Origin of the sequence: Aeromonas sp. Y293-4 (assembly GCF_027705905.1) — a bacterium.
GTDB lineage: Bacteria > Pseudomonadota > Gammaproteobacteria > Enterobacterales > Aeromonadaceae > Aeromonas > Aeromonas veronii.
In genome coordinates this window covers 202467-259162 of sequence record NZ_JAPDCI010000003.1, presented here as the reverse complement: position 1 = coordinate 259162, position 56696 = coordinate 202467, and the positions used below count along the sequence as shown (strand labels likewise).

At 60.0% G+C, this 56696-nt stretch carries 54 protein-coding genes (2 of these 54 cut by a window edge); 35 read left to right on the top strand and 19 right to left on the bottom strand.

Features of this window, described 5'->3' with window-relative positions; genetic code table 11:
• On the bottom strand, window positions 1–373 hold the beginning of the coding sequence (locus OKC31_RS05130; RefSeq protein ID WP_108541833.1) for a BPSS1780 family membrane protein. Its footprint begins 407 nt before the window's first position; 373 of the gene's 780 nt are visible here — the first part of the coding sequence; it begins with the start codon at window positions 371–373; the stop codon falls past the left edge of the window.
• A 302-nt stretch (window positions 374–675) separates the two neighbouring features.
• On the opposite strand from OKC31_RS05130, the gene OKC31_RS05125 reads away from it, so the two are divergent.
• Window positions 676–1497, top strand: coding sequence for a peptidoglycan DD-metalloendopeptidase family protein (locus OKC31_RS05125; RefSeq protein ID WP_204479956.1), 822 nt, complete (start codon window positions 676–678; stop codon window positions 1495–1497).
• An 88-nt stretch (window positions 1498–1585) separates the two neighbouring features.
• On the opposite strand, the gene OKC31_RS05120 is transcribed toward OKC31_RS05125, so the two are convergent.
• Complete coding sequence (locus OKC31_RS05120) at window positions 1586–2923, bottom strand: MATE family efflux transporter (RefSeq protein ID WP_270656440.1); 1338 nt, start codon at window positions 2921–2923, stop codon at window positions 1586–1588.
• Between the two features lie 155 nt (window positions 2924–3078).
• Between OKC31_RS05120 and mscM the strand changes: the two genes are divergently transcribed.
• The 10 genes from mscM to OKC31_RS05070 all read left to right on the top strand — a co-directional run bounded on the left by mscM (window position 3079) and on the right by OKC31_RS05070 (window position 15497).
• Window positions 3079–6360, top strand: a complete 3282-nt coding sequence (gene mscM / locus OKC31_RS05115; protein WP_270656438.1) for a miniconductance mechanosensitive channel MscM — start codon at window positions 3079–3081, stop codon at window positions 6358–6360.
• Between the two features lie 24 nt (window positions 6361–6384).
• Window positions 6385–7068, top strand: coding sequence for a glycerophosphodiester phosphodiesterase (locus OKC31_RS05110; protein ID WP_270656437.1), 684 nt, complete (start codon window positions 6385–6387; stop codon window positions 7066–7068).
• Between the two features lie 153 nt (window positions 7069–7221).
• Window positions 7222–9099, top strand: coding sequence for a methyl-accepting chemotaxis protein (locus OKC31_RS05105; RefSeq protein ID WP_270656435.1), 1878 nt, complete (start codon window positions 7222–7224; stop codon window positions 9097–9099).
• A gap of 509 nt (window positions 9100–9608) precedes the next feature.
• Window positions 9609–11393 (top strand): fumarate reductase (quinol) flavoprotein subunit, encoded by a 1785-nt coding sequence (gene frdA, locus OKC31_RS05100; protein WP_270656434.1) that lies wholly within the window; start codon window positions 9609–9611, stop codon window positions 11391–11393.
• On the top strand, window positions 11386–12120 hold the full coding sequence (locus OKC31_RS05095; protein ID WP_005335057.1) for a succinate dehydrogenase/fumarate reductase iron-sulfur subunit: 735 nt from the start codon (window positions 11386–11388) through the stop codon (window positions 12118–12120). The genes frdA and OKC31_RS05095 overlap by 8 nt, the downstream gene beginning before the upstream one ends.
• Window positions 12121–12136: 16 nt before the next feature.
• Entirely contained in the window at window positions 12137–12535 is a 399-nt protein-coding gene (locus OKC31_RS05090; protein WP_005335058.1) for a hypothetical protein, read from the top strand.
• Window positions 12536–12545: 10 nt separating this feature from the next.
• Window positions 12546–12902 carry a fumarate reductase subunit FrdD gene (gene frdD, locus OKC31_RS05085; RefSeq protein ID WP_005335059.1) on the top strand — a complete coding sequence of 119 codons (357 nt, stop codon included), beginning with the start codon at window positions 12546–12548 and terminating at the stop codon, window positions 12900–12902.
• Between the two features lie 252 nt (window positions 12903–13154).
• Window positions 13155–13883 carry a nucleoside recognition domain-containing protein gene (locus OKC31_RS05080; protein WP_005335061.1) on the top strand — a complete coding sequence of 243 codons (729 nt, stop codon included), beginning with the start codon at window positions 13155–13157 and terminating at the stop codon, window positions 13881–13883.
• Window positions 13880–14347: a YjiG family protein gene (locus tag OKC31_RS05075; RefSeq protein ID WP_005335063.1), complete on the top strand. Its 468-nt coding sequence runs from the start codon at window positions 13880–13882 to the stop codon at window positions 14345–14347. Before OKC31_RS05080 ends, OKC31_RS05075 begins: the two co-directional genes overlap by 4 nt.
• Before the next feature lie 25 nt (window positions 14348–14372).
• Window positions 14373–15497, top strand: a complete 1125-nt coding sequence (locus OKC31_RS05070; RefSeq protein ID WP_270656431.1) for a M20 family metallopeptidase — start codon at window positions 14373–14375, stop codon at window positions 15495–15497.
• 89 nt (window positions 15498–15586) lie between these two features.
• On the opposite strand, the gene OKC31_RS05065 is transcribed toward OKC31_RS05070, so the two are convergent.
• The 3 genes from OKC31_RS05065 to OKC31_RS05055 all read right to left on the bottom strand — a co-directional run bounded on the left by OKC31_RS05065 (window position 15587) and on the right by OKC31_RS05055 (window position 18354).
• Window positions 15587–16336, bottom strand: coding sequence for a substrate-binding periplasmic protein (locus tag OKC31_RS05065; protein ID WP_247824205.1), 750 nt, complete (start codon window positions 16334–16336; stop codon window positions 15587–15589).
• 91 nt (window positions 16337–16427) lie between these two features.
• The gene (locus OKC31_RS05060) at window positions 16428–17654 is read right to left on the bottom strand and encodes a winged helix-turn-helix domain-containing protein (RefSeq protein ID WP_270656429.1); all 1227 of its coding nucleotides are present in this window, start codon (window positions 17652–17654) and stop codon (window positions 16428–16430) included.
• Between the two features lie 106 nt (window positions 17655–17760).
• Window positions 17761–18354: a TetR/AcrR family transcriptional regulator gene (locus OKC31_RS05055; RefSeq protein WP_247823293.1), complete on the bottom strand. Its 594-nt coding sequence runs from the start codon at window positions 18352–18354 to the stop codon at window positions 17761–17763.
• 107 nt (window positions 18355–18461) lie between these two features.
• Here OKC31_RS05055 and OKC31_RS05050 point away from each other — a divergent pair, with 107 nt between their 5' ends.
• Both OKC31_RS05050 and OKC31_RS05045 read left to right on the top strand, forming a co-directional pair.
• Window positions 18462–19385 carry an ABC transporter six-transmembrane domain-containing protein gene (locus OKC31_RS05050; RefSeq protein ID WP_247823294.1) on the top strand — a complete coding sequence of 308 codons (924 nt, stop codon included), beginning with the start codon at window positions 18462–18464 and terminating at the stop codon, window positions 19383–19385.
• 28 nt (window positions 19386–19413) lie between these two features.
• On the top strand, window positions 19414–20802 hold the full coding sequence (locus tag OKC31_RS05045; protein ID WP_247823295.1) for an NAD(P)/FAD-dependent oxidoreductase: 1389 nt from the start codon (window positions 19414–19416) through the stop codon (window positions 20800–20802).
• A gap of 39 nt (window positions 20803–20841) precedes the next feature.
• On the opposite strand, the gene OKC31_RS05040 is transcribed toward OKC31_RS05045, so the two are convergent.
• Window positions 20842–21489 carry a class I SAM-dependent methyltransferase gene (locus OKC31_RS05040; protein WP_236376116.1) on the bottom strand — a complete coding sequence of 216 codons (648 nt, stop codon included), beginning with the start codon at window positions 21487–21489 and terminating at the stop codon, window positions 20842–20844.
• Between the two features lie 144 nt (window positions 21490–21633).
• On the opposite strand from OKC31_RS05040, the gene OKC31_RS05035 reads away from it, so the two are divergent.
• The 7 genes from OKC31_RS05035 (at window position 21634) to OKC31_RS05005 (ending at window position 28208) form a co-directional block, all read left to right on the top strand.
• Window positions 21634–22308 (top strand): thermostable hemolysin, encoded by a 675-nt coding sequence (locus OKC31_RS05035; protein ID WP_270656428.1) that lies wholly within the window; start codon window positions 21634–21636, stop codon window positions 22306–22308.
• On the top strand, window positions 22305–23771 hold the full coding sequence (locus OKC31_RS05030; RefSeq protein ID WP_270656425.1) for an AMP-dependent synthetase/ligase: 1467 nt from the start codon (window positions 22305–22307) through the stop codon (window positions 23769–23771). Before OKC31_RS05035 ends, OKC31_RS05030 begins: the two co-directional genes overlap by 4 nt.
• Window positions 23768–24421, top strand: coding sequence for a TenA family transcriptional regulator (locus tag OKC31_RS05025; protein ID WP_270656424.1), 654 nt, complete (start codon window positions 23768–23770; stop codon window positions 24419–24421). Before OKC31_RS05030 ends, OKC31_RS05025 begins: the two co-directional genes overlap by 4 nt.
• A 33-nt stretch (window positions 24422–24454) precedes the next feature.
• On the top strand, window positions 24455–25324 hold the full coding sequence (locus OKC31_RS05020; protein ID WP_270656422.1) for an SDR family oxidoreductase: 870 nt from the start codon (window positions 24455–24457) through the stop codon (window positions 25322–25324).
• A 1-nt stretch (window position 25325) separates the two neighbouring features.
• Window positions 25326–25958, top strand: coding sequence for a tetratricopeptide repeat protein (locus OKC31_RS05015; RefSeq protein WP_407707116.1), 633 nt, complete (start codon window positions 25326–25328; stop codon window positions 25956–25958).
• Window positions 25959–26088: 130 nt separating this feature from the next.
• The gene (locus OKC31_RS05010) at window positions 26089–26775 is read left to right on the top strand and encodes a response regulator (protein ID WP_270656420.1); all 687 of its coding nucleotides are present in this window, start codon (window positions 26089–26091) and stop codon (window positions 26773–26775) included.
• The gene (locus OKC31_RS05005; protein ID WP_270656418.1) at window positions 26772–28208 is read left to right on the top strand and encodes an ATP-binding protein; all 1437 of its coding nucleotides are present in this window, start codon (window positions 26772–26774) and stop codon (window positions 28206–28208) included. The genes OKC31_RS05010 and OKC31_RS05005 overlap by 4 nt, the downstream gene beginning before the upstream one ends.
• 31 nt (window positions 28209–28239) lie before the next feature.
• Here the strand turns inward: OKC31_RS05005 and rloA3 are convergent, their stop codons facing one another.
• On the bottom strand, window positions 28240–28734 hold the full coding sequence (rloA3, locus tag OKC31_RS05000; protein ID WP_270656416.1) for a retropepsin-like aspartic peptidase RloA3: 495 nt from the start codon (window positions 28732–28734) through the stop codon (window positions 28240–28242).
• Window positions 28735–29115: 381 nt separating this feature from the next.
• Here rloA3 and OKC31_RS04995 point away from each other — a divergent pair, with 381 nt between their 5' ends.
• The 5 genes from OKC31_RS04995 to OKC31_RS04975 all read left to right on the top strand — a co-directional run bounded on the left by OKC31_RS04995 (window position 29116) and on the right by OKC31_RS04975 (window position 34063).
• Window positions 29116–30159 carry a GMP reductase gene (locus tag OKC31_RS04995; RefSeq protein WP_005348017.1) on the top strand — a complete coding sequence of 348 codons (1044 nt, stop codon included), beginning with the start codon at window positions 29116–29118 and terminating at the stop codon, window positions 30157–30159.
• A 96-nt stretch (window positions 30160–30255) separates the two neighbouring features.
• Window positions 30256–31452 (top strand): elongation factor P maturation arginine rhamnosyltransferase EarP, encoded by a 1197-nt coding sequence (earP, locus tag OKC31_RS04990; RefSeq protein WP_270656414.1) that lies wholly within the window; start codon window positions 30256–30258, stop codon window positions 31450–31452.
• Between the two features lie 45 nt (window positions 31453–31497).
• Window positions 31498–32064: an elongation factor P gene (gene efp / locus OKC31_RS04985; RefSeq protein WP_005335100.1), complete on the top strand. Its 567-nt coding sequence runs from the start codon at window positions 31498–31500 to the stop codon at window positions 32062–32064.
• 134 nt (window positions 32065–32198) lie between these two features.
• Complete coding sequence (locus OKC31_RS04980) at window positions 32199–32963, top strand: DUF3530 family protein (RefSeq protein ID WP_270656411.1); 765 nt, start codon at window positions 32199–32201, stop codon at window positions 32961–32963.
• 143 nt (window positions 32964–33106) lie between these two features.
• Window positions 33107–34063: a D-2-hydroxyacid dehydrogenase gene (locus tag OKC31_RS04975; RefSeq protein ID WP_270656410.1), complete on the top strand. Its 957-nt coding sequence runs from the start codon at window positions 33107–33109 to the stop codon at window positions 34061–34063.
• 96 nt (window positions 34064–34159) lie between these two features.
• Here the strand turns inward: OKC31_RS04975 and OKC31_RS04970 are convergent, their stop codons facing one another.
• Both OKC31_RS04970 and OKC31_RS04965 read right to left on the bottom strand, forming a co-directional pair.
• Complete coding sequence (locus OKC31_RS04970; protein ID WP_005354064.1) at window positions 34160–34642, bottom strand: YMGG-like glycine zipper-containing protein; 483 nt, start codon at window positions 34640–34642, stop codon at window positions 34160–34162.
• Between the two features lie 247 nt (window positions 34643–34889).
• A complete protein-coding gene (locus tag OKC31_RS04965) occupies window positions 34890–36440 on the bottom strand; it encodes a sensor domain-containing diguanylate cyclase (protein ID WP_270656409.1) in 1551 nt (516 codons plus the stop codon).
• A 248-nt stretch (window positions 36441–36688) separates the two neighbouring features.
• Between OKC31_RS04965 and OKC31_RS04960 the strand changes: the two genes are divergently transcribed.
• Window positions 36689–37291, top strand: a complete 603-nt coding sequence (locus OKC31_RS04960) for a nitroreductase family protein (RefSeq protein WP_047438005.1) — start codon at window positions 36689–36691, stop codon at window positions 37289–37291.
• A gap of 110 nt (window positions 37292–37401) precedes the next feature.
• Here OKC31_RS04960 and OKC31_RS04955 read toward each other — a convergent pair whose 3' ends face one another.
• Window positions 37402–38052, bottom strand: coding sequence for an HAD-IA family hydrolase (locus OKC31_RS04955; protein WP_270656408.1), 651 nt, complete (start codon window positions 38050–38052; stop codon window positions 37402–37404).
• Window positions 38053–38060: 8 nt separating this feature from the next.
• Complete coding sequence (locus OKC31_RS04950) at window positions 38061–38306, bottom strand: hypothetical protein (protein ID WP_270656407.1); 246 nt, start codon at window positions 38304–38306, stop codon at window positions 38061–38063.
• A 115-nt stretch (window positions 38307–38421) separates the two neighbouring features.
• On the opposite strand from OKC31_RS04950, the gene OKC31_RS04945 reads away from it, so the two are divergent.
• Complete coding sequence (locus tag OKC31_RS04945; protein ID WP_270656406.1) at window positions 38422–39330, top strand: LysR family transcriptional regulator; 909 nt, start codon at window positions 38422–38424, stop codon at window positions 39328–39330.
• A 92-nt stretch (window positions 39331–39422) separates the two neighbouring features.
• Here the strand turns inward: OKC31_RS04945 and OKC31_RS04940 are convergent, their stop codons facing one another.
• The 4 genes from OKC31_RS04940 to OKC31_RS04925 all read right to left on the bottom strand — a co-directional run bounded on the left by OKC31_RS04940 (window position 39423) and on the right by OKC31_RS04925 (window position 43165).
• Window positions 39423–40361: a sensor domain-containing diguanylate cyclase gene (locus OKC31_RS04940; protein ID WP_005335125.1), complete on the bottom strand. Its 939-nt coding sequence runs from the start codon at window positions 40359–40361 to the stop codon at window positions 39423–39425.
• 199 nt (window positions 40362–40560) lie between these two features.
• Window positions 40561–41253, bottom strand: a complete 693-nt coding sequence (locus tag OKC31_RS04935) for an excalibur calcium-binding domain-containing protein (RefSeq protein ID WP_270656471.1) — start codon at window positions 41251–41253, stop codon at window positions 40561–40563.
• 132 nt (window positions 41254–41385) lie between these two features.
• The gene (locus OKC31_RS04930; RefSeq protein ID WP_101529542.1) at window positions 41386–41952 is read right to left on the bottom strand and encodes a cysteine hydrolase family protein; all 567 of its coding nucleotides are present in this window, start codon (window positions 41950–41952) and stop codon (window positions 41386–41388) included.
• Window positions 41953–42001: 49 nt separating this feature from the next.
• Window positions 42002–43165 carry an FAD-dependent oxidoreductase gene (locus tag OKC31_RS04925; RefSeq protein ID WP_270656404.1) on the bottom strand — a complete coding sequence of 388 codons (1164 nt, stop codon included), beginning with the start codon at window positions 43163–43165 and terminating at the stop codon, window positions 42002–42004.
• Window positions 43166–43430: 265 nt separating this feature from the next.
• On the opposite strand from OKC31_RS04925, the gene miaB reads away from it, so the two are divergent.
• From miaB to lnt, 5 genes are all read left to right on the top strand, one after another.
• Window positions 43431–44864 carry a tRNA (N6-isopentenyl adenosine(37)-C2)-methylthiotransferase MiaB gene (gene miaB / locus OKC31_RS04920; RefSeq protein ID WP_005335132.1) on the top strand — a complete coding sequence of 478 codons (1434 nt, stop codon included), beginning with the start codon at window positions 43431–43433 and terminating at the stop codon, window positions 44862–44864.
• A gap of 54 nt (window positions 44865–44918) precedes the next feature.
• Window positions 44919–45968: a PhoH family protein gene (locus OKC31_RS04915; RefSeq protein WP_128814851.1), complete on the top strand. Its 1050-nt coding sequence runs from the start codon at window positions 44919–44921 to the stop codon at window positions 45966–45968.
• Entirely contained in the window at window positions 45965–46429 is a 465-nt protein-coding gene (ybeY, locus tag OKC31_RS04910) for an rRNA maturation RNase YbeY (protein ID WP_005354089.1), read from the top strand. Before OKC31_RS04915 ends, ybeY begins: the two co-directional genes overlap by 4 nt.
• 95 nt (window positions 46430–46524) lie before the next feature.
• Entirely contained in the window at window positions 46525–47409 is an 885-nt protein-coding gene (gene corC / locus OKC31_RS04905; protein WP_005354092.1) for a CNNM family magnesium/cobalt transport protein CorC, read from the top strand.
• A 148-nt stretch (window positions 47410–47557) separates the two neighbouring features.
• Window positions 47558–49102, top strand: a complete 1545-nt coding sequence (gene lnt, locus OKC31_RS04900) for an apolipoprotein N-acyltransferase (protein WP_201932352.1) — start codon at window positions 47558–47560, stop codon at window positions 49100–49102.
• A 67-nt stretch (window positions 49103–49169) separates the two neighbouring features.
• On the opposite strand, the gene OKC31_RS04895 is transcribed toward lnt, so the two are convergent.
• From OKC31_RS04895 to OKC31_RS04885, 3 genes are all read right to left on the bottom strand, one after another.
• A complete protein-coding gene (locus OKC31_RS04895) occupies window positions 49170–50354 on the bottom strand; it encodes a MerR family transcriptional regulator (RefSeq protein WP_270656402.1) in 1185 nt (394 codons plus the stop codon).
• 177 nt (window positions 50355–50531) lie between these two features.
• A complete protein-coding gene (gene recJ / locus OKC31_RS04890) occupies window positions 50532–52262 on the bottom strand; it encodes a single-stranded-DNA-specific exonuclease RecJ (RefSeq protein WP_247823307.1) in 1731 nt (576 codons plus the stop codon).
• Complete coding sequence (locus OKC31_RS04885) at window positions 52228–52875, bottom strand: disulfide isomerase DsbC N-terminal domain-containing protein (RefSeq protein WP_005335146.1); 648 nt, start codon at window positions 52873–52875, stop codon at window positions 52228–52230. The genes recJ and OKC31_RS04885 overlap by 35 nt, the downstream gene beginning before the upstream one ends.
• Before the next feature lie 316 nt (window positions 52876–53191).
• Between OKC31_RS04885 and mscL the strand changes: the two genes are divergently transcribed.
• Together mscL and OKC31_RS04875 are read left to right on the top strand one after the other, a co-directional pair.
• Window positions 53192–53602, top strand: a complete 411-nt coding sequence (gene mscL, locus OKC31_RS04880; RefSeq protein WP_005335147.1) for a large-conductance mechanosensitive channel protein MscL — start codon at window positions 53192–53194, stop codon at window positions 53600–53602.
• An 86-nt stretch (window positions 53603–53688) separates the two neighbouring features.
• The gene (locus tag OKC31_RS04875; protein WP_247823308.1) at window positions 53689–55224 is read left to right on the top strand and encodes a sensor domain-containing diguanylate cyclase; all 1536 of its coding nucleotides are present in this window, start codon (window positions 53689–53691) and stop codon (window positions 55222–55224) included.
• Here OKC31_RS04875 and xerD read toward each other — a convergent pair.
• Window positions 55221–56120: a site-specific tyrosine recombinase XerD gene (xerD, locus tag OKC31_RS04870; RefSeq protein WP_247823309.1), complete on the bottom strand. Its 900-nt coding sequence runs from the start codon at window positions 56118–56120 to the stop codon at window positions 55221–55223. The genes OKC31_RS04875 and xerD overlap by 4 nt on opposite strands.
• Before the next feature lie 249 nt (window positions 56121–56369).
• Here xerD and fldB point away from each other — a divergent pair, with 249 nt between their 5' ends.
• On the top strand, window positions 56370–56696 hold the 5' portion of the coding sequence (fldB, locus tag OKC31_RS04865; protein WP_069554118.1) for a flavodoxin FldB. Its footprint extends 192 nt past the window's final position; 327 of the gene's 519 nt are visible here — the first part of the coding sequence; it begins with the start codon at window positions 56370–56372; the stop codon falls past the right edge of the window.

Here is a 56696-nt window from a genome sequence, read left to right as displayed (position 1 = left end):
TGGAGAGCAGACCGAGACAGACGAGGCCCACCAGGCTGAACAGCAGCAACACCAGCAGACCGCCTAGCATCAGCGGGGTCAGCTTGTGGCGAAAACCGGCGAAGAGATCGGCAAACTGCAGCGGCTCCCCCCGATAACCCCGAGCGGCGACCGCCACCCAACCCGCGCCCCACACCATGTAGAGCAGCTGGGAGATAAGGCCACCCGCCGGCAGTTGCTCCAGCAGCATACCCACCATAAACCAGACCAGCACCATGGCTACGCTGATCCCCATCCCCTTGTTGAAGATATCGAACCCGCTGCGAACCCAGAGCCAGCCACGACCTGTCGTGTACCGGGCCGGAGTGGTGCGCAAAGGGGGTAATCCGTTCATATCGTCTCCTCGGAGTGTCGGTGGCATCAGTGCCGGAAGCCGATTCTAGAGCCAGGGCGGGGGCGACTCAATGCCGAAGCGGCCCGACCACGACATAAAACCTGACGCAGCGATGCACAAAAGGGGCGTCAGCCACGCCTCGCCTCTGGCTGCCCCGACTATAACGAGGCACAATCTGCTCCCTCCCCCAGCCGCGCCTGTCATGGCCAGCATGTCGTGATCACCCTTTAGTGATCGGCGAATACCGGACAGGAGGTTGTCATCCCGCCATCCCGGGCGCTTTAACATCGAGTGGTATCGTCATGAGAGTTGTTTGTTGTCTGTTGTTGTTACTGGCCAGCCAGTCAGCCCTGGCCGAGGGTTTTATCAGTCGCCTGCTCAACCACCCGGTGCCGGGTGGCGTTGCGGTAATCCCTCTTGGCGCGTCCCCCACAGCCCCCACGGCCCGCTATCACGACAAACCCGTGCTGGTAGTGCGCGAAGACAACCAGTGGATCGCCATCGTCGGCATCTCTCTGAAAAGCACGCCCGGCGCCCAGCAACTGACCACAGGTGATGGCCGTACTCTCGGCTTCACCGTGACCCCCAAGCACTACCGCGAGCAGCACATCAAGCTAAAGAACAGCCGTCAGGTCAGTCCGCTTGCCGAGGATATGACACGTATCAACCGCGAGCTGGCGGAGCAGACCCGGGCTTACCAGACCTTCAGCCCCAACCAGCCAAGCAACCTGCTGTTCGACAAGCCGGTCAACGGCCCCCTCTCCAGCCCGTTTGGCTTGCGTCGCTTCTTTAATGGCGAGGAGCGCAATCCCCACTCCGGCCTCGACTTCGCTGTCGGCGCCGGCACCCCGATCAAGTCCCCCGCCGCAGGCAAGGTGATCCTGATCGGCAACTACTTCTTCAATGGCAATACCGTCTTTGTCGACCACGGTCAGGGGCTCATCAGCATGTTCTGCCACATGTCGAAGATCGATGTGAAGCTCGGCCAGAGCCTGCCGCGTGGCGGCATCGTCGGGCGAGTCGGTTCGACCGGCCGCGCCACCGGCCCCCATATGCACTGGAACGTCAGCCTCAACGACACCCGGGTCGATCCCGCCATCTTTATCGGCGCCTTCAAGCCCTGAATCGGCAGAGCCCGTTAACAAAACATCCTCTAACAAAACAGGCAGCCCATGGCTGCCTGTCTGCTATCTGCACGTCGAACCTGATTACCTATCCGGCCAGCGCGTGGGCGCCGGACTCCCGACGCATCGCCCGCCACATCACCAACACCAGCAATGAGCTGCACGTTGGCAATGCCAGCCAGACCCCGGGCACGCCCCACAGGGTCGAGAATCCCCACAAGAAACCGCCGATCAGCACCAGCTTGCCACCGGTGAGCAGGGAGGCGATGCGGGCCCGATTGATGGCCTGGAAGTAGGTGGCCCCCACCAGCAGCAAGCCCTCCATCGGCAGCCCCCAGAAGTAGAGCCAGATCCCGAGGCTCGCCACCGGCAGCAGGGTAGCGTTGTCGCCGGCAAACAGATAGACCGCCGCCTCCGGCCACAGATAGAGCGGGAACATGGCGCACAGGGCGCTCCCCAACGTCACTCCGAGTGCCAGATTGCGGATCCTCAGCACCCGCCGCCAGTGACCGGCGCCCGCGTTAAAGCTGGCGATGGGCTGGATACCCATGGCGATCCCCTCGAACACCAGATAGAAGAAGGCCTCGGTGTAACTGATCACCCCGTAGGCCGCCACATGCAGCGAAGTGCCAACCGCCAGCAACGCCTTGTTGTGCAGTGCCAGCACCACAGAGAGATAGAGGTACATCAGAAAACTGGAGATCCCGAGGCGCACCGTTTCGCCCATCAGCCGCAGATCGGGGCGCAGGGTGTCCCAGCTTATCCGCAGTTGGCTGCGCGGTGTGAAGAAGTGCCACAGGCAGGCAAGGCCTGTCACTGCCTGGGAGAGCATGGTGGCCGTCGCCACCCCGGCCAGTCCGAACGGAAACACCACCATCAGCAGATAGTCGAGCAGCACGTTGAGCAGGCCCCCGACCACCATGATGAGGGTGACAAATCCGGGGCGGCCATCGTTGCGCAGCAGCGAGCTGAACGCCATCGACAGCACCGCAAAGAAGCCAAGCCATGCGTAGGCCTGCAGGTAGGAGAGCCCGGCGGTGAAGATCTCCCCCTCCGCCCCCATCCAGGCCAGCATGGGCTCGCCATAACGGATCCCGATAAAACTGAGCAGTGCCGAGGCCAGCAACACCATCACCAGCGCATTGCCGACGATATGGCGGGCTTTGGCCGGGTTGCCCTGCCCCAGATAGAAGGAGACCAGCGATGAGGCCCCCATGCCGATCAGCGCCCCCACCGCATAGAGCACGGCGCAGATGGGATAAGCCAGCATCAAACCGGCCATGCCATCCTGACCCAGCACATGGCCAACGAAGATGCCATCGATGGTGACATAGATGCCGGTGATCAGCATGGCCGCCACGGTCGGGGTTACGTAACGCCAGAAAAGGCGAGATAGCGGGGCTGTGCCCAGATCAACAGCTGACATATTCGACTCGGTGGAGAGAAAGCGGCCGGGATCATAGCGAAACGGCAGCACGACTTCCTGTTATTTGTGTTATGAATCATTAATATAGACTGCTTTACCCGCCTCCCTGCCCTGTTTTAGGCTAGGGCCACCTCTTCTGAACGGAAACGAGCCTCATGTTGCAACGCCTGCTCACCCTCTTGCTGCTCTCCCTTCTCTTGTTGCCGCCAACCGTGCGCGCCGACGATGCCATTGCCCAGGCCGAATCCCTGTTGCAGAGCGTGCCCAAGAGCGATACCCCGGAAAACCAGAAGCTGCGGGAGAGCTACCAGCAGGCGCTGCAATTTGCCAGAGAGGCCGAGCGCTACCGGGAGCAGAGCAAAGCCTATCAGCAGATCCTCATCGATTACCCCAAGGAGTCGGCGCGCCTCAAGGAGAGTCTGCACAACTATCAGCCCGCTGCTCGCCCGCCGCTGGCGAGCCTCAAGGAGGAAGCGCTGCGCCAGGCCATTGGCCTTAGCAGCAACCGCCAGCTCAACCTGCGCAAGGAGCGCCAGGGGGTGATGGACAGCCTCAACCAGCTGGAGAGCACCGGGCAGGAGTATCACCTGCGGGTGGATGATCTGCGCAAGCAGCTGCAACTGACCCGCAGCCAGCTGGAGCGACTTAGCTTCAGCAGCGAATCGGATCGCCAGCAGGAGGCACAGCTGCTGCTGACCAGAATGAAGGAGCAGAGCCTCTCCGACCGGATCCAGATGCTGGAACTGGAGCAGCTCTCGGCCCAGCAGCGCAACGATCTCGGCAAACTGAAACTGCAGGAGCTCAATCTGGCCATCGCCGATGAGGATGAGTGGCAAGCCAGCCTGCTGACCCAGCAGAACCAGCTGCGGCGGGAGAAGACCGAACAGGCGCTGGAGGAGAGCGAGCGGCTGCGCAAACAGCTCACCACCGACATGCCGCTGCTGCTGGAGCAGCAACAGCAGAATCAGGCGCTCTCCATCCAGCTCGGCACACTGGAAGATCAGATTGAGCGGGTGCAGGACGAGCAGCGCAGCATCGACAAGAATCTGTTTGAACTGAATGAGCTGGTCAACTCGGTACGCGAACAGCTGGAATGGCTGCAGATCAGTAATGCCTACGGCGAGAACCTGCGCAGCAAACTCTCCGATCTGCCTCCCCAGTTCCCCCTCGACAAGCTGGAGTCCGCTATCGTCAGCGCCCGCATGGCCAAGTACCAGTACGAGAGCGAGCAGGATGGGCTCAAGGATACCCGCCAGTTGCGCGACAAGCTGATGGCCGAAGAGGAGGTGACGCTGGATCGGCCACAGCAAGCGGTGCTCGACAACCTGCTCAAGGCCCGGCGCCAGCTGCTGACCCGGCTCAACGACGCCTCCGATACCCTCATTCAGGAGCAGACCCGCCTCAAACTGCTCTACAGCCGCCAGAACAGCAAGATCGACGAGATCCGCGAAATAAGCGCCAGCCACCTGTTCTGGATGCCGGATGTGCGCCCCTTTACCCCACAGGTGATGCTCGGTATTCCCGCCGCGCTGACCCTGGCCTTCAACCCGGACAACTGGTTGCAACTGCCCTACGCCATCGCCGAGAACAGCCCGCTGAGCCTCACGCTGGCCGGTATTGGTCTGCTGGTGCTGGCCTGGAGCTGGTTCAAGCTGGCCCGTCATCTGAGCCTCTATTGCGACCATATTGCGCCGCGGATCGGCAAGGTGACCCAGGACAAATTCAGCCTCACCAGCCGCTTGCTGCTGCGCTCCCTGCTTGCCGCCCTCCCCTTGCCCGCCATGGTACTGATGGTGCGCGGCCTGCTCGAAGGGGCCTGGCAATACCCGTTTGCGGTGGCGGTGGCGCGCGGTCTTGGCGAGATCTGGTTTCTGCTGCTGGCGCTGGTGATGGCCCGCCATCTGACACTGGAGAGGGGGATTTTGATCCACCACTTCCGCTGGCCCCGGGAACAGGTGCAAAAGGTGTGGGGGCAGTTTCGCACCCTGCTGCTGGTGCTGATCCCGAGTTTCTTTGTGCAGGGGATGGCCAACAGCTATCAGGAGCACGCCTTCTACGACTCCCTCGGCCGGATGGCCTTCATGATCGGTGCACTCTGGCTGTTGCTCTTCTTTGCCCGCCTCAACCGGGAGCGGCTGCCACTCACCTGGGGCCAGACCGACATGACCAAGCCCCATCTGCTGCACCACTTCATCTGGAACAGCCTGATGCTGGCGCCGCTGCTGGCGGTGATTGGCGCCCTGTTTGGCTACTTCTATACCTCGCGCACCCTGCTGCGCCAGCTGGAGCTTAGCCTGCTGATGGGGCTGGGTTGCCTGCTGGTCTACTATCTGGCCAGACGCTGGATGCTGATCCAGCGCCGCCGCCTCGCCTTCGAGCGCGCCAAGAGCAAGCGGGCCGAGATCCTGGCCCAGCGCGGCCGGGAAGAGGGGCATGACGAGCTCAGCTCCGAGACCCCAGACGTGGTGGAAGAGACTGAGCTGGATCTCGATACCATCAGCGCCCAGTCGCTGGGACTGGTGCGCACCCTGCTGATGCTGGGCTTCACCATGCTGGTGGTAGTGCAATGGTCAGATCTCAACTCCGCCTTCAGCTTCCTCAGCAATATCGAGGTGTGGCAGGTGAGCAGCAAGATTGGCGGCATCGAGCAGCTCTCGGCCATCACCTTGCAGGATCTGATGCTGACCGCCTTCGTTTTCATTCTGACCGTGGTGACTGCCCGCAACCTGCCGGGGCTGATGGAGCTGACCCTGCTGCAACACCTCAGTCTCTCCCCCGGTACCGGCTTTGCCCTCACGACCACCAGCAAGTACCTTGTGATCCTGATCGGCGCCCTCACCGGCTTCTCCATGCTGGGCATCGACTGGTCGAAGACCCAGTGGCTGGTCGCAGCCCTCTCGGTGGGGCTGGGTTTCGGTCTGCAGGAGATCTTCGCCAACTTTGTCTCCGGCCTCATCATCCTGTTTGAGAAGCCAATCCGGCTCGGTGACACCGTCACCATCCGCGATCTCACCGGCACCGTCACCAAGATCAAGACCCGGGCCACCACCATAGTGGATTGGGATCGCAAGGAGATCATCGTGCCCAACAAGGCCTTCATCACCGAACAGTTCATCAACTGGTCGCTCTCCGATGCCATCACCCGGGTCAAACTGCGGATCCGGATCGGCCTGACCCGGGATCCGAAACTGGTGCAGCGCATTCTGGAAGAGTCCATCCAGGCATCGACCCTGGTATTGGAAACACCGACGCCCGAGGTCTTCCTGATCGAATTCACCGACTCGGCGCTGATCTACGAGATCCGCCTCTACGTCAACAACATGGATCATCGAATGCCCATCACTCACGAGGTTCACTCGCTGGTGCTGGAGAAGATGCAGCAGCAGGGACTTACCCTGCCCCATCAACAGATCGACATTCACCTGAGCCGCGGCTGATCCGCGAGGTAGAAGGAGCAGAACATGCAGATTATTGCCCATCGTGGCGCCAGCGGTCTGGCACCGGAGAACACCCTAAAGGCGATGGCACAAGCGCTGGAGCTGGGAGCATCAGCCATCGAGATCGACGTGCAGGCGGCCGATGGCGAGTTGTGGGTCTTCCACGACCGTCGGCTGGAGCGCTGCACCAATGGCAAGGGGGTGCTGACCGAGCAATCCCGCTCCTATCTGGAGCAGCTCGATGCCGGTGAGGGAGAGGTGATCCCGACCCTGTGGCAGGTGATGGAGATCATCGACGGACGCTGCGAGCTGCATATCGAGCTCAAGGGCGCCCATACCGCCGATGCGGTGGCAGCCCTGACCCGACGGGCAGAGGCCGAGCTGGGCTTTACTCCCGGGCAGTGGGTGGTTTCTTCCTTCCATCACCCGGAGCTGGCCCGATTTGCCGCCTTGCGGCCCGATATCCGGCTCGGTGCCCTGACCGCTAACCTGCCGCTCAACCTGGCGCAGTTTGCCGACGAGCTGGGGGCCTGGTCCATCAATTGCGATGTTGATTTCATCGACGCCGCGCTGGTCGATGATGCCCATCGCCGGGGGCTCAAAGTTCTGGTTTATACCGTTGATTATCCAGAAGATTATGAAACGCTCTCTAGCATGGGGGTCGATGGAATCTTCACCAATCGACCAGATCGTTTTCTGGCGCAGTGAGGGGGGGGATACGCACATGGATAACCACTGATTTAGGCACTAACTTTAAATAGCTGACCGGGATACAAAGAGTTCAACTTCAGCCGATAAGAACAGGCACATAACAATAACCAGTTTCCACACACTCAGACTGACGCTCACAAGGATGTAACTATGAACTTATCGATTAAAAACAAGCTGGTCCTGGCTATCGGGGTCATCATTCTGGTGATCACCGGGATACAGGTCTGGTACAACACCTCGCAACTGCGCAGCGAGACCCAGCGACTGGTCTGGAATATCATCGACGAAAGCTCCATGGCCAACGTCAAGGGGATCTCCCGCTGGGTTGACTCCCGTATCGCCATCGTCAGCACCACCAAGGAGGCTTTCACCAAAGAGGATGAACCCATCAGCCATCTGGCCCAATCCATGAATGCAGGTGGATTCGACCTGGTCTATGCCGGTACTGCCGATGGCAAGATGATCCAGAGCAAGCCCACCAACCTCCCTGCCGGTTATGACCCCCGTCAACGCCCCTGGTACAAGGATGCAATGGCAGCTGGCAAACTGGTCATCACTGCCCCTTATGCGGATATCTCTACCGGACAACTGATTGTCACCATTGCCGAGCCGTTCCAGCGCGGCAACACTCAGGGAGTCATCGCCGGTGACGTATCCATAAGCGCCCTCATCTCGGATATTCTGGCCGTCACCACCGAGGGCACCTACGCCATTTTGGTAGACAGTAATGGCACCATCATCGCCCACCCTGATGCCTCGTTGAGTCTCAAATCTGCCACCGCCCTGGCCCCTGAATTGACTGCTTCCTATATCAACCAGATCGCCCATGACGGCGCAATCCACGAGCTGGTAATCAGTGGCAAGAAAGAGGTATTTGACTTCAACGCAATCCCCAATACCAACTGGTATTACGGCATGATGGTGGATGAGGAGACCGCCTACCAGTCGGTACGCCGCATGGTTACCTCCTCCCTCATTCAGGGGCTTATCACCATACTGATCGTGGCAGGCTTCTCCTATGTCGCCATCAACGGCTCGCTGGCCCCTCTGAAAACCTTGGGCGAAGCGATTGCCGATCTCTCCCGTGGCAATGGCGATCTGACCCGCCGGATCAAGATTGAACGTGAGGATGAAGTAGGCGCGGTTGCCAAACACGTCAACACCTTCATCGAGCGGATCCATGTGATGGTGCAGGATATCTCCAACTCCTCCGGCCAACTCAACCAGCAGGCCAAGTCCTCCCACAGCATGGCGGAGAAGGCCAATCAGGGGCTGGCACGCCAGCAAAACGAGATCTCCCAGATCGCCACTGCGGTACACGAGATGTCGGCCACCGCGGTCGAGGTTGCCAGCAACGCCGAGCAGACCGCCGAAGCGGCCCGCAGCTCCTCCAGCAGCTGCGAGCATGGCAAGCAGGTGATCGCCCGCAACCAGCGCTCCATCACCGATCTGGCCACCCAGGTGGAACAGGCCTCCAACATCATTCAGGAGCTGGAGAAAAACGCTCAGGAGATCAACACCATCCTCTCCACCATTCAGGGCATCGCCGAGCAGACCAACCTGCTGGCACTCAACGCCGCCATTGAAGCGGCACGTGCCGGTGAACAGGGCCGCGGCTTTGCAGTGGTAGCCGACGAGGTGCGCGTCCTGTCACAGCGTACCCACAGCTCCACCGTCGAGATCCGCAATATGATCGAAACCCTGCAACGCAATACCCAGGGGGCAGTAAGCACCATGCACGAAGGCCAGCTGCTGGCCCAGAACAGCGTGGATGACGCCAACAACGCCACCCATGCGCTGGAGCAGATCACCACCTCGATCAACCAGATCTCCGACATGGCGACCCAGATCTCCAGCGCGGCTGAAGAGCAGCGGGCCGTCACCGACGAAGTAAGTCGCAACATTCAGGCAGTGAAAGATGTCTCGGATGAACTGGCGGTAGATGCGGACAGCTCACGCCATCTCTCTGAACAACTTAAAAATATTTCGGGTGAACTGAGCAATCAGGTCGGCATGTTCCGCATTTGAGCATGAGCAAAAGGGGCCGTTCAGGCCCCTTTTATTTTTCTAAATAGCGCTTAATTTTCAGTGGGTAATCTCACATTACCAGCCAAATACCCCGCCTTGAAATCCTTGTAATTCGTCTGGAATCATCAGATCACCGCCGTGGTCACCTCCGCACTTCGGATTACTTATTTCTATCCGAATGGATGAATGCCAATAATTCTCATTAAAAAATTACAATAAAAAACTTAAAATTTTTTTCGCGAGTACCTAAAAAGAGAGGTGATTCGCATTTTATTGAAAGAAAACTACGTACAATCCAGAAGTTAAAGTACTCGTAGCTAGGTGTTCAACTGCTCAGTAACACCAAAAAATGACGATAATAACGACATTTTCATCCAGGGATTTGGGTGTTTTATAGAAAAATAACCAATAAAAAGGGAATAAAACCTAGCAGTTTGACTTGCATCAAGCCTGAATTTTTTTCATAGAGCAAAATCGTGCCCAGCAAATCTATCCCTAAGGAGGCAGATGTGGATATTATCAAGACCGATGTGGCCATCATCGGTGCTGGCGGTACCGGCTTACGCGCCGCTATCGCTATAGCCGAATCACAGCCAGACCTGGACATCGCCCTGATTTCCAAGGTTTACCCGATGCGCAGCCACACGGTTGCTGCCGAAGGCGGCGCCGCCGGTGTCGTCCGTGATGACGACTCCCTCGAAAACCACTTCAACGACACCGTCTCCGGTGGTGACTGGCTGTGCGAGCAGGACGTAGTGGAATACTTCGTCAACAACGCAACCAAAGAGATGATCCAGCTGGAGCACTGGGGTTGCCCATGGAGCCGCAAGCCGGATGGTAAAGCCAACGTGCGTCCGTTTGGTGGCATGAAGGTTCCGCGTACCTGGTTCGCCGCAGACAAGTCCGGTTTCCATATTCTGCACACCCTGTTCCAGACCTCCGTCAAATACCCGAGCATCAAGCGCTTCGACGAGCATTTCTGCCTTGATCTGATCGTGGACGACGACCGTGTCCAGGGCGTACTGACCTTCGACATCCAGAACGGTATCACCCGCTTCATCCAGGCCAAATCCGTGATCGTGGCAACCGGCGGCGCTGGCCGTGTCTATCGCTACAACACCAACGGTGGCATCGTCACCGGCGACGGCATGGCACTGGCCTACCGTCACGGCGTACCGCTGCGTGATATGGAGTTCGTCCAGTATCACCCGACCGGTCTGCCGGGCACCGGCATCCTGATGACCGAAGGTTGTCGTGGTGAGGGTGGCGTCCTGCTGAACAAGGATGGCTACCGCTACCTGCAAGACTACGGCTTGGGCCCGGAAACGCCGATCGGCCAGCCGAAGAGCAAATACATGGAGCTGGGTCCGCGCGACCGCGTTTCCCAGGCATTCTGGCAAGAGCAGCAGAAAGGCCGCGTCATTCAGGGCCCGATGGGCGATGTGGTTCACCTCGACCTGCGTCACCTTGGCGAGAAGTACCTGAAAGAGCGTCTGCCGTTCATCTGCGAACTGGCCAAAGCCTACGTCAACGTGGATCCGGCCAAAGAGCCTATCCCGGTACGTCCAACTGCCCACTACACCATGGGTGGTATCGAGACAGACAACAAGTGTGCCACCCGTCTGCCCGGCCTCTACGCCGCGGGCGAATGTGCCTCCGTCGGTCTGCACGGTGCCAACCGTCTGGGTTCCAACTCCCTGTCCGAGATCGTGGTATTCGGCAAGCTGGCTGGTGAACAGGCCGGTGAATTTGCCAAGACTCAGAAGCATGGCAATACCGAAGCCCTGGCCGCCAAGGCCGAGGCGCTCATCAAGCAGCACCTCTCCCTGATGGACGTAGACGGTACCGAAAACCCGGCCGATATCCGCAACGAGCTGGGCATGTCCATGGAAGCCGGCGTCGGTATCTACCGTACCGAAGAGCTGATGCAGGGCACCATCGACAAGATCAACGAGCTGAAAGCCCGTTACAAAAAGGTCAAGATCAACGACAAGTCCTCTGTCTTCAACACCGATCTGCTGTACGCCATCGAACTGGGTTACATGCTGGACGTGGCTGAAGCCATGGCGCACTCCGCCATCAATCGTAAAGAGTCCCGCGGTTCCCACCAGCGTCTGGATGGTTACGAAGAGCGCGATGACGTGAACTTCCTCAAGCACACGCTCTCGTTCTACAAAAATGGCGAAACGCCCTCCATCGATTACTCCGATGTGAAGATCACTAAGTCCCAGCCGGCAAAACGCGTGTACGGCTCCGAGGGTGAGAAACAAGACGAGGCTAAGAAGAATGGCTGAGATGATTGAAATTGAGATCCTGCGCTACCGTCCGGAACAGGATAACGAGCCCTGGATGCAAACCTTCCAGGTGCCATACCAGAGAGAGATGTCTCTGCTGGACGCCCTGCAGTACATCAAGGATCACCTGGACTCTACCCTGAGCTTCCGCTGGTCCTGCCGGATGGCGATCTGCGGCTCTTGCGGCATGATGGTCAACGGTGTGCCCAAGCTGGGTTGCAAGGCGTTCCTGCGCGACTATCTGCCGGGCAAGATGACCGTCGAGCCGCTCAACAACTTCCCGATCGAGCGCGATCTGGTGGTCGACATGTCCGACTTCATCGAGAAGCTGGAGAGCATCAAGCCCTACATCATCCCGAGCGAGCCGCGCAGCCTGTGTGATGGCGAGTACATCCAGACTCCGGCCCAGATGGCGCAGTACAAGCAGTTCTCCCAGTGCATCAACTGTGGTCTCTGCTACGCGGCCTGCCCGCAGTACGGCATCAACAAGAAGTTCACCGGTCCGGCGGCACTGGCTCTGGCCTATCGCTACAACGTCGACAACCGTGATGCCGGCGCCAAAGAGCGTATGCGCATCATCAGCCAGGACGAAGGCGTCTGGGGCTGTACCTTCGTGGGCTACTGCTCCGAAGTGTGCCCGAAGGGCGTCGATCCGGCGGCGGCCATCCAGCTTGGCAAGGTCGAAAGCGCCAAGGACTACATGATCGCCATGTTCAAGCCAGATTGAGAGCAGGATTGAGACCATGAACAACACTGATAGCAAACGTAAACCTTACGTCCGCGAAATGAAGAAAGACTGGTGGCTGAAGAACGCCTTCTACACCGGTTACATGATCCGTGAAGGCACCAGTATCTTCGTCTCCATCTACGCCGTTGTGCTGATGTGGGGCCTGATGCGCCTGGTTCAGGGTCAGGAAGCGTTCAACGGCTGGCTGGAATCTCTGCAAAGCCCGATCGCCATCCTGTTCCATGTCGTCGCTCTGGCGGCGTGCCTGTTCCATGCCAAAACCTGGTTCGCCCTGGCGCCGAAAGCCATGCGTATCTTCCGTGGTGAAGACCTGGTACCGGAGAAGCCGATCGTTCTCGCCCAGTATGTGGCGCTGGCGGTGGTGTCCCTGCTTGTCCTGATCATCGTGGCCTGAGGAGAAAACAATGAGACGTTCTGACGAACCAATTTACTGGGGTCTGTTTGGTGCGGGTGGCATGGTCGTTGCCATGCTGCTGCCGGTCATTGTCCTCATCACCGGTCTGCTGGTGCCCATGGGCATCATGGACGTGGAAACCATGAGCTATGACCGCGTGCACGCGTTCGCCAGCTCCTGGTGGGGTGCCTGCATCCTGCTGGTGATCATCGCCCTGCCAGTCTGGCACGGCATGCACCGTATCTACCACGGTCTGCACGATCTGGGGATCCACACCACCAAGCTGCACCACTATGTGTTCTATGGCTTTGCCTTCCTGGTATCTGCCATTAGTGTCGGCCTGCTGATGGTACTGGTACTCCAGTAATCACATCTGACTGATTGACCAAACCGGGCCTCGTGCCCGGTTTTTTATTGCCCCGCTATCCCGCCCCTGCTTTTTATTCACTCAAACAATTCGATAAAAACCAGATTATCGTCCAAGCATATGGCGATCATAGTCACATAACCCCAATACATTCGTCATTTGTAGCAAACCATTTTGACCACCATCAATTTAGTGACATCTATATCAATTATAATTATTCAGATTAAATAATTATTCATATGGAGCTAGCTAATGACAGACAAAACACGCTCGGTGAGCATAGGCAGTTACCTGGCACTGGCCTTCGCCGTGGTCTTCTTCTCCGGACTGTTGCAATCCGGCGAGTGGTACGGGGTATTCGATTTCACCACGCTGAACGGCTCGTTCGGCACCATGGTCCAGAGCGTCAGCGAGAATGGTGACGGCATCAAGACCGCCATGACCGACATGCGCGGCAAGGGGGGCAACGGGGCGAGAGACGGCTTTCTGTTCGCCCTGACCCTGATCCCCACCGTGATGTTCGCCCTCGGCATGATCAATGTGCTGGAACACTACGGCGCGCTGGAAGCGGCCCGCAAGTTGCTGACCCCGCTGCTGCGCCCGCTGATGGGGATCCCGGGCAACACCGGCCTCGCCCTTATTGCCTCCCTGCAGAGTACCGATGCCGGTGCCGCCATGACCCGTCAGCTCAAGGATGAAGGGCTCATCACCAAGCGTGAAACCGACGTATTCACCATGTTCCAGTTCTCCGCTGGTGCCACCATCGTCAACTTCTTCTCCTCCGGCGCCGTGCTGTTCACCCTGACACTGGCAGATGGTAGCCCGGCGGTCAGCTCCTCCATCGGTCTGGCTGTCATCGTGATGTTCGCCTTCAAATTTGTCGGGGCCAACCTGTTCCGGGTCTACCTCAATATGAGCGAAGGCAAGCAGACCGATAACAACACCCAGCAGACCCTCAACACTCAGGAGCAAGCCAAATGAGCCAGGCCAACATCAAGAAACCCATCGTCACCGATATCTTCGTCGAAGGGGCCAAGAAGGGCTGGGTCATCGCCACCACCTCCACCGTACCCAACGTACTGATGGCCTTCGTCATCATCAAGGCGCTGCAGATCACCGGCGCGCTGGATGCCATGGGCGCCATTTTCTCCCCCGTCATGGCCATCTTCGGGTTGCCCGGTGAGGCGGCAGCCGTGCTGATCGGCGCCTGGATGTCGATGGGCGGTGCAGTCGGTGTGGTCATCACCCTGTTCGATCAGGGGATCCTCAACGGCACCCACATCGCCATTCTGGCGCCAGCCATCTACCTGATGGGATCCCAGGTGCAGTACATGGGCCGCATCCTCGGCTGCATCGGTACCGAAGGGCGTTACATCCCCATCATGGTCGCCATCTCGGTACTCAACGCCTTCGGCGCCATGTTGGTGATGAACATCCTTCTCTGACCCGAACCTGATAGTGGAGCAAGCAATGACTTTTTCTCTGGATCAATACCTGACCGAACTGGCCCCGCTGATCAATCTGGATTGCGGATCCCTGCACCAGCCGGGCATTGCGGCAGTGGCCGACCTGATGGCCGCAAAATATGAGGCGATGGGCGGCTGGCAGATCAAGCGGGTCGACTGTGGAGCCGCGGGGGTGGGGCTGGAGATCCGCAACCAGCCCGAAGCGGCGCAGATCGATGTAATGCTGATCGGCCATATGGATACCGTCTTCCCCCTCGGCACCGCCGCCGCCCGCCCGATGAGCGTAGATGGTGAGCGCGCTTACGGCCCCGGCGTCTCCGACATGAAATCCGGCCTGCTCAACATCGTCTATGCCCTGCGTGAACTGCCCCGCGAGGTGCGCGATCGCCTGAGCATCTGCGTCTGCATGAACCCGGATGAGGAGATCGGCTCCCTGCACTCCAGCGACTGGCTGGCAACGGTGGCCAAAGAGGCAAAACAGGTGCTGGTGGCCGAAGCGGCCCGCGCCGATGGCTCGCTGGTCAAGGCGCGCAAGGGGATGGCCCGTTATCGCATCGATTTCACTGGCAAGGCGGCTCACGCGGGCAACGAACCGAAGAAGGGGCGCAGCGCCATCACCGAGCTGGGCCACTGGATCCTGTCCATCAACGCCCTGACCAACTTCGATAGCGGCACCACCCTCAACATCGGCATTGTCGAGGGGGGCAACGGCGCCAACATAGTGCCAGCCCATGCCAGCGCCGTGGTGGATGTCCGTTTCTGGGACAATCAGGAGTACCACCAGATCAACGATCATCTGCTGACCCTGGCCGAGCGGCCGCATCTGAACGGCGTCACCATCCAGCTGACCCGCGAGGCCCACAAACCGGCCATGGTGCCGTCAGAGGGCACCCAGGCACTGATGCAGCTGGTGGAGGAGTGTGGCGCCGAACTGGGGCTGCCGATCAGCTGGCAGGAGGTGGGGGGCGGCTCTGATGCCAACCTGACCGCCGCCCTCGGCATCCCCACTCTGGATGGCCTGGGCCCCATCGGGGCCGGTTTCCACAGTGACGAGGAGTATCTGGATCTGGCCAGCATTGCCCCGCGCATCGAGTTGCTGGTGAAGGTACTGACCCGTCTGGCGGCCTGACAGCCTCTCACGTAAAAAAGGGCCAGCCGGTTTGCACCGGCTGGCCCTCTGTTTATCTGCTCCCCCTGAATGACAGCAACCCTTCGCTATTACTCCATCGGCGGCAAGAAGCGGCGCATCACCTCATCCGTATGCCCCCCTTCCTGAAATGCCACCAGCGACTGATTGAGGATGTTCACCAGCTGGTGACCGCGGGGGGAGCCCTTGCTCACCAGCAGATAGAATCCCTTGCGGCTGGGCAGGGCGAGATTGAGCAACCCGCTCTCGCTGCGGTAGATGCCAAGGCTGATGCCTGCCACCATAGGTTCGATTTCGCTCGGCAGAAAGTCGCAGCGATCCCGCTCCAGCATATCGAGCGCCTGCTGCAACTGTTTGACCCGGCGTGGCTCCTGCGCAAGCCCGTAGGGGGTGTAGTTGTAGCCAATCACCCCGCACACCCGGGAACGATTGACCGTCTGCAGATCCGGCGGTTCGGGGTAGCGGCGCTTGAGATAGAAGAAACCGAGGTGGGTGTAGTAGAGGGGAACACTGTAGAAGGCAAACTCGGCCCGCTCCGGCTTGTAGCTGGCATCCCAGGTCAGCTCGCACAGACCATTCTGGCGATAATCCGCCAGCTCCTGCTGCACCCGCGCCCAGGGCAGATAGCGGATCTGGTGCGAGAGCCCGCTCTGTTGCAATGCATCGAGCACCAGCGTCGTCGCCGAACCGGTCAGGCGGCTGGTATCGGGCACACCGTCCTTGCGCTCCCAGTAGGTAAAGGGGGCCCACTCGTTGCCCTCCCCCAGACAGATCTTCACTGGTGGCTCTTGCCCCCATAGCGCGGGGGACAAGATGGCCATCGCCAATCCCGCCCACCATGTTGCCACTCGTTTCATCTCCCGCTCCCGGACTGTTGATCCCTCTTGCAGCTTAGCCCAGAAGGGATTTTGCTCACTTTGCAGGGGCGCTTTCATGCCACAACGCCAGCAAATTGGCCGGAATGGCACCATAACGAAGCTGCGGCGTCTGGTGCCAGTCAGCCAACTTTTGCAGGGCTTTCGCCAGATCCTGTGCAAGCGTGCGGGTCACTCTCACACCAGCTTCCAGATAGAGGCTCTTGATCTCGAAGATCCCCTGCTGGCGATGGGCCTTGGCATCCATCCTGCCCACCAGCTTGCCACGATGGAGCAAGGGCAACACGAAGTAACCGTATTGGCGCTTGGGGGACGGGGTATAACACTCGATGCGATAGTCGAAGTTGAACAGATCCTTGGCTCGCTTGCGATCCCACACCAGCGGGTCAAACGGCGACAAGGCGGTGGTATGGGTTGCCTTGAGGGTGCCCGCCTGTGCCCTTGCCAGCTCATCGGCCAGCGAGGCGTGCACAAAGGCGCCGTGCTGCCCCCCCTCCACTCGTACCGGCAACAGTTCACCCTCGTCCGCCAGTTGATGGAGCAAGGCGTCATATTTGCCGCGCCGCAGCCGGTAGTAGTCCGCAACCCAGCCAGTTTTGACCAGCCCCAGCGCCCGGCAGCTGGCGCGCACCATATCCCGCTGCGCCTGCTCAACGCTCGGCAGATCCCGCTGGTCGCTCCAATCGGGGATGACCCGTTCGGCCAGGTCATAGACACGCTGAAAGTTGCGCCGCTCCCGCACCATCAGCTGACCGGTGGTAAACAATACCTCCAGATGGCGCTTCTCCGGTTTCCAGTCCCACCAGCCATTGCTCTTCCCCTCTTTGCGCTCAAAATCGGCCGCCCGGACCGGGCCATGCTGGCGAATACGCTCGATAAGCTGGCCAATATCCTGCTGATGGGTGGCAAGCCAGTTGGCCGAAAACTTCCAGCCCATGGCGGCAGGGTCGAGCATCCGGTGGCGCAGCAATCGGTAATCCTCGCGGGGCACAAAGCAGGCCTCGTGGGCCCAATATTCGAAGATCTCGCCGTCAGCCAGCAGCTGCTCCAACCAACGCGGTTCATACTGGCCAAGCCGGCTAAAGAGCACCAGATAGGGGCTGCGCGCCACCACCGAGATGGTATCGATCTGCAGCAGCGCCATGCGGCGAATGGTGGCCAGCAGATCAGCCGGGGTCGCCTTGCTGCGACAGGGGGCGAGCAGCCCTTGCGCCGCCAGTTGCAGATGACGGGCATCTTGCAGTGACAAATGGGTAATCGACATCAACAACCGCTCCCTGGTATCTGACCATCGCGCGCCCGGCGGATGGCCAACAAAACCGGGGGAGGTCCCATGCGGGCATGCCTCCCCTCCCTGTGTGCCAGCGCCGCTATGAGTGGGCCGGGGGCAAGACCAGCTGATTGACCACCAGCATGATCTCTTGATAAGTGGCCTCTACCGTCTCGGGGGTCGGCTCCAGAATGAGGTCATCGGCATAGCCGTTGATGAGGGAGGTGATCTGACGCGCCAGTCGCTTGGCATCGCCCGCCACAAACTCGCCGCTGTCGATCCCCTTTTGCAGGATCTGCTCCAGCACCTCGCGCCACGCCAGAATGATTTTGCGGTAGCTCTCGGCAAACACAGGGTCGCGCAGTGACTCGTTCCAGGCATCCAGATAGATGGCCCAGGAGGCATCCTGACTGGTCGGCAGGTTGTCTCGCACAAAGAGCGGCAACGCTTCGCGGGCCGGCAGCGGCAACAGCCACTCCCGCTGCTCGGCTATCTCATGACTGGTGAAGCGCTCCACGGCGCAGAGACAGAGCTCTTTCCAATCCTTGAAGTAGTGGTAGACGTGGCTGCGCGCCAGACCGGTGCGCTCGGCAATATCACGGGTTGACGATGCCGCCATCCCCTTCTCTCGAAACAGGGCCAGTACGGCCTCGATGATCATCTCTTTGCGCTGTTCTGCTGATGGGCGTGCCATCTGACCTCCTGCGATATCAATCGATCTGCTTGACTTTGAGCAGTCGCTCAAACAAACTTTGAGCACTCGCTCAAACTTAGCGTTTCCGACATCTTAGGAGATAACCCATGACAACACCAACCACTTCGGCAGCCAGTTGCGACGAGCAGGCCACGCCGTTGCCACACTCGGCCGGTCGTTCGCTGGGGGCGATTGCGCGGGCCAATCCTCTCAAGCTGGCGGGCACCTTCTCGCTGGTGGCCCTCGAAAACATCCTGCTGGTGGTCTATCCCCTGTTCGCCGGCTTTGCCATCGACGCCATCGTCAAGGGCCAGTGGCTGCAGGCTTCAAGCTACGCCCTCATCGTGCTGCTGTTCTGGCTGATCGGCGCCCTGCGCCGGGCGGTAGATACCCGCACCTTTACCCATATCTATGCGGCACTGGCGGTGCCGGTGATCCTGACCCAGCGCCAGCAGCGGGAGGGGCAATCCACCATAGTGGCGCGGGTCACCCTGGCGCGGGAGTTTGTCGACTTCTTCGAGAAACATATCCCGATCCTGGCCACCAGCCTGATCTCCATCGTCGGGGCGGCTGTGATGCTGATGGTGATCGAGTTCTGGGTCGGCATCGCCTGCATGGGGATATTGCTGCTGTTCGGCCTGCTGCTGCCCGGCTTTTCGCGCAAGAACCAGCGGCTGCACGAGCGGCTCAACGATCGGCTGGAACACGAGGTCAAGCTGGTCACTCATGCCCAGTCAGCCAGCCTCGCCCGCCACTACCGCACGCTGGCCTGGATCCGCATCCGGATTTCGGATCGGGAGGCGCTCGCTTTTCTGGCGGTCGGCATCAGCGCCTCCCTGCTGTTCCTGCTGGCCATCACCATGCTGATGGCTCAGCCCCAGGTCTCGGCAGGCCATGTCTATGCTGTGATGACCTACCTCTGGAACTTTGTCACCAGCCTGGATGAGGGGCCCGGTCTTGCCGATCAGCTGGCCCGGCTGCGAGACATAGGCCGCCGGGTCAACACCGCCCAACCCGATGAAATGATTTGATATTTTGTATCTGTAACCGGAGTAGAAGATGAATCCGACCACCCTTTGCCAACGAGCGTTGACCATGTGCATCAGCTGTTTTTTCCTCGCCGCCTGCGGCCCCAAGATGAGCGACTTTGAGCCCAACACCAGCTACTGGTTCAAAGAGAAACCGGCAGAGGAGAGCGCCCCGCTGGCACAAGACATGAAGGTGGATATCGCCATCATAGGTGGCGGCTACAGCGGCCTCTCCAGCGCCTGGCATCTGGCCAAGGCCAATCCGTCGCTCAAGATCGCCATCTTCGAAGCCAAGCAGGTGGGCAGCGGTGCCTCGGGCCGCAACGGCGGCATGGTATTGCCGGGCTCCGAGGTGATGGACCTCTACGAAGAGGGGGAAGCGAGCAAGCGCCACTACGATCTCACCGTCGCCAGCATGCGCAAGCTGCAGGCGCTGGTCGCCTCAACCGGCGTCGAGGCCGACCTCAAGCTCGATGGCTATGTGGAGGCGATCCTCGATGAGGAGGATATCGCCGAGTACCGCGACTATGTGAAAACCGCCAATCGCCTCGGTATCCCGCTCCAGTACTGGAACGCCGATACCACAGAGGAAAAACTCGGCACCGATCGCTACGTGGGGGCGGTCTACGACCCCAATGGCGGTCAGGTACACGCCATGAAACTGGTCAATGCCCTGCGCAAGGCGGTGGAGCAGGCGGGCGTCGCCATCTACGAGCAGAGCCCGGTAATGGGGATCAAGGAGGGCAAGCAGATCGAGCTCAATGTGGCCGACAAGTACAAGGTGACCGCCGACAGCATAGTGCTGGCAACCAACGGCTACACCTCCAAGCTTGGCTACTTCAGCGGCCGGGTCTTTCCGGTGCACGCCCAGAGCGCCGTGACCGAGCCGCTCACCAAAAAACAGCTGGCCGCCATCCAGTGGCAGAGTCGGGTGCCCTACTACGACACCCGCAACATCCTGTTCCATCTGGTATTGACCCCGGATAACCGCATCGTCATCGGTGGCGGCAATGCCGAGTACGTCTTCAACGACGGCCTCAACTACAAAGGCGATCTTAACCGGGTCAGCGAGATGATGATGACCGAGCTGGTGACCCTCTATCCGGCCCTCAAGGGGATCAAATTTGAGCAGGTGTGGGACGGGGTACTCGGCATGACCGGTGACAGCACCGAAGCAGTGGGGGTAATGGGGGATCACAAGAACATCTACTACGCCCTCGGCTACAATGGCCACGGCATCAACCTCTCCTTCCTGTTTGGCGACATCGTGGCCAGCCTCTATCAAGGCAAGGAGCACCCCTGGTTCAACCACGCGGAGCAGAGTCTGCCGATGTGGCTGCCACCAGAGCCGTTCAAGTCAATCGGCGTCAAATCTGCCCTGATGTACTACCAGTGGCAGGACAAGGGCTACAAGGAGTAGCGCCGGGCGAACCCGACGAGTAACAGACGAAGGCACGCCTCAGGGCGTGCCTTTTTGCAATACCGCCACATCGGCGTGGGGGAAGCTGAGCTCGGCCTGCCAGCTGGCGGCCAACACCTGAAACGATGCCTCGGCAAAGAAGACGATGTGGGTCGGGTCGTGGCGATAGCGCCAGTTTTTAAACCGCTCGTCACTGAGCACCCGCTGGGTCTGCAGCACCAGCAGGCCGCCTGGCTTGAGGCAATCCCACAACTGGGCCAGCACCGCGCGCGGCTCGGCGATATGCTCGATCACCTCGGTACTGGTGATGAAGTCATACTGACACATCAGCAACTCTGGAAAATCGGCGTAGAACTTGTCATACCCCACCATCTGGTAACCCGCCTCACGCCCCATCGCCACCAGCGCCGGGCCCGGGCCACAGCCAAAATCGAGACCACTGGCAGGTAGCGGCACCCGCGCCAGCACTTCGCCAAAAGCCCGCATCAAAAAAGTGCGATAACGGGGATCATCCACCCGATTGTCGTGACCGTCATAGACCGCCTTCTCCGCCGCCTCATCCAGATGATCCGCCTCATCCAGCCAGACTAGCTCGCACGCGAAGCAGCGATGATAGCGCTTGCCCGCCACCGGCAGGGGATAACTGCGATGGCTGGCACACAGGGGGCAGCGGACGGTGGATGACATGGCGGTTCCTCTTGGGGGCTTCCTGTTGGATAACAGCGGCGCAGATTGCCTGCCCGCTGCCTCGCTGACAACTTTTTTTGCTCCTTAAGGGTTTCTTAAGTTTGCCCTTTTACTCTCAAACCATCGCAAGAGAAGGAGTCACCCATGACCATCGAGATCCAGGCCCCCTACCGATTGCTGCTAGCCAAGTCCCCGCAGCAGGTCATGGCGCTGCAAGCCTATATCCAGGCCGCCTACACCCTCGAGTTCAACGCCCGCATCCCCCATTTTCTCCCCTGCCTGCTGGGGCTATATCGGGCGGACGGGACGCTGGTCGGTGCCTGTGGTCTCAATCATGCCAGTGAGGGGCCTCTCTATCTGGAACAGTATCTGGAGCAACCCATCGAGGCCGCCATCAATACCCGCCTCGGGGTCTATCCGGTACGCAACCGCATTATCGAAGTGGGCAATCTGGCCTGCAGCGAACCGGGCAATGCCCGCCTGATGTTCGCGGCCCTGTGTCGTCTGCTGTGTGAAAACGCCCTCGACTACGTGGTCTTTACCGGCACCGCCAAGCTGCGCAACAGCTTTGCCCGCCTGCAACTCAACCCGGTAGAGCTGGCCCCCGCACAGGCCCATCAGGTGGGGGCCGATGCCGACGCCTGGGGTGAGTACTACCGTTGCCAACCCAAGGTGATGGTGGGCGACATCAATCAGGGGCGCGAGGTGCTGGCCCAGCGCAGCCTGCTGCTCAATCTGCTGGCCCCCATGCCGACCCTGTTTGACGAGACCAGCAAGAGCAGTGATAACCAGACCCATCAAAAAAGGTGCGCCCAATGAGCCTGTTCGACGCCATCGCCAAACATGCCCGCGAGAATCCGCAATCCCCTGCGCTGCTGAGCAGCCAGCAGCGTCTCGATTACCAGACCCTGTGGCAACAGATCCAGCGTCTGGCCAGCCAGCTGCAACAGCTCGACATCAGCCGTCTGGCGCTGCAACTGGACAACGGCCTGCCCTGGGCGCTGCTGGATCTCGCCTGCACCCGCGCCGGTATCGTGGTCATTCCGGTGCCCCACTTCTTCAGTCAGGCCCAGCAGGCCTGGTTGCTGGAGAGCAGTGGCGCCGATGCGCTGGTGGGCCCATATCATCAGGGGTGGCAGGCCGCCGAGCCGCTCTCGCTGATCACCGGCGAGCTGCCGCTCTGGCGCCATACCCCGGCCAATCGACCGGCGCTGCCCAAGGGCACCGCCAAGATCACCTACACCTCCGGCACCACGGGCCAGCCCAAGGGCGTCTGCCTGTCACTGACCCAGATGATGGCGGTGAGCCATGCGCTGGCCAAGCGAGTCGCGCCAGCCAAGGTGGAAAAACACCTGACCCTGCTGCCGCTGGCCACCCTGCTTGAGAACATCACCGGCCTCTATGTGCCGCTGCTGACCGGCGCCTGCAGCCGCATTCCGTCCCTCGGGGAGCTCGGTTTCACCGGATCCAGTTCGCTCAATCCAGCCATGCTGGGGGAAGCCCTGCTGCGCTGGCCGACCCACAGTCTGGTGCTGGTGCCCGAACTGCTGCGCCTGCTGCTGGCGCTCTGCACCAGCACACCGACGCTGGCTCAGCAGCTCAAGAGCCTGCGCTTTATTGCCGTCGGTGGCGGCAAGGTGGCCCCCGACCTGATCAAACACGCCCGTCAGCTCGGACTGCCGGTATATGAAGGTTATGGCCTCTCGGAGTGTGGCTCCGTGGTGGCGCTCAACAGCCTGGATGCTGACAAGCACGGCAGCGTCGGCCGCCCCCTGCCCCACTGTCAGGTCACCATCGCCAGCGACGGCGAAATTATGGTGAGCGGCAGTGCCATGCTGGGGTATCTCGGCAGCAACGCACCAACTCCCGAACAGATCGCCACCGGCGATCTGGGCCACCTCGATGAAGAAGGCTACCTCCATATCACCGGGCGCAAGAAGAATGTCCAGATAACCGCCTTTGGCCGCAACTTCTCGCCAGAGTGGGTGGAAGCCGAGGCCCAGCTCTGCCCTGCCATCGCCCGCATCGTGGTGTTTGGCGATGGTCAGCCCGCCAACGTGGCGCTGATCCAGCCCCTGCCGGGCAAAGAGGCGGATCTGCCCCGCCAGATCGCAGGTCTGAACCAGCGGCTGCCCGATTACGCCCAGCTGCACCACTGGTTGCCGGTGGCACTGGATCAACATCCCGGACTGCTGACCGCCAACGGGCGCCCCCGTCGCAACGAGATTTACCAACACTTTTCCCGGCAAATCAGCCAATGCCTTACAGGAGAATCGTCATGAGCTTCTACCAGACTCTGCAACAAGCCACTGCCAGTGAGCGTGAGCATCTGTTCAACGCCCCCATTATCGAAGCCTGTCGCCGTGGCGATATCAGCCGTGACACCTATCTCGCCTTTCTGGCGCAGGCTTACTACCACGTGCGCCACACAGTTCCGCTCCTGATGGCAACCGGCGGCAAGCTGGGTCAGGAGTACGAGTGGGTGCGCGGGGCCATTGCCGAATACATCGACGAGGAGTATGGCCATCAGGAGTGGATCTTAAGCGATATCCGCGCCTGTGGCGGTGATGCCGAGGCGGTGCGCCACGGCCAGCCCGGGCAGCCCATCGAGCTGATGGTCGCCTTCCTCTACGACCAGATCCAGCGCGGCAACCCCATGGGCTTCTTCGGCATGGTGCAGGTGCTGGAAGGCACCAGCGTCGCCATCGCCCTCACCGTCGCCGACCAGCTGAAAAAGGGTCTCGGCCTGCCACCCCAGGCGATGAGCTACCTGAGCTCCCACGGCGCCCTGGATCAGGAGCACCTCAAATTCTTTGAATCCTTGATGGATCGGGTCGAGAGTCCGGCGGATCAAGCCGCCATCATCCACGGGGCCAAGGTGGTTTATCGCCTCTATGGCGAGATGCTCTACAACCTCACCGCCACACCGTAAGTCGGCAGCAGACAGCAAAAGGGAATCCATACCATGAACCTTGAAGGGAAACTCGTGCTGCTCACCGGCGCCAGCGGTGGTATAGGTGAAGAGCTGGCGCAGGAGCTGGCCGCCCAGGGGGCCCACCTGCTGCTGCACGGACGTCGCGGCCCGGCACTGGAGCGGCTGTGCAAGTCACTGCCCCACCCCGAGCGCCATCAGGTAGTGCTCGCCGACCTCGGCTCTGCGCAGGAGCGGGCCAAGCTGTTGCAACACCCTACGCTGGAGGACGGGATCGACATCCTGATCAACAACGCTGGCTGCAACCAGTTTGCCTGGCTGGAAGATCAGAGCTTCGAACAGGTGGAGCGCCAGCTGCTGCTCAATATCGAGGCGCCCATCCAGCTCACCCGTGCCCTGCTGCCAACCATGCGCAAGCCGGGGATCATCATGAACATGGGCTCGAGCCTGGGCAGCATCGGCTACCCCGGTTACAGCGTCTACTGCGCCAGCAAATTTGCCCTGCGCGGCTTTAGCGAAGCGCTGGGACGAGAGCTGGAGGGGAGCGGCATCAAGGTGCTGCACTTTGCCCCCCGCGCCACCCGCACCAAGCTCAACTCCGAGGCCGCTTACGAGATGAATGCAGCGCTCGGCACCCAGACCGACAGCCCGCAGGAAGTGGCCGAAGAGGCGGTCATCGCCCTGTGCAACGAAACCCGCCGCAGCTGGCTCGGCTGGCCGGAAAAACTGTTCGTGCAGCTCAATGCCCTGCTGCCCGGCATCGTCGACAAGGCGCTGGCCAGACAGCTGCCGATCATCAAACGTTATGCCCGTCATCTTCAGCCAGGGACGGCAGATGCCAGCGCAAACAGTGCGCCACAACCAGACTTGTCCCGCCCGATCCCGACCAAGAAGGAGCATTAATATGAACTTTTTCCATCAATCAGTGACCTCTTGTGCCATCGCCATCCTGCTGGGATCCACCTCAGTCATGGCCGCGGATGATGCCCTCGTCCCCATCCAGCAACAGTGGGCCGTCTGCCAGTATCAACAGAGCGGCAAGGCGAAAGAGAGCTGCCTCGAAACCCTGAGCACCCAGGCCGAAGCGGCCAGCGCCAAGGAGCCTTTTCGCGCCGATCTGCTGATCTGGTCTGCCATCGTCAAGAGCACCTGGGCGGGGGCCAAAGGGGGGCTGGGGGCACTGGGTCTGGTGAAAGAGGCCAAGGCCAAGCTGGAGCTGGCACTCAAACAGGATCCCAAGGCGCTAGACGGCTCCGCTTACACCAGTCTGGGCTCCCTCTACTATCAGGTGCCCGGCTGGCCAGTCGGCTTTGGCGATGACGAAAAGGCAGAACAGCTGCTCAAGCAGGCGCTGGCCATCAATCCCGATGGCATCGACCCCAACTTCTTCTATGGCGACTTCCTGCTGGATCAGGGTCGCAAGGCCGAGGCCAAAACCTACCTCGACAAGGCGCTGGCCGCCCCGGCTCGCCCGGGTCGCGAAGTGGCCGACGAAGGGCGCAGAATGGAGATCCGCGATCGGCTGGCCAAGCTATAAAACCCTGATGGATCAAAGAACTATTTAAACTCTGCCCACCAGCTTGCATACTGGTGGGCAGGGTTGTTTATGCCACGGCACGCCCTGGCGCTGAGCCAGATCGCCACACCCAACAAACAGGGAGAAAAGAATGCGGATCCTGCTGGTGGAAGATGATGTGATGCTGGGGGATGGTATGCAGGATGCACTGCGCCATAGCGGCTACACGGTGGACTGGCTGCAACAGGGGTTGCCCGCTCTGGCAGCCCTCAAGAGCGACGATTTCGCCGCCCTGATCCTCGATCTCAATCTGCCCGACATCGATGGCCTCAGCCTGCTGCGCAAGTTGCGGCGAGATGGCCACCAGCTGCCGGTGCTGATCCTCACCGCCCGCGATGCGCTGGACGATCGGGTGGTCGGCCTCGATGCCGGCTCCGACGACTACATGGTCAAGCCCTTCGCCCTGCAGGAGCTCAACGCCCGCCTGCGCGCCCTGGTTCGCCGCAGCAAGGGGCAGGCTCAGGCGGTACTGGAGTATGGCGACATCCTCATCTATCCCGAATCCCAGCAGGTCACCTATAAGGGGGAAGCGGTCAAACTCACCCCCCATGAATACAAGTTGCTGCAGGAGCTGATCAGCCAGAGCGGCCGGGTGCTGAGCAAGGATCAGCTGCAACAGAGCCTCTACGGCTGGGATGAAGGGGCCGAGAGCAACGCGGTAGAGGTGCATATCCACCATCTGCGCAAGAAGTTCTACAGCGACCTCATCCGCAATATTCGCGGGGTCGGCTACATCATTCCCCAGCTCGAACAGCCAAGCCGGACACCCGCACGATGAAACGTCCCCGCTCCATTCGCCGCTTTCTGCTCACCGGTATCCTGACGCTGGTGAGCCTGAGTCTTACCATCAGCGCCTTTATCGGCTACATGGAGGCGAGCCACGAAATGGAGGAGCTGTTTGATGCCCGCCTCGCCCAGTCGGCCCGCATCACCAATCAGCTGCTTGCTCGCTACATGGCCCAGCAGGGGCAACTGCCCGCCAACGGCACCGTCTATCAGGAGTGGGAGGCGCAAAATCCCGATGAGTGGCAAAAAGACCCCAGTCTCAACCTGACCGGCGAGGATCGGGAGATCACCCCCTACGGCCACGAGTTCGAACGCAATCTCTACTTCCAGCTGCTCGATGAAAAGGGCGGCTTGCTGCTGCGCGCCCCCAGCGCCCCGGATCAGCCGCTGGTCACCCTGGCCATCGGCTTCGACACGGTCGAAAAAGATAATCACCAGTGGCGCACCTTCACTCTCTACAACCAGCAGGAGCAGACCTGGCTGGTGGTGGCCGAGCGGGACGACGAGCGCAGCGAACTGGCCAGCAAGATGGCCACCCTCACCATGCTGCCGCTGCTGATCACCCTGCCCTTCCTGCTGGCCCTGCTCTGGTGGCTCATCACCCGCGGGCTGGCCCCCCTGCGTCAGCTGGCCCAGGCCATCAGTGAACGTCACCCCGCCAACCTGAGCCCGCTCAGCCTCAAGATAAGCGCTCAGGAGCTGACCCCCCTCACCAACGAGATCAACCGGCTGATGCAGGCGCTGGCGGAGACCATAGAGCGGGAGAAACAGTTTACCAACGAGGCGGCCCACGAGCTGCGCACCCCGCTGGCGGTGCTGCGGATCCACAGTGAAAATGCCCTGGCTGCCGAAGATGAAGTGAGCCGCCAGCAATCCCTGCACAAGATGCTGCAGGCCCTCGACCGCAGCGATCGGCTGATCCGCCAACTGCTGACCCAGGCTCGTATCGACAACCAACAGGGGCTGGTATTGACCGAGCTGGAGGTGGGCCACCTGCTGCAAGGCACCCTGGCAACGCTTGCTCCCATAGCGCTCAAGAAGGATCAGCAACTGTCGCTGGAGTGTGAATTGCCGCAGCTGGTGATGGGGCAGGCCACCCTGCTCGAACTGCTGTTCAGCAACCTGATCGACAATGCGCTGCGCTACACCCAGCCGGAGGGCGAGATCAGGGTGCGGGTTCAGCGAGAGGGCAACCGAGTGAGGGTGGATGTAAGTGACAACGGCCCCGGCATTCCCGCCAGCGCCTTGCCCCGGCTGTATGAACGCTTCTTTCGGGTCAATCCCCAGCAGGGGGATGGCGTGGGTCTCGGCATGGCCATTGTTTCGCGCATCGCCCAGTTGCACGGTGCCGACCTCGATGTCCACAACAGGCCGGAAGGGGGGCTGGAGGTGAGTGTGCTGCTCCCGCTGCCGCCGGCAAGATAAGTAAAGAGCCCGCGATGCGGGCTGTTTGCTATCAATGACAATTTGGCTGCACGGTAAAGGTTCGACCGGCATCCACCGGGCCGAGATCCGCCAGCAGGCGACGGCCAAGCAGCATCGGATAGATCATGTCGCTGCGATCCCGCAGGGTGAACCACTCCTCGTACACCTTGTCCCCCAGACAGATGGACATGGTGACGGTCGGCCGCTGCTCGATGCCCCCGGCGCCGCGGATGGTCACGCTTTGCTCCACCGGACGCTCGAACTGCTGCTTGACTCGCTCACCGCTGTCGGCGTCGGTCACATCCAGCATGAAGCGCACCCAGGGTTTGCCATCCCGTTTGAAGTGGACGAGGGAGCGCGCATCAAGAGAGGAGGTGAGCGCACCGGTATCGAGTTTCATCTTCACCGCCACACCGATCGGCATGATGAGCCCCTTCTCAACCCAGCCATAGCTGGTCGAGGTCTCTGCCAGCACACTGCCACACAGTGCCAGCATCAGGGTGATCCCCACCATCATCTTGCCCATTTTACTGCCCTGCCTTGTCAATCCTGCGCCCAGATCTACCACAGTCCTATTGTGGGTCAATCCGATTTATTTCAGCTACTTGGATAATATCTGGCAGGTCAGGAGAGAGACGACAAAGAGTGGCCGAACGGCGGCCCAAGCGAGCGGGAATATCGAAGGAGAGCAACGCACCGAACGGTGCTGGATGAAACTGGTGGTTAACCTCAGGTTGTGACGCCAAAGGCTACCACAAGGATTTACAAATTATCAGTCTTGTTCTGAAGGGATTTTTGCCTACACTGTTGTAAACCGGAGGGCCTGAAAACCACCGGTTTTTTTGCGCCTGCCGAAAATTTGCCACTGCAAAAGTGACTTTCAACAAGGCTCAATAAGGAATTTGTAATGCGTATCGAAGAAGACTTGAAGCTCGGTTTCAAGGATGTCCTGTTCCGCCCCAAGCGCTCTACTCTCAAGAGCCGTTCCCAAGTAAGCCTGACCCGTCAGTTCACCTTCAAACACACTCAGACCCAATGGCAAGGCGTACCCGTTATCGCCGCCAACATGGATACCGTCGGCAGCTTCGCCATGGCGCGCACGCTGGCCGGTTTCGAGATGATGACCGCGGTACACAAGCACTACAGCCTTGAGCAGTGGCAAGCTTTCGTCAACGAGACCGATCCGGCGCTGCTGGGCCATGTGATGGTCTCCACCGGCACCTCGGCTGAAGATTTCGCCAAGACCCGCCAAATCCTCGCCATGTCCGAAGCGCTGCGTTTCATCTGTGTCGACGTGGCCAACGGCTACTCCGAACACTTCGTCGAGTTCGTGCGCAAAATTCGTGAAGCCTGCCCCAACCATGTCATTCTGGCAGGCAACGTGGTGACCGGCGAGATGGTCGAAGAGCTGATCCTCTCCGGCGCCGACATCGTCAAGGTTGGCATCGGCCCGGGCTCGGTCTGTACCACTCGCGTCAAGACTGGCGTCGGCTACCCGCAACTCTCCGCCATCATCGAGTGTGCCGATGCGGCACACGGTCTCGGCGGCCAGATCGTCGGTGACGGCGGTTGCACCTGCCCGGGCGACGTCGCCAAAGCGTTCGGCGGCGGCGCCGACTTCGTGATGCTGGGCGGCATGCTGGCAGCCCACGAGGAGTGCGGTGGCGAGATCGTCGATGTAGACGGTGAGCCTTTCATGAAGTTCTACGGCATGAGCTCCTCCAGCGCCATGGACAAGCACGCCGGCGGCGTCGCCGAGTACCGTGCCTCCGAGGGTAAAACCGTACTGCTGCCCTACCGCGGCCCGGTCGAGAACGCCGTGCGCGACATTCTGGGCGGCGTGCGCTCCACCTGTACCTACGTAGGCGCCAGCCAGCTGAAAGAGCTGACCAAACGCACCACCTTTATCCGGGTTCGCGAGCAAGAGAACAACGTCTACGGCAAGGAGTAACCTGCCACAGACCGCCGTCACACGCTGACGGTTAGAAGCCAGTCAACCGGTGTGCTACCCTGCGCACCGGTTTTTTTGCATCTGGGATCCCGAGCCATGACCACTCCCCTGCCCCCGTTTGACTGGGACATCTTCTGCTGCGTCGTCGACAACTTCGGCGACATCGGCGTCACCTGGCGACTCGCCCGCCAGCTAAAACGGGAGGGGAATATTGCGGCACCTAGCGATGAGGTTCAGGTGCGGCTCTGGGTGGACGATCTGGCCAGTTTTGCCCGCATCTGTCCGGGGCTCGACCCGGCGCAGGATGGCCAGTGGGTCGATGGCATCTATATCCAGCACTGGCATGAGACCCTGCCGAGCGACATGACCCCGGCCAGGGTGGTGATCGAGGCCTTTGCCTGCGAGCTGCCCGCCCCCTTCATAGAGCTGATGGCGAGCCAACCCAGCCCCCCATACTGGATCAATCTGGAGTACCTCTCGGCAGAGAGCTGGGTCGAGGATTGCCACGGCCTCGCCTCGCCCCAGCGGGTGGGCAACCAGAGCCTCAACAAATACTTCTTCTTCCCGGGCTTTACCGCTAAAACCGGCGGCCTTTTGTGCGAGCACGACCTCATCGCCGAGCGGGAACAGTGGCAGCAAGATGATGCGGGACTGGCAGCCTACTGGGCCAGCCTTGGTTTGCAGCCAAAACAAGAGAACGAGCTGCGGGTCAGCCTCTTTACCTACGAGAGCGATGCGCTGAAAAGTCTGGTCGAGAGCTGGTGCCAGAGCGCCACGCCCGTCACCCTGCTGCTGCCGCTGGGGCGCTCTCTCAACGATGTGCTCACCGGTGCCGGTCTGACTGATGCCATCCCTGCAGCCAAAGCGGGGGATCTGCTCCACTCGGGCAACCTCACTATCAAGCTGCTGCCGATGACCGATCAGGCCGGTTACGATCGACTGCTCTGGAGCTGCGATCTCAATCTGGTGCGTGGGGAGGACTCCTTCGTGCGGGCCCAGTGGGCCGCTCGTCCTTTCCTCTGGCATATCTACCAACAGGAGGAGGAAGCCCATCTGGTCAAGCTGGAGCAGTTCCTTGACCACTACTTATCCGATCTACCCGCCGAGTGCTGCCAATGGCTGCGCCGCGTTAATCTGGCTCTCAACCGTGGCGAAGATTGCGGCGAACTTTGGGCCCAATGGCCCCGATATAGCGCCATTTGGCAGCAACATGGGCGAAGCTGGTCACAGAAGTTGCTCCGGGATGGGGATCTCGTCACACGGTTGGTGAAATTTTTAGAAAGCCGTATATAATCTGGCAGTTTTTATCCGTCCGTTTCACGAACAGGAATTTTTTACATGAAAACCGCACAGGAAATCCGCGCTGGTAACGTAGTCATGATCGGCACCGAGCCGATGGTGGTTCAGAAGGCTGAATTCAACAAATCCGGCCGTAACTCCGCCGTGGTCAAAATGAAGCTGAAGGGCCTGCTGAACGGCAGCGCTACCGAGACCGTCTTCAAGGCCGACGACAAGCTGGACGTTGTTCAGCTGGAACGTAAAGAGTGCACCTACTCCTACTTCTCCGATCCCCTGTATGTCTTTATGGACACCGAGTACAACCAGTACGACGTAGAGAAAGACAACCTGGGTGACGTGCTGAACTACCTGGTAGACGGCATGGAAGATCTGTGTGAAGTGACTTTCTACAACGAGAAAGCCATCTCCGTAGAACTGCCGACCACCATCGTGCGCGAAGTTGAGTACACCGAACCGGCAGCCCGTGGCGACACCTCCGGTAAAGTGACCAAGCCTGCCCGTCTGAAAGGCACTACCTACGAGCTGGCTGTTGCCGCTTTCGTAGAGATCGGTGACAAGATCGAAATCGATACCCGCACCGGTGAATTCAAGCGTCGCGTCAACTAATTGACCGCTTTGAATTGATTGCAAAAAAGCGAGCCAACGGCTCGCTTTTTTATTGCCTCCGGGTTGCCATCACACCGCCCGCCTTCAGAAAATCCCGCCGCCGCCGCTAACCCATATAACCGGGGGAGCACACTATGGCCAGATTATCCTTATCACTGCTGTTATTAACCTTGCTGGCTGGCCATGGGGCAGAGGCGAGCGAGGTTGCGCCCCCCGTTGCCGAGCCACGGCCCCTCGACCATTGGCAAGCCAGCGACTGGAAAGGGTTACCCGATGCCACCCAGATAGACAAGCAGACGGTGCTGTTCGCCAAACACGACAGTGAAAACTATCTGGGACTCGCCATTTTACTGCCCGACTGGCAGCGCAGCGGCCAGCTCTGGCAACTGACTCGCGCTCTCGGTCGGCTGGGCTTTGATACCCTGCTGCTGCTCCCCTCCCCCCAGCAGACCGAACTGGACCCAGCCGCCGAGAAAAAAGCGAAAAACAGCGATACATTTCGCAAACAGTTTGCCGAGCGGATCAGCAAGCTGGCGGATGCCAAGCTGCAGGAGGGGGGCTTCAAGCTGATCCTGGCGCAAGGCACAGGCGCCGCCTGGACCGCCAACCTTATCGCCAGCGAACAGTTGCCCGCCCCCGACGCGCTGGTGCTGCTCGATGGCTTCTTCCCCAATCAGCAGAGCAATCAGACCCTGGCCAAACAGGTGGCTCAGGCGGCCATCCCCACTCTAGACCTCTATCAGGAGGATGGCGGTCGCTGGCCCCTGCTGGCCGCCGAGGCCCGCAGAAGCGAGAGCCGGCGCAGCAACAAGCTCAACTATCGCCCCTACGCCCTGATGGAGCTGGAGGAGACCCCCACCCGCATTCAGGGCTGGCTCAACCATCTGGGCTGGCTCTAAACCAGCCGCCATCGTGGCGCAATAAAGCGCGCAAGCTCACATCTGCCGGATAAAGCCCTGCCATGACACAGCGGCAGGCTGGCCCTGACTGCATCCTCTTTGGCATCATGGCCTCTCGAACCTGAACAATGGCAGGAAGGCCCATGCAGCAGATTGTGTTTCTCGACAGCGATACCCTGGATGCGGGCATCACCCTGCATCACCCCGACTTCCCCCACCACTGGCAGAGTTATCCCTGCACGGCCCCGGAACAGGTGGTGGAGCGGCTCAAAGATGCCAGCATCGCTATCATCAACAAGGTACGGATCGGCGCCGCCGAACTGGCCCAGCTGCCAGAGCTCAAACTCATCGCCCTGGCCGCCACCGGCAGCGACAACGTGGATCTGGAAGCGTGCCGCGCCGCCAACGTCGGGGTGTGCAACATTCGCAACTACTCGGGCCCCTCGGTGCCGGAGCACGCCATGGCGCTGATGCTGGCCCTGTCGCGCAACCTCTTCTGCTGGCGCCAGTCGCTGCTGGAGGGGCGCTGGCAACAGAGCGGCCAGTTCTGCTTCTTCGACCACAACATCATGGATCTGCACGGCAAGCAGCTTGGCATCATCGGTAAGGGAACTCTGGGACAGGCGCTTGGCGAGCGGGCCAAAGGGATGGGGATGACAGTGCGTTACGCCCAGAGCCAGATCGGCGCCAGTCACGACGAGGACCGCTTGCCCCTCGACGAGTTGCTGCAAAGTTCGGATGTGATCAGCCTGCACTGCCCGCTCACCCCCTACACCCGCAACCTGATTGGCGAGCGGGAGCTGGATCTGATGAAACCGGGCGCCCTGCTGATCAACGTCGGCCGCGGTGGGCTGGTGGATGAGGAGGCGCTGCTGCAAGCGCTGGCCAATGGCCGCCTCGGTGGTGCCGGTTTCGATGTGGCGAGCGTCGAACCGCCGCCTCCAGACCACCCCTTGATGAAGGCGCTGCAATACCCTCACTTCATTCTGACCCCCCATGTGGCCTGGGCCAGCGAAGAGTCGATGCAGCGGCTAGCCGATCAGCTGATCGACAACATCAACGCCTTTGCCGCCGGTCGCCGCCAGCACCGGCTGGTGTAACCGCACGAGCGAGTAACCGCAAAATCGAGTGACCACACCATGCAAAACGGGACCAACAGGCCCCGTTTTTCATCTTCCGCACTCACTGCGCACACATCAATCGTCGTCGTGCCATCTGTGCTTTTTATGCTTTTTGTACTTCTTGTGGTGCTTGTGATGGTGATGATCGTCGTCATCATCGTAATAGCGATCCTGGCTCTTATGACCATCGCCGGTCTTGGCACCGATGGCCGAACCGCTCGCCCCGCCGACCCCGGCGCCGATCAGCTGACCGGTATCACCACCGACACTCTTGCCGATGGCGGCACCGCCCAGCGCCCCCACAGCGCCGCCAAGGGCCGCTTCATTCTTGTTGCCCTTGTTGGCCGTCGCAGCCCCACCGGCAGCACCGCCCAACGCAGCCCCCACCAGCGCACCGGTATCACCCCCCAGCTCCTTGCCGATCATGGTGCCCGCCACCCCGCCTGCACCGCCACCCAAAATGGTATTGAGGGTCTCGGAGGCGTGCACGGTCGTGCTGCCAGCCAGCAAGGCGCCCAGCAGTGCCAGTGCGCGAAGAGCACGTGAATTCATCTCCATGGGTACTCCTGTCAAACCTGATTAATATTCAGCGGCACTATACAAAGCGCCACGGGGTTCGCCAGCCAGCAGAAATGAGGGATGCGACAGTCAATGGCCGCACGGCCACCGCCCAAAATGGAAGAGTAAGATCAAGCAATTGAATTTAAAGATTAAAATCACCAAAAAGCCAAACTATTACGGCTGGGCGCCCCACAATCTGGTTGTCGTGTCCCGGCACAGACCCGCCGCGCTGGGACAAAAGCTGTCAGTCAGCAACCTCATCCGCCAGATGCCAGCAGTCCCGGCCAGCCTCCTTGCTACGATAAAGGGCTGCATCAGCACGCTCGAAGATGGGGTCGGCAACGGGTGAATGGCAGGCGCCGCCGATACTCAAGGTGACCTGTCCCTTGTGCTCACGCCACTGTTGATGTCGCACCACGTCCAGCAGACAATTGAGCTTCTCCGCCAGCTCATCCTGTGGCTGTTGCAGCAGAGCGGCAAACTCATCGCCACCAATCCGGTAAACCGTGCTCACCCCCAGCACATCAGCAAGACAGTTGGCCACCCGACACAGCACCTGATCGCCGAAGGCATGACCCCGACTGTCATTGAGTCCTTTGAAGTGATCAATATCAAACAGCAGCAGCCAGAAGCGCTCCCCCCTCAGCTCCAGCGCGCTCTTGTGCTGCTCGAAGGCTCGCCGGTTCATGATACCGGTCAGAGGGTCCCGCAACAGCGCATCCTGCCCCTTGAGGAAGCTGGCCCTGACCTGATCGATCTCGTTCAGGCTGCGTCGCACAAACCAGGTATTGGCCTTGGTGATAGGGGGAGAACTCTCCAGATTGCGCACGATACCGGTCAGTGAACCCGACACCAGCGCCTGCTCCTGGCGGAAGATCCGCACCAGCAGACTCAGCGTGCAACACCAGATGGCAAACAGGGAGATCAATGGCAAAACCACCATCTGCAGCGCCTCATAGAGGCTGTTGCGAAACAGCACGGGCGGCAGATAGATATTGAGATCCCAGCCAATATCCGCCAGCTCGCGCTTAAGGAAAGTGCCATGACACAACACATCCAGACCGAGCCACTGCTGGCCCTGATGTTGCTCGATGGGATGATCTGCCAGCAGATCCATATTGCTGCCCACCACCAGCTGGCCGCTGTCGCGCAAGGTAAGATAGAGTGCGGCCTGATTGCCACCAACCGTCCGCTGTAGCGCCTGCTGCAGCGAGTCGAATGACATGTCGACCATCAGCAGCCCCAGCAGTTGCCCCTGATCGTCCCGCACTCGTTTAATCAGGCTGAGTATCAGTTCATTGGTATTGTATTCAGGGTAGGGGCCAAACCAGACGCGCTCGTCGCCCGGCATAGTGGTCACCTGATACCAGGGTCGCAGCGCCGCCTGATAACCGGGGGGCGGTAGCCAGTCCGGGTAGCTGTCGATACGATCCGCGTTCAAGTTGTAAAAGTAGATGTAGTGGTTGCCTGGTTTGATCTTGTGCGCAATGGCCCAGATGGGGGAATCGGCCAGCCCGCCGCGAGCGATCTTCTCCTTGTCGAGCGAGGCCTCCAGCACTGCCAGTTGCCGCTCATTGACCTTCACCATCTCGTGGATCAGGGACGCTTCAACGGAGGAGGCCATGTGGCCGAAGCCGGATACCGTCATGTCGATATCCCTCAGATAGCTGGCAATAGCCATGATGATCGTCACTATCAGGATCATCAAACCAATCAATGCCGAGAGGGGGACCAACACATAGTAGCGTTTATTGAGATACGAACGGCTCACATCACATCCGAACCAAGAAAACATACGGGGATTGTAGGAGAGAAAGGAGAGTGAATCATTGATTAATATCACTTTCGCGCCCCTTAAATGACATTTCCAACATTAACGAAACGTCAGGGTTCGCAAACGAATATCAACTGACAGGAAAAACGCTAGTTACCCCGGGTTAACCCCGCTCTGCATCGCGGGTGTTATAGTCTATACCTGATTCGGCAGGCGCTGGACAAACCGTCCATCACCGGCTGCAACGCCAAGCAGAACAAGGAGATGTTATGAGCAGTCCGTTTATCGAACAGATCAAAGCACGTCGTACCATCTATGCCCTGGGCGACCAGGTGTCCCACACGCCGGAGCGGCTGACGGCCCTGATCCAGGATGCCATCAGACACAGCCCCTCCTCCTTCAACTCCCAGAGCTCCCGTGCCGTCATCCTGTTTGGCGCCCAGCACCACAAGCTGTGGGATATCGTCAAAGCCGAGCTGAAAAAGATTGTGCCGCCGGAGGCCTACGCCCAGAGTGAGGCCAAGGTAGATGGCAGCTTTCGCGCAGGCTTCGGTACCGTGCTGTTCTTCGAAGACACCGACGTCATCAAGGATCTGCAGCAAAAATTCGCCCTCTATGCCGACAACTTCCCCATCTGGTCGGAACATGCCACCGGCATCGCCCAGTTTGCGGTCTGGACGACGCTGGCGCAGGAGAAAGTCGGCGCCTCCCTGCAGCACTACAACCCGCTGATCGACGAGGCGGTACGCAAGGAGTGGAACCTGCCCGCCAGCTGGCTGTTGCGCGCCCAGATGCCCTTTGGCAGCATCAAGCAACCAGCCGGCGATAAGACCTTTATCGACGACGCTACCCGTTTCCGCGTTTTCAAATAACCGTTGAGATAGCAAAACGCCCCCGCATCTCGGGGGCGTTTTTATTGCGGCATGCAGTGTTGATGGCGATGGTTCATACCGCAATCTGCGGTCGTAATACGCTCTACCGCTCAGGCGGGCAGCGTCACCAGCAGGGACTCACCTTCCCCCGACTCCACCTTCACCTCGCACCAGTCGCGGATCACCGCCACCACCGCCGGATTGAGCGGCGCATCCCCCCCCACCTGCACCACTGTGCAACCTGCACGCAGGGCGCTCTCGATACCGGCTGGTGCATCCTCGAACACCAAGCAACGAGCGGGCGAGACGCCAAGCCGTTCAGCCCCCAGCAGATAGGGCTCGGGATCGGGTTTGCCATTGACCACCTCTTCGGCCCCCATCAGTACGTGGGGCAGCGGCAAACCGGCACAACTCAGGCGATGGCGGGCAACCCGCGCACTGGCGGAGGTCACGATGGCCCAAAGCTCTGACGGCAAACAGTGCAGCAACTCGCCAGCCCCAGCGATGGCGTCTCCGCCGGTATGCAGCATCTCCAGCTCGTCGAGCCGCGCCGCTTCCAGCTCCACATCCAGCTGCGGGGCCAACGCCCGGATCACCTCACGTGAGCGCATACCGTGGCACATCGCCAACACCGGCTCGGGGGCCAGCTGATGATGCTGACACCAGAGCCGCCACACCTTCTCCACATCGCCGGTAGAGCAGACCAGGGTGCCATCCATATCGAGCAGCAGGGCGGATACTGACAGGGTGATCGTGTTCATGCCAGCACTCATACAGGCACCCCGGCCAGCTCGGGCAGAGAGCCAGAGAACGCATCGGCAAAGGCCTGCTGCTGGGCGGCACGCTCATAACAAGCGAGCGCCTGCTCGGCACTGCCAACCCACACCTGCAAGGGGCCGACCACAAAACCCTGTTGCAGCAGGCTGACGAGCAGCTCCCCAGTCTCCGGGGCCGCCAACGGCTGGGCCAGCACCAGCTTGCCCTTGATCAAAAAGAGATAACGTTGGGTCGACATGATATGACTCCTTGTTCCAGACCGAAGGGGGCTCGGCTCCCCTTTCAGCGCCATTAGAACAGGGCGTTTAGATAATTTATAATGAGTAAATGGCCACTTTCGATAATCAAACGGAATGAAATTCGACCTCAAACAACTGCAGGCGTTTGTGACGCTGGCCGACACCGCCAACTACCGGGAAGCGGCCAGCCGCCTCTTTATCACCCAGCCGGCCCTCACCAAGCAGATCCAGAGGCTGGAGCAGACGCTGGGCTGCACCCTGTTCAAACGGGGCCGCCACGGCGCCGAGCTGACGGCGCTCGGCGCCCAGCTGCTCACTCAGGCAAGCGCACTGGTCAAACACGGCAGGGAGTTTGAACGTCACGCGCTGGCGGTGGCGAGTGGCGTGGCCGGTCGGCTCAAGATTGGGTTTGGCCTGTCGAGTTTCGCGCTGGCCCCTGCGCTGGTGGCCCGCTTCAAGCAGCAGGTCACGGACGTGATGGTCCATCTACAGGATATGCCCTCAGCCATCCAGCAGGAGCAGTTGCTCTCCGGCCAGTTGCAGCTGGGCTTTATGCGCAGACCGCAGGTACAGCAGTTGCAGGAACACAGACTGCTGATCGACCGGCTGGTGCTGGCGGTGCCGACACGGATGACCGAGCCAGACCCGGCCGCATTCGACGTCCAGCAGGCACTGACCAGTCAACCCCTGTTGCAGATGGTGGGCCACCGCTGCCCTGGGCTCAGCCAGCAGATCGCCGGTTTTCTCGGCGCCAATCGGCTGACCGGCATGGTCCAGGAGGCCGAGGATATCCAGACGCTGGTGGCATTGGTCGCGGCGGGCATAGGCAACGCCATCCTGCCGCGCAGCGTCAGCTTTATCGCAGGGCCCGATGTCACCCTCTATCCCCTCTCTGGTCCCAGCTCCGAGTGGGAGGTCAGCATGGTATGGAATCCGGACTTTGCCGACCCCATCCGGGATCACTTCGTCAGGCAGGTGATCGCCAGCCATCCCCTGCCGGTGTCAGCCACGCCCGAGCGCTGAAACCAACCCTTGCTGGTAGCTAACATCGTGCCACGTCAAAACAGTGCGCCCCCATCAAGGGGGCGCATGCAGGACAAAAGCGGCAATGCGGCTCAACAGCTGGCGCAGTGACTACGGTTTTTACCCGCCCCCTTGGCGCAATAAAGCGCCGCATCGGCCGCGGCCAGCAACGCCCCTTCCCCCTCCAGCAGTTGCTCTGCCGTGTAGGTGGCAATGCCAATGCTGGCGCTAAGCTGAATATTATTTGCCACCACGATGTCGAGATCGTTGATGGCCTGGCGGATCTCCTCTCCAATCCGCTGGGCCGCATCTCGATCGGTATTGCCAAGGATCAGGGCAAACTCGTCACCACCAAAACGGCAGGGCAGATCCGCCGGACGCTGGCAGAAGGACTGCAGAAGATGGCCCACCAGCTGGAGGGAGCCATCCCCCATCTGATGACCAAGATGGTCATTGCACGCCTTGAAGTTATCCAGATCCAGCATGATGAGGGAGAGCGGGGTATGTTCACGCATGCTGCGCCGCCACTCGTTATGCAAAAAGCTGTTGAACAGCCGCCGATTGGCCAGTCCGGTCAAGGGATCATGTTGGGAGAGGCTGGCAACTTCCAGCTCCAGCAGCTTGCGCTCGGTGATATTGATATGGGCGATGGAAAAATACTCGGCGTCAAGCCCGGGTACCGGCGCGACTCGCATCATAAACCAGCGCTGGGTGTCGGGGCTGTGGCAGGGGTATTCCAGATAGAACTTCTCCTGCTGATGACGGATAACCCGAAGGATCCCCTCCACGGCAGCCAATCCAGAGGGCTCGGATTCAGCGTCACAAGCCCCCATGTAATTGACCCCAATCCAGTTATATCCCTTGGGCATACCGTTTTGCTCGGCAAACAGATCCCAGGCGAGATTGGTGTAATGGATCACGCCATCCCGATCTATCACCGATATCTGGTCTTCCAGCGAATCCAGCAGCGCAGCCAGATGATGGGCTCGCTCGGCGAAGTGACTCTGCCGCGTCTGTATATCATCCGCCATGGTGGCCATCCTGTGGCAAAAGTGGCATACCGCCAACTATTAACAATTAAGTCAGCAGATAGAGTAAAGCACCCCATTCCCACTTAGCCAACTGAGACCAAATTTCACCATCGAACACTATCCGGCAAGGTTTCAGGCCAGTTTCCCTGTTCCGGATAACAAGAGCGCATCATAAGCATATGTATCTGATAAGTCACATTTAATGACCACACCACTGATTTTCACAGGGGATGCCATCTCCTTCCCCATCCATCTTGGTACTAGGGCAGTTTTGTAAAAACCAGGTTGCCTCCTCGCAGGAGGTCATCTGGGAGCAATGCTGCCGACCATCACACTGACGAATAAAGGTCGGTGTCTGTGGCGTGCTGACCGAGGTGCTGATCTCCTCCTGATTGAAAGATGAGACCGGCAATGGCGCCATCGACTCGGCCGAGAAACGGGAATAGATGGAAAAGAGGCCGACGAGCACCAGCAGGGGGATCAGTTTGCCACTCCAGCTGCTCTTGCGACGTCGATAGGGGTTGCTTCTCTCTCTGGTCGAGGTGGGGCGTGGCGGCTGACTTGCCGCCCGAAACGATGGCGCCGCTGATGGTGCGGCTGACCTTGTGGCTGATATTGCGGCCGACGGCACGGCATCCGCCAACGTGAGCGGGCGATCGGGGAAAAAGACCTGTAACGCCCTTGGTTTGCCATCCTGGCCACTGCCGATCAGATAGGTGACACGCTCCCCCGGCTCTGGCACCCGGCCATCTGATTGCAGCGCCGTAACATGCACAAATAGCCCTGCACTGCGTGACCCATTGGTTGCCTGCTCGGCGCCATTTTGCTCCGGCGTAATAAATCCAAAGCCGCGCGCCTCGTTCCAGCTCGCGATCCGTCCCTGATAACGCATCTGTCCATCCTTGTTGTTATCCATGTGAGCACTATCTTGCCCGACAATCATGTTGCCCAAAAGCGCAGCTGCCCGACAGGAGGCCACAGAGTCAATCTCAAAACGGTGCTCGAGCGCAGCCTGCGTTAAGGATCAAGCCAGCCGGGACACCTTGATGATCTCGGCGATGCGACCCAGCATCCGCAGCGAGGTGTGATGCTCGGTGGCATCTGCGGCGGCGCAGGCATCCTCCAGAATGGTGATGGCGTAGTCGCGATCGTGACCATCCCGCGCTGCCGCCTGAATGGCCCAGCTAGTGCTCACCCCGCACAGATAGAGGTGGTCGATGTGGTTGGCCCGCAGCGCAGGCTCCAGCGCCGTGCCATAGAAGGGGCTCACTCTGGGCTTGGTCAGCACCAGATCGCCGGGCTGCACATCCAGATCCGGATGAAAGTCGGTGCCGCTGTCAGCCAAGGAGAGCGCCCCCAACTGGTGAGCGCGACCAAACATGGGAGACCCCTTGGGCTGCAGCTGATAGCCGCCGTCAAAGCCCACCTTGATCAGCACCACCAGCCAGCCGTGGGCGCGGGCATGGGCCAGCGCCTGATTGGCATGCGCAATGGCATCCTGCTCCAGCACATGGGCTGCGGAGGCGGCAATGCGCCCGTCGGGATGGGCAATATCGTTGATAAAATCGATCACCAGCAGTGCCTTGTTCATCACCTTTGCTCCTTCGCGAATTCAGCCCGTGTTACCTGGTTTCTACCTGTCAAACCAGCCCCAGTGCATAGCGCAGCGCCATCTCCTTGAGCGGGCCCGCCTTGTCCGCCAGATTGAGAGCCAGATTGCGGGCCAGCTTGAGGGGGCCAATCTCGTTGCTGAACACCCCGTAGAAGAGATCCATTCCCGACTGCATCAGCAGGTTATCGGGGCGACGGCGTCGCTCGTAACGCTCGGCCAACGCCAGCTGATGCCAGTCGGCGCCAGCTCCTTGCAGCAGATCAGCCCAGCAGGCCACATCCTTGAAGCCGAGGTTGACCCCCTGCCCCGCCAGCGGGTTGATGGTGTGGGCAGCATCGCCAAGCAGCACCACCCGACCGGCGTGATAGTCGTTGGCGTGGCGGCGCACCAGCGGGAAGCTCCCCTTGCCGGTGACGGTAAATCCGCCGAGCCGGCTTGGGAAGTGGCGGCGCACTTCGGCGGCAAGCCCTTCGTTGCTCATGGCCGCCAGCGCGCGGATACGGGCCGGGTTGTCATACCACACCAGGGAGCCGTGCTGGCCGGGCAGCGGCAGGAAGGCGCGCGGGCCGCTCGGGGTGAACTGCTGCCAGGTGATATCTTCCTGCGCAAAGTCGGTGTCGATATTGATCAGCATGCAGTGCTGGCGGTACTCGAAGCGCGATACGCCGATACCTGCCAGCTTGCGGGTGTGGGATTCGGCACCGTCGCAGGCCAGCACCCAGCGGGCCGCCAGCTCGGTGCCGTCGTCCAGAGTCAGCACAGCTTCATCCGCACTCTGGCGCAGGCTGGTCACCGCCGCCGGGGTGTGGGTCTGGATGGTGGGAAAATCCTCCATCCGTTTGAGCAGGGCGAGCTGCACCAACCGGTTTTCGATGATGTAGCCGAGCTGGGGCAGACCGAGATCGGCGGAATTGAAGCGGGTGGCAAAACCGTCCAGCTCCCAGGTCTCCAGCCGGCGGTAGGGGCAGAGCCGCATCTGCTGCAGATGGTGCCAGGCACCGGCCTGCTCCAGCAGCGCCACCGAGGCCTGACTGATGGCGGAGACCCGCAGATCCAGCGGCTGCTCCGGCGCGTAATGCTCCGGCAGTTGGGTCTCGATGACCCGCACCGAGAGACCCTGAGCCGCCAGCAGACAGGCGGTGGCGGCGCCCACCATGCCGGCGCCGACGATGGCGATATCACACTGTTCCATACATTTATTCCTGAAAGGGTGCGTCCGGCGACAGCGCCCGGACGTGAACCGGATGGCTGCATGATAGCGCAAGGGCGGCTGATAAACAGTGAGACAAACGGGGAATTGCTGCGTCAAATCAAGGAGAAAGCTTATTGAGCTTGCAGGCAACAGGTATCGGGTGAGCACCATTGCCAGCTGGATATTAGCTAGGCAGTATCCAGATTGCGGAGTAAAATGCGCGGTCCTTTGACCATGCCGATTTCAAAACAAGTCAAGAGAAGCAATGAGCAAGAAACTTCACATTAAAACCTGGGGTTGCCAGATGAACGAGTATGACTCGTCCAAAATGGCCGACCTGTTGGATGCCAGCAATGGCTACACCCTTACCGAAGAGCCCGAAGAGGCAGATGTCTTGCTGCTCAATACCTGCTCCATCCGCGAAAAGGCGCAGGAGAAGGTGTTCCACCAGCTGGGACGCTGGAAAAAGCTCAAGGCCAACAAGCCCGGTCTGGTGATCGGCGTGGGTGGCTGCGTTGCCTCTCAGGAGGGCGATGCGATTCGCCAACGCGCTCCCTATGTGGATATCGTGTTCGGCCCGCAGACCCTGCATCGCCTGCCCGCCATGATCAAGGAAGTGCAAGAGGGCCGTGGTGCTCAGGTTGATATCGCCTTCCCCGAGATCGAAAAATTCGACAGCCTGCCCGAACCGCGCGCCGAAGGGGCTACCGCGTTCGTCTCCATCATGGAAGGCTGCTCCAAATACTGTACTTACTGCGTGGTGCCCTACACCCGCGGTGAAGAGGTGAGCCGACCGCTGGACGACGTGCTCTACGAAATCGCCCAGCTCGCCCAGCAGGGCGTGCGCGAAGTGAACCTGCTAGGCCAGAACGTCAACGCCTACCGCGGCCCGACCTTTGATGGAGGCATCTGCACCTTCGCCGAGCTGCTGCGTCTGGTGGCCGCTATCGACGGTATCGATCGCATTCGCTACACCACCAGCCACCCGATCGAGTTCACCGACGACATCATCGAAGTCTACAAAGACACCCCGGAAGTGGTCAGCTTCCTGCACCTGCCGGTGCAGAGCGGCTCCGACCGTATTCTGACCATGATGAAGCGCCCGCACACCATCCTGGAGTACAAATCCAAGATCCGTCGCCTGCGTGCCGCCCGTCCCGACATCACCATCAGCTCCGACTTCATCGTTGGCTTCCCGAATGAGACGGACGAAGACTTTGAAGCGACCATGAAGCTGATCGAGGATGTGGGTTTCGATATGAGCTTCAGCTTCATCTTCAGCCCGCGCCCGGGCACCCCGGCCGCCGACATGCCCGACGATGTCGACATGGAAGTGAAGAAAGCCCGTCTGGCCCGCCTGCAGCACGTCATCAACAACCAGGCGATGCAGATTGGCCGTGCCATGCTGGGCACCACCCAGCGCATCCTGGTGGAAGGGCCCTCCAAGCTCGACCCGATGCAGCTGTGTGGCCGCACCGAGAACAACCGGGTGGTCAACTTCGAAGGCCAGCACACCCTGATCGGCGGCTTTGCCGACGTGGAGATCACCGAGGTACGTCCCAACTCCCTGCGCGGCAAGTTCATCCGCGGCGAGAGCGAGATGAACCTGCGGATCGCCACCGCCCCGAGCGAAATCCTGGCCCGTCGCCCGGATAACGTGCCGGACGAGCTGGGCGTGGCCGCCTTCACACCCCATTAATCCCCTCCTCCCCATTCGCCCGGCGGATGGGGAGCGCCTTGAGACGAGGATATTTTGAGCCGACACATCTCGACCCTGAATCTGCATCTGGAGCCCGCCGACAACCAGCGCCTTGCCAGCCTGTGCGGCCCCTTCGATGACAACATCAAGCAGCTGGAGCGCCGCCTCGGCGTCGAGATCAGCTACCGTGACAGCCACTTCCAGTTGGTGGGCAAACCGGCCCAGCTGGATGCCGCCGCCGTCATCCTCAAGCACCTCTATGTGGAAACCCAGCCCCTCAAGGGTGGCAAGGTGACCGATATCACTCCCGACATGGTCCATCTGGCCATTCAGGAGTCGCGGGTGCTGGAGCAGGATGACGAACCGGCGCCGAGCATCCCCTATGGCAAGGAGGTGACGGTCAAGACCAAGCGCGGTCTCATCAAGCCACGCAGCCCAAATCAGGCCCAGTACATTGCCAATATCGTGCGCCACGATATCTGCTTCGGCATAGGCCCGGCCGGTACCGGCAAGACCTATCTGGCGGTCGCAGCGGCGGTGGATGCGCTGGAGCGTCAGGAGATCCGCCGCATTCTGCTGACCCGTCCGGCGGTGGAAGCAGGCGAGAAGCTCGGCTTCCTGCCCGGCGATCTCTCCCAGAAGGTGGATCCTTACCTGCGCCCGCTCTACGACGCCCTGTTCGAGATGCTGGGTTTTGAGCGGGTCGAGAAGCTGATGGAGCGCAACATCATCGAAGTGGCGCCGCTCGCCTATATGCGCGGAAGAACCCTCAATGACGCCTTTATCATTCTCGATGAGGCCCAGAACACCACCACCGAGCAGATGAAGATGTTCCTGACCCGCATCGGTTTCAACTCCAAGGCGGTGGTCACCGGTGATATCACCCAGGTAGACCTGCCGCGCAACGCCAAATCCGGCCTGCGCCATGCTCTGGAAGTGCTGCAAGGGGTCGATGGTCTGTCGTTCAACTTCTTCGAGTCCAAAGACGTGGTGCGCCACCCGGTGGTGGCCCGTATCGTACAGGCCTATGAGGCGTTCGACGCCAAACAGGCCGCCGAGAAGGTGGCCGGCCAAACAAACTCCAGCAAAGAGAGTGAGCAATGAGCGTAACCCTGGATCTGCAGCTGGCCAGTGCCAGCACTGACGGCCTGCCCACCGAAGCCCAGTTGCAAGGCTGGCTCGACGGCACCATTCTCGGCTTCCAGCAGGAGGCAGAAGTGACGGTGCGCATCGTCGATGAGGCGGAGAGCAACGAACTCAACCTCACCTATCGCGGCAAGGACAAGCCCACCAACGTGCTCTCCTTCCCGTTCGAGGCGCCACCCGGTCTGGAGCTGCCGCTGCTCGGCGATCTGGTGATCTGCCGTCAGGTGGTAGAGCGCGAGGCCGAGGAGCAGGGCAAGCCCCTCATGGCACACTGGGCCCACATGGTTGTGCACGGCAGTCTGCATCTGCTAGGTTATGACCATATCGAGGATGAGGAAGCCGAAGAGATGGAAGCGCTTGAGCGCGACATCATGCAGGAGCTAGGTTTTGCCGATCCTTATCTGAACGACGAAGAGTAAAACGCCGGACGGTCATCGACTTGAAACAGCAGATGACCATCCTTATATAACCCGAACTATTTCAAGTGTGTTCATACGAGTAACCAAGAGAGAAAATGACCGACGATCACCCTAGTACCGGCTCGCCGAAGAAAACCTGGCTCGACAAACTCAGCCAACTCTTCCAGGGCGAGCCAAAAGACCGCAATGATTTGGTAGACGTGATAGCCGATGCCGAAGAGCGCGACCTCATCGATCAGGACACCAAGGACATGATCGAGGGGGTGCTGGAGATCGCCGATCTTCGCGTGCGCGATATCATGATCCCCCGCTCCCAGATGGTGACCATCGAGAAGTCCCAACCGGTGGATGCGATCCTGCCGGTGATCATCGAGTCCGGCCACTCCCGCTTCCCGGTGATCAACGAGGACAAGGATCATGTGGAGGGCATTCTGCTCGCCAAGGATCTGCTCCCCTTCGGGTTTGGCGGCCATCACGCCAGCGAGCCGCTGCAGCTCGAGAAAATCTTGCGCCCCACGGTGATCGTGCCGGAAAGCAAACGGGTTGACCGTCTGCTCAAGGAGTTCCGTGAAGAGCGCTACCACATGGCCATTGTGGTCGACGAATTTGGTGGCGTCTCCGGTCTGGTGACCATCGAAGACATACTGGAACTGATCGTTGGCGAGATCGACGACGAGTTTGACGACATCGAGGATGAACCGGACGAAATCCGCCGCCTCAGCAAGCGGGTCTTCTCCATCAGTGCCCTGACCGAGATCGAGGATTTCAACGACTTCTTCGGCACCAAATTCAGCGATGAAGAGGTGGACACGGTGGGTGGTCTGGTAATGCACGCCTTCAGCCACCTGCCAAAGAAGGGCGAGGAGATCGAGCTGGACGGCTACCTGTTCAAGGTGATGCATGCCGACCGGCGTCGTCTGCAGCAGCTGCAGGTGAAGATCCCCGAACACCACGCGGCGGCGCAATCCGAGCCGCAATAAGCAGATCCGCTCGATGTGTGAAACAACGCCCCGACCTCGGGGCGTTGTGCTCTCTGCCACCGGCATCGAGGCTCGCCGTTGCCCCGCTTACAGGTTAAGATACCGGCCATTCGACCCCAGTTGCACACCAAGACGAGCACCATCGCCCGTGAGATTATCCCCTGTTACTTCCAAAATTCTGTTAAGCCTCAGTGCATTGGCCTCTGGTGCCATCGCAGTGCTGGCCTTCTCCCCCTTCGGCTACTGGCCGCTGGTGATCCCCTCCCTGCTTGGCCTCTACGCTCTGCTGGACAAAGCCACGCCGAAACAGGCTGCCTGGCGCGGTTTTGGCTACGCTATGGGACTCTTTTTGCCGGGCCTGTGGTGGATCCACGTAAGCATGACCGAGTTTGGCGGCATCCCGCTGCCGGTCGCCTTTGTGCTGCTGGCCGGGCTCTCCGCCTATCTGGCCCTCTACCCGATGCTCGCCAGCTGGGTCTTTGCCCGCTTCTTTGGCGGCCGTCACTGGAGCCGCTGGCTGCTCGCCTTCCCGGCCCTGTGGTTGGTCGCTGACTGGCTGCGCGGCTGGGTGATGACTGGCTTCCCCTGGCTCTGGTTTGGTTACAGCCAGATCGACGGCCCGCTCAAGGGCTTTGCCCCCATTCTCGGGGTGCAGGGCATCACCCTCGCCCTGTTGCTCTCTGCCTCCGCTATCTGGCTGGTGTGGAAGTCCCGCTCCCCGCTCTGGCTGGCGGTGCCTGCCCTGCTGGTGGCCGGTGCCCACGGTCTGATGCAGCTCAACTGGGTGACCCGTGGCGAGCCGGTCAAGGTGGCACTGGTGCAGGGCAATATCGCCCAGTCCCTCAAGTGGGATCCGGAGGCGCTGGCCCCCACGGTGCGCACCTATCAGGACTTGAGCCGCGAGAATCAGGATGCCGACATCATCATCTGGCCGGAATCGGCGATCCCGGCCATCGAGAAGGCGATGGGCCCCTATCTGGAGAATCTGGACAAGGCGATGAAGGTGAACGATACCGGCCTGCTGGCGGGGATCATTCACTACGACGAGCAGCAACAGCGCTTCTACAATACCGTGCTCGGCATGGGGGTGCAGGATGCGGATGGCAAGGAGTCCTACTTCTACAACCACTCCAACCGCTACAACAAGTACCACCTGCTGCCCATCGGCGAGTTCGTGCCTTTTGAAGATCTGCTACGCCCCATCGCCCCCTTCTTCAACCTGCCGATGTCCTCCTTCAGCCGGGGTGACGAAGTGCAGCCCAACCTGATCGCCAAGGGGCTCAAGTTTGCCGCCGCCATCTGCTACGAGATCATCTTCCCGGAGGAGGTGCGCCGCAACGTCAATGCCGATACCGACTTCCTGCTGACCGTCTCCAACGACGCCTGGTTCGGCACCAGCATCGGTCCGTGGCAGCATATGGAGATCGCCCGGATGCGCGCGCTGGAGCTGGCTCGTCCGCTGCTGCGGGACACCAACACCGGCATCACTATCGTTACCGAGATCGATGGCAGCATCATCGGCCAGATCCCGCAGTTTGAAGCGGGCGTGCTGCGCAGCGAAGTGCGTCCCGCCCACGGCGAGACCCCCTACATGCGCTTTGGCAGCTGGCCCCTCTACGGTCTGACCGTGCTGCTGCTGGGTCTGGCGCTGGCGCTGCGCCCCAAGGCTCACCCCTGGGCCCGCGAGCTGTAATGGCCATCCGCAATCCCTGATAAACCTCGAGGCGCCCGCAGGCGCCTCGTTTTTTTACGACAGCTAATCACTTATCTTTTTGCAGGCAGCAGATCACATAGCCGTAACTGCCAAGATATTGGCGGTGGATGGCCACTTCCCGGCTCAAGTCCTGCCAGGCGGCACTCTCCCCCAGCTCGTCACGATAGCGCACCAGATTGACCTCGATGGGATCCAGATAGTTGTTCCAGGCGCTCATCGGCAACGGAGTGTGTGACAGGCAGCGGTAGCCTGCCGCTTGTATCGTCTCAAGCAGGCCCGCCAGCGTCTGCATGGCGGGATAATCCTGCTGCCAGAATGCCAATGCCTCCTCGGGCGGGTTATCGGTCAGCCAGACCGCATCACTCAGCACGATGCAAGCCTGTGGGCTCGCGAGCAGCGGGCGCCACGCCTTCAGCGCATTGGCAACCCCCATCACGTAAGCGCTCCCCTCTGCCCAGATGAGGTCGGCCGGTGCCAAATCGTCCGGCAGTGCCGCCATGTTGGCGCAGAGGGTGGAGACATGCTCAAAGCCTGCTGCACGGGCGGAGTGCGCCACGGCGGCCAGCGCCTCCTCTTCCAGATCGATGGCTACGATAGTGGCATCGGTCACCTGCGCCAGCGCCATGGTCGAGGCCCCGCGCCCGCAGCTCATGTCGAGGATCCGGCGCGGCCGGATGGGCAAGGCGGCAAACTGCTGCTGGGTGAAGGCGCGATCCCCCGGCCCCCAGTAACTCATGCCATCCAGCAGCTGGATAAAGTCCTTGATGTAACGATCATGTTCATTCATGTCTTTGCTCAACCATTGCAAGTGGTAGCGATCTTTCTCGCTAAAACCCTGTTTCATCACCCACGCGAAGTAGGCCTCCGGTGCCTCGCGCTGCAGTTGCAGCTGCCAGGCCTTGAATTCCTCACCGGAGCGCGGACGCAACCCTGCCAGATCCGCCAACAGATCCCGGGCGCGCTGCATCCGCGCCAGCTCCTTATCGAGCTCCCTGACCCGGGCCTGCAATGCCGCCTGATCTATCTCGCCAGCCAGACAGGCGAGGCACTGCTTGAGGCTGAGACCACCTGCCTGCAGGGCCTGCACCATCTGCAGTCGCTGCAGATCCCCCTCGTCATAGTGGCGATAGCCGTTGGCGGCCCGGGTACCGGCAATCACCCCCAGCTTCTCGTAATAGAGCAGGGTGGAACGGGCGAGGCCGCAGCGGCGGGCCAGTTCGGATATTTTCATGGCAATCACTCATGGTGCGGGCCCTCAGATGACCCGATAGAGATGAGCTTAAACTGTGAAGCTATAGACAGGTCAACGCCCTTTTCCAGAGATCCGCCAACAAAAACGGCCACCCGAGGGTGGCCGTTGTCAGCGCTATCTGTGATAAAGCGGTGATAGAGCAGCGATGCTACCGGCTCAGAGACCGGCCGCCTCCAGATGCTCCACCAGCAGCTGCACGCTGCGGTTGCCGCGCCACTCGTTGACATCGAGCCGGTAGACAAGCCGCACCCGCTTGACCGAGGCATCGGGCCAGCGCTTGAGATCGACGCCAAAGGCGATGGCATCCACCGCGTGACCGGAATCGGTTGTCAGCATCATCTTGAGGTGCTTCTCCCCCACCAACCGCTGCTGCACCAGCACGAACTCGCCGTCGAACAGCGGCTCGGGGAAGGCCTGACCCCAGGGGCCGGAGGCGCGAATAAGCTCCGCCAGCTCGAGGTTGAGCTCATCCGGCAACAACTCGCCATCGGTGAGCAACACCCCGGTCAAAAGCTCCGGTGTCACCAGCTCGCTGATGACCGCCTCAAAGGCCCGACCAAACGCCTCGATATTGGCCTTGGGCAGGGTCAACCCCGCCGCCATGGCGTGGCCGCCAAACTTGCCCATCAGGCCCGGATGGCGGGTATCGAGCAGTTCCAGTGCATCGCGCAGGTGCACGCCGGGGATGGAGCGGCCGGAGCCCTTGAGCTCGGTCTCGCTGCTCTCGGCAAACGCAATGACCGGGCGGTAGTACTTCTCCTTCACCTTGGAGGCCACCAGCCCCACCACCCCCTGATGCCACTCGTCCCGATGCAGCACTATACCCGACGGCACCTCGCCATCGCGAAACCGGATCTGCTCCAGGGTGGCGAGGGCCTCCTGCTGCATCCCCTGCTCAATCTCCTTGCGCTCCTGATTGAGGCTGTCCATCTCGGCCGCAAGCTGGCGCGCCAGATTGAGATCATCGCAGAGCAGACAGGCGACCCCAAGGGACATATCATCGAGGCGCCCTACCGCATTGAGGCGTGGCCCCAGTGCAAAACCGAGGTCGGCGGCGGTGAGGCGGCGACCATCGCGGCCCGACACATCCACCAGCGCCTGAATGCCGGGGCGACAGCGCCCGGCCCGGATCCGCTGCAAGCCCTGATGGACCAGAATGCGGTTGTTGCCATCGAGCGCCACCACGTCGGCGACCGTGCCGAGGGCCACCAGATCGAGGTAATCCGCCACATTGGGGGCTCGCAACCCTTGCCGTTCGAACCAGCCGAGCTGACGCAGATGGGTGTTGAGGGCCGCCATCAGGTAGAAGGCTACCCCCACCCCGGCCAGCGACTTGGAGGGGAAATCGCAACCGCGCTGGTTCGGGTTGACGATGGCATCGGCGTCAGGCAGCTCCTGACCCGGCAAATGGTGATCGGTAACCAGTACCTGCATGCCGGCCGCCTTGGCAGCCGCCACCCCGGCGATGCTGGAGATGCCGTTATCCACCGTGATCAGGAACTCGGCGCCACGGGCCACCGCCAGCTCGACAATTTCGGGGGTGAGACCGTAGCCAAACTCGAAGCGATTGGGCACCAGAAAATCGATATGGCGCCCCCCCATGGCGCGCAGGGCCAGCACGCACAGGGCAGAGCTGGTGGCGCCATCGCAGTCGAAATCGCCGACAATCAGTAGCCGTTTCTGGGCAGTCAGGGCATCCGCCAGCAGCGGCACAGCCTGCTCCATCCCATAGAGGCGCTGGGGCGGCAACAGCTGGCTGGCGCTGCGCTCCAGCAGGGCGGGATCCTCTACGCCACGGCTGGCGAAGATTTGGCGGAGCAGGGGATGCAGGGTGGCAGGCAGATGGGAATCATCAACTCGCGGACGACGACGGATTTGCAGGGACATCAATATGATCCAGTATCTTGAGCAGCTGTTCGGGGCTCTGATACCCGCGCACCAGATCCCCGTCGGAGGAGACCCAGGCCGGCAGTACCTTGACCCCCAACCATTGGCTCAGGCCAATATTTTGGATAAGGGTCTCACTACATGCCGTTTGAGGCAAATAGGCTTTTAACGGATCATTTTGCAGCAGGGGATCGCTGCACCAGTCGGCGGCCCGTTCGGCGTGATCAATCACCGGATAGAGTGCCACGCTCACCCCGGATGCCTGCAGGTGTTGCAAGGTGCCGGAGAGCTGACGGCGCTTTGCGTCCTGCTCGCCGAGAAACAGCGCAACCCGGTGACGCTCATCCCGGGCCTTGAGCACGATGGGGGCATGGGCCACCTGTGCCAAGCCAAGTCGGCGCTGCTCGCGCATACCCGAGATGGTCAGGTTCTTCATGTCGCGGGTCATATCCAGCATGACCCCCTGCACCACATAATCCCCTTTGGCATCGCTGTAGAGCACCCCCTGTGAGGTGCCCAGCATATACAACCCCGCGATCGGGGTCGGTTCAACCAGATAGACGGGGACCCCCAGCCGGGCCGTGATGGTCTGTTTCAAGGCTTGGGTATCCATCCCCGCTCTGGCAGCAAATGTGCACAAAAGCATCATTCCCAGTAGTAAATACTTCACTTGTTTACTCACGTGGTATGAATGAATCGACCCAGCAAACTACAGCAGCACAGCTCATCATTCAACCAGCTACTTACCAAAAAATTAATATCACTTTGTACCAAAAAAATGGCTCCCCCCGATTGCCAAGGACTCATAACGCCCGCAAGCTAGTCAGGACGACAGGAACAACGCGGCTTAGCCTCTGTTTTTCCTGACAAGAGTTCGCCCTTTGGCAAGGGTAATCAACGCGCTATCTTGTTTAATTTCGGAGGAAATAATGAGTCTGATTCAAGAGTTCAAAGCCTTTGCCGCCCGCGGCAACGTCATCGACATGGCGGTCGGTATCATCATTGGTGCCGCCTTCGGCAAAATTGTCTCCTCTTTTGTCGGTGACGTGATCATGCCGCCCATCGGCCTGATCCTGGGCGGCGTGGACTTCAGCGACCTGGCGGTCACCCTGAAGGCCGCAGAAGGTGCAACACCCGCCGTAGTTATCGCCTATGGCAAGTTCATCCAGACCATCATCGACTTTCTGATCATCTCCTTCGCCATCTTCATGGGACTGAAGGCCATCAACACCCTCAAGAAGAAGCAGGAAGAGGAAGCCGCCGCCCCGGCAGGCCCGACCAAGGATCAGGAGCTGCTGACCGAGATCCGTGATCTGCTGAAATCTCAACAGGAGCGTTAAGCCGACTCCCCAGACTGGTGTGTATGTGTGTCACGATGCCCATGGGCTATGGTTAGATGGCGTAAAGTTATATAGGCGTCGTGACTATGCAAAACTCCACTGCTGCAAACTCCAATCACAGCTTTATTCTCCGTTTTCTTTTGCTGCTTGCGCTGCCACTTGTTTTGACCACATTGGGTAGTGCGTACCTTTTTTCTGTTATGCAGAAAAACACCTTGCTAAGCACCGCCAGATTTTTTAACGATAGTACTGCGCAGCAATGGGATAACTCACTCTCTTCGGTTGAGAGGCAAATAAATATCATCATTGCCGACATTACTGAGAATAATGGAGATCTTCCCCCGGAATTAAAACAACGTTATCGCGACATTTGGCAATACCTTCTTTACCCTGATGGCCCAATAAAAACTGTGTACTACATGCTTCAGGATAACAAGCATATCAATTTCTCTCTTCATCCTACCCCGATTGAGTTCAAAGAGTCGGAACGTCCATGGTATCGCAATGCCATCGAGCATCCCGGCATCAATATCTGGAGCGCCCCTTACATTGACGCGATTGAAAAAACGCCGGTCGTCACCCTTTCCCATGCTGTTTTCAATAACCAGGGGGATTTTCTGGGCGTGATTGGTATCGACCTGAACTTGAAAGTATTTTCAGCACGTATAGGGCGGATTCTGGAGAGTAGTAACAATGTTGTATATATGCTCTTTGACCGAGGCAGCAAGATGATTGTGGCTCACAGCGACCCTCAGGAAAACGGCAGTCGACTTGACCAGCCATGGATTTCTGAATTGAAAGGCAGGAATGGTACTTTAATGAGTGAAAATGGTGATCTCATTTCATATCACGCCCTTCACAACAACCCATCATGGCTGGTTATTACTATATTTCCATTCAAGAGCGATATTTTGATTGGTGAAATACTGCCCACCATATTTATCACTCTGATATTGTCACTATCGATATTCACACTGGTTGCCATTATTTTCAGACAACGTCTGGAGCATACTATCAGCACATTGGTACAAGTTGTTAGACAATTGCGTATTACCCCTCCAGGGCAACAGATTATTATCCCCAAGCTGGCTGGCATAGAGGAGCTGGAGGATGAAATAGTGATGATTTCAGACAAAATGCAGGCCGAAACAGAAAAATCGCTGCGTGATGCATTAACCGGCTTGTACAACCGCCGTCATTTGGAAGAGGTGCTCGCCATTCTACATAAAGAAAATAGCCAATATATATTGGCGATTATCGACATTGATAACTTCAAAAAAATAAATGATACCTATGGTCATCCCATCGGTGATGCCGTTTTGAAACGCACCGCTCAGCTAGGTAGCCAATTGCTGGAGGAACAGGCAACCCTGTGCCGCTTTGGGGGGGAAGAGCTAGTCGCTATTTTTGAGCAGACGGATATTGCCAACGCGCAGAAGTTGATGGAGCAGTGGCGTATCAGCATGGGGCAACAGGATTGGCGTGAAAAGGGCTTAAGCGTCTCCTTTAGCGGTGGCATTGCCGAATCCCTGAATGATGCGCCAGACAGTGTGATGGCTCGCGCCGATGCAGCCCTTTATCAGGCTAAACAAGCGGGCAAAAATCGGTTGCAACGGGCTTAAGCGCGGGGGTGGTGCTCACCGTGCAGCGCCTTGAGCCGTTCGTTGGCCACATGGGTGTAGATCTGGGTGGTGGAGAGATCCGCGTGACCCAGCAGCATCTGTACCACTCGCAGGTCGGCGCCGTGGTTGAGCAGATGGGTGGCGAAGGCGTGACGCAAGGTGTGAGGGGAGAGCTCGCCGTTGATCCCGGCCCGCAGGGCATAGAGCTTGATGCGGTGCCAGAAGGTCTGGCGGGTCATCATACGGGCCTGCTTGGAGGGAAACACCACATCCGAAGTGGTGCCCCCCAGCAGCAGGGTGCGCGCCTCCCGGTAGTAACGCTCCAGCCAGTGCATCGCCTCCTCGCCCATCGGCACCAACCGCTCCTTGTTGCCCTTGCCCACTACGCGCACCAAGCCCTGACGCAAACTGACATGCTCGGCGGTGAGCCCCACCAGCTCGGAAACCCGCAAACCGGTGGCGTAGAGCAGCTCTAGCATCGCCTTGTCCCGCAACTCCAGCGGGTCATCCACCAGCGGCGCACTCAAGAGTGCCTCCACCTCCGTTTCGCTTAAATCGGAGGGGAGTTTTTTCGGCAGCTTGGGCCCCTCCAGCAGCACGGTCGGATCGTCGCTGCGCAGCTTCTCACGGTTGAGATACTGATAGAAACGGCGCAGGGCCGACAGAAAACGGGCGGTGCTGCTGGCCGCAAACTGGTGATCGACCCGCCAGGCGAGGTAGTGCTGGATCTCGTCCATCCCAGCCAGCAGCAGCGAGCTCCCCTGCTCGTCGAGCCAGAGGGAGAACTTCTCCAGATCGCTGCGATAGGAGCTGACCGTGTTGTCAGACAATCCCCGCTCCAGCCAGAGGGCATCGAGGAAGGGTTCAATCAGGGGGTGGGGGACAGGCTTGCTCATGGTGCGCTGCAATCAGGGGAAAGATGGCCCATTGTAACGCGCCAACTCCTTGGAAAGACAAGGCACTTTCATTGGAAAGATAAGGCACGTTTGCCACACCCCTTGCCGGGCGGTGAAGGTCGAATGGCAATCTGCTAGACTGGCGCCCTCCCCTTACGTTACCCATCGTGTTGCCAACATGGCGCAGCCCACACGAGCATGCGAGAACGCGCCAAAGCACGCGAGAAAGCGCCAACAGAGAGAAGAGCGATGAAGATTGGTCTGTTTTACGGTTCCACCACCTGCTACACCGAGATGGCTGCCGAGAAGATCCGCGCCCTCATCGGCCCCGAGCTGGTGGATATTCACAATATCAAGGATGTCTCCCTGCGCCTGATGGAGGATTACGAGATCCTGATCCTCGGCATCTCCACCTGGGATTTTGGCGAACTGCAGGAGGACTGGGAGTCCCGCTGGGAAGATATCACCGATCTCCATCTGGAGGGACGCATCGTCGCCCTGTTTGGCCTCGGCGATCAGCTCGGTTATGGCGAATGGTTCCAGGACGCCCTCGGCATGCTGCACGATCAGCTGGTG

Coding starts and splice junctions, on each gene's coding strand:
- OKC31_RS04960 (WP_047438005.1), top strand. CDS start 36,689: ATGAGCAGTCCGTTTATCGAACAGATCAAAGCACGTCGTACCATCTAT.
- OKC31_RS05055 (WP_247823293.1), bottom strand. CDS start 18,354: ATGGCACGCCCATCAGCAGAACAGCGCAAAGAGATGATCATCGAGGCC.
- OKC31_RS05025 (WP_270656424.1), top strand. CDS start 23,768: ATGAGCTTCTACCAGACTCTGCAACAAGCCACTGCCAGTGAGCGTGAG.
- corC (WP_005354092.1), top strand. CDS start 46,525: ATGACCGACGATCACCCTAGTACCGGCTCGCCGAAGAAAACCTGGCTC.
- OKC31_RS05050 (WP_247823294.1), top strand. CDS start 18,462: ATGACAACACCAACCACTTCGGCAGCCAGTTGCGACGAGCAGGCCACG.
- mscL (WP_005335147.1), top strand. CDS start 53,192: ATGAGTCTGATTCAAGAGTTCAAAGCCTTTGCCGCCCGCGGCAACGTC.
- OKC31_RS05110 (WP_270656437.1), top strand. CDS start 6,385: ATGCAGATTATTGCCCATCGTGGCGCCAGCGGTCTGGCACCGGAGAAC.
- OKC31_RS05120 (WP_270656440.1), bottom strand. CDS start 2,923: ATGTCAGCTGTTGATCTGGGCACAGCCCCGCTATCTCGCCTTTTCTGG.
- recJ (WP_247823307.1), bottom strand. CDS start 52,262: ATGTCCCTGCAAATCCGTCGTCGTCCGCGAGTTGATGATTCCCATCTG.
- OKC31_RS05010 (WP_270656420.1), top strand. CDS start 26,089: ATGCGGATCCTGCTGGTGGAAGATGATGTGATGCTGGGGGATGGTATG.
- OKC31_RS05005 (WP_270656418.1), top strand. CDS start 26,772: ATGAAACGTCCCCGCTCCATTCGCCGCTTTCTGCTCACCGGTATCCTG.
- OKC31_RS05095 (WP_005335057.1), top strand. CDS start 11,386: ATGGCTGAGATGATTGAAATTGAGATCCTGCGCTACCGTCCGGAACAG.
- rloA3 (WP_270656416.1), bottom strand. CDS start 28,734: ATGGGCAAGATGATGGTGGGGATCACCCTGATGCTGGCACTGTGTGGC.
- OKC31_RS05040 (WP_236376116.1), bottom strand. CDS start 21,489: ATGTCATCCACCGTCCGCTGCCCCCTGTGTGCCAGCCATCGCAGTTAT.
- OKC31_RS05045 (WP_247823295.1), top strand. CDS start 19,414: ATGAATCCGACCACCCTTTGCCAACGAGCGTTGACCATGTGCATCAGC.
- OKC31_RS04975 (WP_270656410.1), top strand. CDS start 33,107: ATGCAGCAGATTGTGTTTCTCGACAGCGATACCCTGGATGCGGGCATC.
- ybeY (WP_005354089.1), top strand. CDS start 45,965: ATGAGCGTAACCCTGGATCTGCAGCTGGCCAGTGCCAGCACTGACGGC.
- OKC31_RS05090 (WP_005335058.1), top strand. CDS start 12,137: ATGAACAACACTGATAGCAAACGTAAACCTTACGTCCGCGAAATGAAG.
- OKC31_RS04995 (WP_005348017.1), top strand. CDS start 29,116: ATGCGTATCGAAGAAGACTTGAAGCTCGGTTTCAAGGATGTCCTGTTC.
- OKC31_RS04950 (WP_270656407.1), bottom strand. CDS start 38,306: ATGTCGACCCAACGTTATCTCTTTTTGATCAAGGGCAAGCTGGTGCTG.
- OKC31_RS05070 (WP_270656431.1), top strand. CDS start 14,373: ATGACTTTTTCTCTGGATCAATACCTGACCGAACTGGCCCCGCTGATC.
- efp (WP_005335100.1), top strand. CDS start 31,498: ATGAAAACCGCACAGGAAATCCGCGCTGGTAACGTAGTCATGATCGGC.
- OKC31_RS05060 (WP_270656429.1), bottom strand. CDS start 17,654: ATGTCGATTACCCATTTGTCACTGCAAGATGCCCGTCATCTGCAACTG.
- OKC31_RS05125 (WP_204479956.1), top strand. CDS start 676: ATGAGAGTTGTTTGTTGTCTGTTGTTGTTACTGGCCAGCCAGTCAGCC.
- OKC31_RS05030 (WP_270656425.1), top strand. CDS start 22,305: ATGAGCCTGTTCGACGCCATCGCCAAACATGCCCGCGAGAATCCGCAA.
- OKC31_RS04965 (WP_270656409.1), bottom strand. CDS start 36,440: ATGTTTTCTTGGTTCGGATGTGATGTGAGCCGTTCGTATCTCAATAAA.
- OKC31_RS04935 (WP_270656471.1), bottom strand. CDS start 41,253: ATGCGTTATCAGGGACGGATCGCGAGCTGGAACGAGGCGCGCGGCTTT.
- OKC31_RS05020 (WP_270656422.1), top strand. CDS start 24,455: ATGAACCTTGAAGGGAAACTCGTGCTGCTCACCGGCGCCAGCGGTGGT.
- OKC31_RS04940 (WP_005335125.1), bottom strand. CDS start 40,361: ATGGCGGATGATATACAGACGCGGCAGAGTCACTTCGCCGAGCGAGCC.
- OKC31_RS05105 (WP_270656435.1), top strand. CDS start 7,222: ATGAACTTATCGATTAAAAACAAGCTGGTCCTGGCTATCGGGGTCATC.
- xerD (WP_247823309.1), bottom strand. CDS start 56,120: ATGAGCAAGCCTGTCCCCCACCCCCTGATTGAACCCTTCCTCGATGCC.
- miaB (WP_005335132.1), top strand. CDS start 43,431: ATGAGCAAGAAACTTCACATTAAAACCTGGGGTTGCCAGATGAACGAG.
- OKC31_RS04875 (WP_247823308.1), top strand. CDS start 53,689: ATGCAAAACTCCACTGCTGCAAACTCCAATCACAGCTTTATTCTCCGT.
- OKC31_RS04930 (WP_101529542.1), bottom strand. CDS start 41,952: ATGAACAAGGCACTGCTGGTGATCGATTTTATCAACGATATTGCCCAT.
- mscM (WP_270656438.1), top strand. CDS start 3,079: ATGTTGCAACGCCTGCTCACCCTCTTGCTGCTCTCCCTTCTCTTGTTG.
- OKC31_RS05015 (WP_407707116.1), top strand. CDS start 25,326: ATGAACTTTTTCCATCAATCAGTGACCTCTTGTGCCATCGCCATCCTG.
- frdD (WP_005335059.1), top strand. CDS start 12,546: ATGAGACGTTCTGACGAACCAATTTACTGGGGTCTGTTTGGTGCGGGT.
- earP (WP_270656414.1), top strand. CDS start 30,256: ATGACCACTCCCCTGCCCCCGTTTGACTGGGACATCTTCTGCTGCGTC.
- OKC31_RS05065 (WP_247824205.1), bottom strand. CDS start 16,336: ATGGCCATCTTGTCCCCCGCGCTATGGGGGCAAGAGCCACCAGTGAAG.
- OKC31_RS04885 (WP_005335146.1), bottom strand. CDS start 52,875: ATGGATACCCAAGCCTTGAAACAGACCATCACGGCCCGGCTGGGGGTC.
- OKC31_RS04895 (WP_270656402.1), bottom strand. CDS start 50,354: ATGAAAATATCCGAACTGGCCCGCCGCTGCGGCCTCGCCCGTTCCACC.
- OKC31_RS04955 (WP_270656408.1), bottom strand. CDS start 38,052: ATGAACACGATCACCCTGTCAGTATCCGCCCTGCTGCTCGATATGGAT.
- OKC31_RS05035 (WP_270656428.1), top strand. CDS start 21,634: ATGACCATCGAGATCCAGGCCCCCTACCGATTGCTGCTAGCCAAGTCC.
- OKC31_RS04970 (WP_005354064.1), bottom strand. CDS start 34,642: ATGGAGATGAATTCACGTGCTCTTCGCGCACTGGCACTGCTGGGCGCC.
- OKC31_RS04925 (WP_270656404.1), bottom strand. CDS start 43,165: ATGGAACAGTGTGATATCGCCATCGTCGGCGCCGGCATGGTGGGCGCC.
- OKC31_RS05080 (WP_005335061.1), top strand. CDS start 13,155: ATGACAGACAAAACACGCTCGGTGAGCATAGGCAGTTACCTGGCACTG.
- OKC31_RS04945 (WP_270656406.1), top strand. CDS start 38,422: ATGAAATTCGACCTCAAACAACTGCAGGCGTTTGTGACGCTGGCCGAC.
- OKC31_RS04980 (WP_270656411.1), top strand. CDS start 32,199: ATGGCCAGATTATCCTTATCACTGCTGTTATTAACCTTGCTGGCTGGC.
- OKC31_RS05075 (WP_005335063.1), top strand. CDS start 13,880: ATGAGCCAGGCCAACATCAAGAAACCCATCGTCACCGATATCTTCGTC.